This window comes from Nostoc sp. ChiVER01, assembly GCF_034531155.1.
In the GTDB taxonomy this organism is placed as follows: domain Bacteria; phylum Cyanobacteriota; class Cyanobacteriia; order Cyanobacteriales; family Nostocaceae; genus Nostoc.
The window spans coordinates 202,530-260,200 of sequence record NZ_JAVRBS010000005.1 but is presented as its reverse complement, the minus strand read 5'-3'; the positions used below and the strand labels follow the sequence as shown (position 1 = coordinate 260,200).

The 57,671-nt window shown below is 41.0% G+C and carries 47 protein-coding genes (1 of these 47 only partly in view); 11 read left to right on the top strand and 36 right to left on the bottom strand.

The window, feature by feature from the left end:
• Position 1 precedes the first annotated feature (1 nt).
• The 5 genes from RMY00_RS09640 to RMY00_RS09620 all read right to left on the bottom strand — a co-directional run bounded on the left by RMY00_RS09640 (position 2) and on the right by RMY00_RS09620 (position 7,518).
• Entirely contained in the window at positions 2 to 310 is a 309-nt protein-coding gene (locus RMY00_RS09640) for a hypothetical protein (protein ID WP_322647319.1), read from the bottom strand.
• 75 nt (positions 311 to 385) lie between these two features.
• Entirely contained in the window at positions 386 to 679 is a 294-nt protein-coding gene (locus tag RMY00_RS09635; RefSeq protein ID WP_322647318.1) for a hypothetical protein, read from the bottom strand.
• A gap of 1,235 nt (positions 680 to 1,914) precedes the next feature.
• Positions 1,915 to 2,712: a peptidylprolyl isomerase gene (locus RMY00_RS09630; protein ID WP_322647317.1), complete on the bottom strand. Its 798-nt coding sequence runs from the start codon at positions 2,710 to 2,712 to the stop codon at positions 1,915 to 1,917.
• 46 nt (positions 2,713 to 2,758) lie between these two features.
• The gene (locus RMY00_RS09625) at positions 2,759 to 4,306 is read right to left on the bottom strand and encodes an HlyD family efflux transporter periplasmic adaptor subunit (protein ID WP_322647316.1); all 1,548 of its coding nucleotides are present in this window, start codon (positions 4,304 to 4,306) and stop codon (positions 2,759 to 2,761) included.
• A 137-nt stretch (positions 4,307 to 4,443) separates the two neighbouring features.
• On the bottom strand, positions 4,444 to 7,518 hold the full coding sequence (locus RMY00_RS09620; RefSeq protein WP_322647315.1) for a peptidase domain-containing ABC transporter: 3,075 nt from the start codon (positions 7,516 to 7,518) through the stop codon (positions 4,444 to 4,446).
• Positions 7,519 to 8,687: 1,169 nt separating this feature from the next.
• On the opposite strand from RMY00_RS09620, the gene RMY00_RS36125 reads away from it, so the two are divergent.
• A complete protein-coding gene (locus RMY00_RS36125) occupies positions 8,688 to 8,867 on the top strand; it encodes an FAD-dependent oxidoreductase (RefSeq protein ID WP_416212055.1) in 180 nt (59 codons plus the stop codon).
• Between the two features lie 74 nt (positions 8,868 to 8,941).
• Here the strand turns inward: RMY00_RS36125 and RMY00_RS09615 are convergent, their stop codons facing one another.
• Positions 8,942 to 9,430 (bottom strand): TIGR00725 family protein, encoded by a 489-nt coding sequence (locus tag RMY00_RS09615; protein ID WP_322647314.1) that lies wholly within the window; start codon positions 9,428 to 9,430, stop codon positions 8,942 to 8,944.
• A 499-nt stretch (positions 9,431 to 9,929) separates the two neighbouring features.
• Here RMY00_RS09615 and RMY00_RS09610 point away from each other — a divergent pair, with 499 nt between their 5' ends.
• A complete protein-coding gene (locus tag RMY00_RS09610) occupies positions 9,930 to 10,415 on the top strand; it encodes a DUF6174 domain-containing protein (RefSeq protein WP_322647313.1) in 486 nt (161 codons plus the stop codon).
• 395 nt (positions 10,416 to 10,810) lie between these two features.
• Here the strand turns inward: RMY00_RS09610 and RMY00_RS09605 are convergent, their stop codons facing one another.
• On the bottom strand, positions 10,811 to 11,305 hold the full coding sequence (locus RMY00_RS09605) for a DUF6174 domain-containing protein (RefSeq protein ID WP_322647312.1): 495 nt from the start codon (positions 11,303 to 11,305) through the stop codon (positions 10,811 to 10,813).
• Between the two features lie 250 nt (positions 11,306 to 11,555).
• Here RMY00_RS09605 and RMY00_RS09600 point away from each other — a divergent pair, with 250 nt between their 5' ends.
• On the top strand, positions 11,556 to 13,148 hold the full coding sequence (locus RMY00_RS09600) for an NAD(P)/FAD-dependent oxidoreductase (RefSeq protein ID WP_322647311.1): 1,593 nt from the start codon (positions 11,556 to 11,558) through the stop codon (positions 13,146 to 13,148).
• An 86-nt stretch (positions 13,149 to 13,234) separates the two neighbouring features.
• Entirely contained in the window at positions 13,235 to 14,278 is a 1,044-nt protein-coding gene (gene speB, locus RMY00_RS09595; protein WP_322647310.1) for an agmatinase SpeB, read from the top strand.
• Positions 14,279 to 14,523: 245 nt separating this feature from the next.
• Here the strand turns inward: speB and RMY00_RS09590 are convergent, their stop codons facing one another.
• On the bottom strand, positions 14,524 to 15,201 hold the full coding sequence (locus tag RMY00_RS09590; RefSeq protein WP_322647309.1) for a phosphoribosyltransferase: 678 nt from the start codon (positions 15,199 to 15,201) through the stop codon (positions 14,524 to 14,526).
• A gap of 682 nt (positions 15,202 to 15,883) precedes the next feature.
• Between RMY00_RS09590 and RMY00_RS09585 the strand changes: the two genes are divergently transcribed.
• The 3 genes from RMY00_RS09585 (at position 15,884) to RMY00_RS09575 (ending at position 19,297) form a co-directional block, all read left to right on the top strand.
• Positions 15,884 to 16,387: a hypothetical protein gene (locus RMY00_RS09585; protein ID WP_322647308.1), complete on the top strand. Its 504-nt coding sequence runs from the start codon at positions 15,884 to 15,886 to the stop codon at positions 16,385 to 16,387.
• Positions 16,388 to 16,984: 597 nt separating this feature from the next.
• Positions 16,985 to 17,944: a hypothetical protein gene (locus tag RMY00_RS09580; RefSeq protein WP_322647307.1), complete on the top strand. Its 960-nt coding sequence runs from the start codon at positions 16,985 to 16,987 to the stop codon at positions 17,942 to 17,944.
• A 99-nt stretch (positions 17,945 to 18,043) separates the two neighbouring features.
• Positions 18,044 to 19,297, top strand: a complete 1,254-nt coding sequence (locus RMY00_RS09575; RefSeq protein ID WP_322647387.1) for a glycoside hydrolase family 10 protein — start codon at positions 18,044 to 18,046, stop codon at positions 19,295 to 19,297.
• A 76-nt stretch (positions 19,298 to 19,373) separates the two neighbouring features.
• Here RMY00_RS09575 and RMY00_RS09570 read toward each other — a convergent pair whose 3' ends face one another.
• The 24 genes from RMY00_RS09570 to RMY00_RS09455 form a co-directional block, all read right to left on the bottom strand.
• Positions 19,374 to 20,855, bottom strand: a complete 1,482-nt coding sequence (locus RMY00_RS09570) for a site-2 protease family protein (RefSeq protein WP_322647306.1) — start codon at positions 20,853 to 20,855, stop codon at positions 19,374 to 19,376.
• Between the two features lie 258 nt (positions 20,856 to 21,113).
• The gene (locus RMY00_RS09565; RefSeq protein WP_322647305.1) at positions 21,114 to 21,287 is read right to left on the bottom strand and encodes a hypothetical protein; all 174 of its coding nucleotides are present in this window, start codon (positions 21,285 to 21,287) and stop codon (positions 21,114 to 21,116) included.
• Between the two features lie 134 nt (positions 21,288 to 21,421).
• Positions 21,422 to 22,444, bottom strand: coding sequence for a spore photoproduct lyase family protein (locus RMY00_RS09560; RefSeq protein WP_322647386.1), 1,023 nt, complete (start codon positions 22,442 to 22,444; stop codon positions 21,422 to 21,424).
• 103 nt (positions 22,445 to 22,547) lie between these two features.
• Positions 22,548 to 22,904 (bottom strand): hypothetical protein, encoded by a 357-nt coding sequence (locus RMY00_RS09555; RefSeq protein WP_104900334.1) that lies wholly within the window; start codon positions 22,902 to 22,904, stop codon positions 22,548 to 22,550.
• A gap of 307 nt (positions 22,905 to 23,211) precedes the next feature.
• Positions 23,212 to 24,516 (bottom strand): glycosyltransferase family 4 protein, encoded by a 1,305-nt coding sequence (locus tag RMY00_RS09550; RefSeq protein WP_322647304.1) that lies wholly within the window; start codon positions 24,514 to 24,516, stop codon positions 23,212 to 23,214.
• Complete coding sequence (locus tag RMY00_RS09545; protein ID WP_322647303.1) at positions 24,509 to 25,279, bottom strand: class I SAM-dependent methyltransferase; 771 nt, start codon at positions 25,277 to 25,279, stop codon at positions 24,509 to 24,511. Before RMY00_RS09545 ends, RMY00_RS09550 begins: the two co-directional genes overlap by 8 nt.
• A 103-nt stretch (positions 25,280 to 25,382) precedes the next feature.
• On the bottom strand, positions 25,383 to 25,556 hold the full coding sequence (locus RMY00_RS09540; RefSeq protein ID WP_322647302.1) for a hypothetical protein: 174 nt from the start codon (positions 25,554 to 25,556) through the stop codon (positions 25,383 to 25,385).
• An 8-nt stretch (positions 25,557 to 25,564) separates the two neighbouring features.
• Positions 25,565 to 26,881 carry a glycosyltransferase family 2 protein gene (locus RMY00_RS09535; protein WP_322647301.1) on the bottom strand — a complete coding sequence of 439 codons (1,317 nt, stop codon included), beginning with the start codon at positions 26,879 to 26,881 and terminating at the stop codon, positions 25,565 to 25,567.
• Between the two features lie 92 nt (positions 26,882 to 26,973).
• A complete protein-coding gene (locus RMY00_RS09530; RefSeq protein ID WP_322647300.1) occupies positions 26,974 to 27,174 on the bottom strand; it encodes a hypothetical protein in 201 nt (66 codons plus the stop codon).
• 39 nt (positions 27,175 to 27,213) lie between these two features.
• The gene (locus RMY00_RS09525; RefSeq protein ID WP_322647299.1) at positions 27,214 to 28,257 is read right to left on the bottom strand and encodes a glycosyltransferase family 2 protein; all 1,044 of its coding nucleotides are present in this window, start codon (positions 28,255 to 28,257) and stop codon (positions 27,214 to 27,216) included.
• A gap of 17 nt (positions 28,258 to 28,274) precedes the next feature.
• A complete protein-coding gene (locus RMY00_RS09520) occupies positions 28,275 to 29,312 on the bottom strand; it encodes a glycosyltransferase family A protein (protein ID WP_322647298.1) in 1,038 nt (345 codons plus the stop codon).
• Positions 29,313 to 29,367: 55 nt separating this feature from the next.
• Positions 29,368 to 30,414, bottom strand: coding sequence for a polysaccharide deacetylase family protein (locus RMY00_RS09515; RefSeq protein ID WP_322647297.1), 1,047 nt, complete (start codon positions 30,412 to 30,414; stop codon positions 29,368 to 29,370).
• Positions 30,411 to 31,169 (bottom strand): methyltransferase domain-containing protein, encoded by a 759-nt coding sequence (locus tag RMY00_RS09510; RefSeq protein WP_322647296.1) that lies wholly within the window; start codon positions 31,167 to 31,169, stop codon positions 30,411 to 30,413. Before RMY00_RS09510 ends, RMY00_RS09515 begins: the two co-directional genes overlap by 4 nt.
• A complete protein-coding gene (locus RMY00_RS09505; RefSeq protein WP_322647295.1) occupies positions 31,166 to 32,107 on the bottom strand; it encodes an NAD-dependent epimerase/dehydratase family protein in 942 nt (313 codons plus the stop codon). Before RMY00_RS09505 ends, RMY00_RS09510 begins: the two co-directional genes overlap by 4 nt.
• A 53-nt stretch (positions 32,108 to 32,160) precedes the next feature.
• Entirely contained in the window at positions 32,161 to 33,048 is an 888-nt protein-coding gene (locus RMY00_RS09500; protein WP_322647294.1) for a class I SAM-dependent methyltransferase, read from the bottom strand.
• Between the two features lie 22 nt (positions 33,049 to 33,070).
• On the bottom strand, positions 33,071 to 34,333 hold the full coding sequence (locus tag RMY00_RS09495; RefSeq protein ID WP_322647293.1) for a glycosyltransferase family 2 protein: 1,263 nt from the start codon (positions 34,331 to 34,333) through the stop codon (positions 33,071 to 33,073).
• 21 nt (positions 34,334 to 34,354) lie between these two features.
• Positions 34,355 to 36,094 (bottom strand): ABC transporter ATP-binding protein, encoded by a 1,740-nt coding sequence (locus RMY00_RS09490; protein WP_322647292.1) that lies wholly within the window; start codon positions 36,092 to 36,094, stop codon positions 34,355 to 34,357.
• A 95-nt stretch (positions 36,095 to 36,189) separates the two neighbouring features.
• Positions 36,190 to 37,353, bottom strand: a complete 1,164-nt coding sequence (locus tag RMY00_RS09485) for a glycosyltransferase family 2 protein (protein WP_322647291.1) — start codon at positions 37,351 to 37,353, stop codon at positions 36,190 to 36,192.
• A 239-nt stretch (positions 37,354 to 37,592) separates the two neighbouring features.
• Positions 37,593 to 38,783, bottom strand: a complete 1,191-nt coding sequence (gene coaBC, locus RMY00_RS09480; RefSeq protein ID WP_322647290.1) for a bifunctional phosphopantothenoylcysteine decarboxylase/phosphopantothenate--cysteine ligase CoaBC — start codon at positions 38,781 to 38,783, stop codon at positions 37,593 to 37,595.
• Positions 38,784 to 38,920: 137 nt separating this feature from the next.
• A complete protein-coding gene (locus RMY00_RS09475) occupies positions 38,921 to 39,133 on the bottom strand; it encodes a DUF2555 domain-containing protein (protein WP_100897932.1) in 213 nt (70 codons plus the stop codon).
• A 155-nt stretch (positions 39,134 to 39,288) separates the two neighbouring features.
• Positions 39,289 to 39,891 carry an alpha/beta hydrolase gene (locus tag RMY00_RS09470; protein WP_322647385.1) on the bottom strand — a complete coding sequence of 201 codons (603 nt, stop codon included), beginning with the start codon at positions 39,889 to 39,891 and terminating at the stop codon, positions 39,289 to 39,291.
• 441 nt (positions 39,892 to 40,332) lie between these two features.
• Positions 40,333 to 44,289, bottom strand: coding sequence for a helicase-related protein (locus RMY00_RS09465; protein WP_322647289.1), 3,957 nt, complete (start codon positions 44,287 to 44,289; stop codon positions 40,333 to 40,335).
• Positions 44,289 to 47,489 carry a hypothetical protein gene (locus tag RMY00_RS09460; protein ID WP_322647288.1) on the bottom strand — a complete coding sequence of 1,067 codons (3,201 nt, stop codon included), beginning with the start codon at positions 47,487 to 47,489 and terminating at the stop codon, positions 44,289 to 44,291. Before RMY00_RS09460 ends, RMY00_RS09465 begins: the two co-directional genes overlap by 1 nt.
• Before the next feature lie 465 nt (positions 47,490 to 47,954).
• Positions 47,955 to 48,533 (bottom strand): Uma2 family endonuclease, encoded by a 579-nt coding sequence (locus RMY00_RS09455; protein ID WP_322647287.1) that lies wholly within the window; start codon positions 48,531 to 48,533, stop codon positions 47,955 to 47,957.
• 229 nt (positions 48,534 to 48,762) lie between these two features.
• On the opposite strand from RMY00_RS09455, the gene purH reads away from it, so the two are divergent.
• Both purH and RMY00_RS09445 read left to right on the top strand, forming a co-directional pair.
• On the top strand, positions 48,763 to 50,283 hold the full coding sequence (purH, locus tag RMY00_RS09450; RefSeq protein WP_322647286.1) for a bifunctional phosphoribosylaminoimidazolecarboxamide formyltransferase/IMP cyclohydrolase: 1,521 nt from the start codon (positions 48,763 to 48,765) through the stop codon (positions 50,281 to 50,283).
• Between the two features lie 558 nt (positions 50,284 to 50,841).
• Complete coding sequence (locus RMY00_RS09445) at positions 50,842 to 51,450, top strand: HD domain-containing protein (protein ID WP_322647285.1); 609 nt, start codon at positions 50,842 to 50,844, stop codon at positions 51,448 to 51,450.
• Here the strand turns inward: RMY00_RS09445 and RMY00_RS09440 are convergent.
• Positions 51,447 to 52,175 carry a biotin/lipoate A/B protein ligase family protein gene (locus RMY00_RS09440; RefSeq protein WP_322647284.1) on the bottom strand — a complete coding sequence of 243 codons (729 nt, stop codon included), beginning with the start codon at positions 52,173 to 52,175 and terminating at the stop codon, positions 51,447 to 51,449. The genes RMY00_RS09445 and RMY00_RS09440 overlap by 4 nt on opposite strands.
• Before the next feature lie 79 nt (positions 52,176 to 52,254).
• Positions 52,255 to 52,734, bottom strand: a complete 480-nt coding sequence (locus RMY00_RS09435) for a YbjN domain-containing protein (RefSeq protein WP_322647283.1) — start codon at positions 52,732 to 52,734, stop codon at positions 52,255 to 52,257.
• A 235-nt stretch (positions 52,735 to 52,969) separates the two neighbouring features.
• Between RMY00_RS09435 and RMY00_RS09430 the strand changes: the two genes are divergently transcribed.
• On the top strand, positions 52,970 to 53,167 hold the full coding sequence (locus RMY00_RS09430) for a fluoride efflux transporter FluC (protein WP_322647282.1): 198 nt from the start codon (positions 52,970 to 52,972) through the stop codon (positions 53,165 to 53,167).
• A gap of 635 nt (positions 53,168 to 53,802) precedes the next feature.
• On the opposite strand, the gene RMY00_RS09425 is transcribed toward RMY00_RS09430, so the two are convergent.
• Entirely contained in the window at positions 53,803 to 54,753 is a 951-nt protein-coding gene (locus RMY00_RS09425; protein ID WP_322647281.1) for a MoxR family ATPase, read from the bottom strand.
• Positions 54,754 to 54,809: 56 nt separating this feature from the next.
• The gene (locus RMY00_RS09420) at positions 54,810 to 55,904 is read right to left on the bottom strand and encodes a DUF4350 domain-containing protein (protein ID WP_322647280.1); all 1,095 of its coding nucleotides are present in this window, start codon (positions 55,902 to 55,904) and stop codon (positions 54,810 to 54,812) included.
• A 336-nt stretch (positions 55,905 to 56,240) separates the two neighbouring features.
• On the opposite strand from RMY00_RS09420, the gene RMY00_RS09415 reads away from it, so the two are divergent.
• Positions 56,241 to 57,671 carry the 5' portion of an adenosine deaminase gene (locus tag RMY00_RS09415; protein ID WP_322647279.1) on the top strand. The gene runs 141 nt beyond the window's last position, so only the first 1,431 of its 1,572 coding nucleotides appear in the window; its start codon is at positions 56,241 to 56,243; the stop codon falls past the right edge of the window.

The window sequence follows — 57,671 nt, the reverse complement described above, 5'->3', positions numbered from 1 at the left end:
ATTAAGTTCCAGGATTGCGAACGGTAGCAGCAATAGCGTTAACGAAAGTCTCAGAGCGATTGTCTTCAACTTGAACACCACCAATAACGCTGCTGAAGGTTCTGTTTCCGGTAGCATCAGCGCTAGCAACTAGTTCAGCAGTGTTGCCTTGGATACCAGCCAAGTTAGTAGTAACTGTCTTGGTGAAGCTTTCATTAACAACAGCTCTAACTGTCTTGTCTGCTGTGTAGACGTTGGCAATGTTAGTACCACGACCACCAAGAATTTCTTCAGAGGTATTTTCTAAGTAGTTTAGATCAGAAATAATCATTTGAGTTTCTCCTGAAAAGTTTAGCTTTTGGGCGGAATCTTTGGCGTTACAAAGTTGTCTTTGTTAGCCAAATAATTATACGGTAGCAGCAATGGCGTTAACGAAAGTCTCAGAGCGATTGTCTTCAACTTGAACACCACCAATAACGCTGCTGAAGGTTCTGTTTCCGGTAGCATCAGCGCTAGCAACTAGTTCAGCAGTGTTGCCTTGGATACCAGCCAAGTTAGTAGTAACTGTCTTGGTGAAGCTTTCATTAACAACAGCTCTAACTGTCTTGTCTGCTGTGTAGACGTTGGCAATGTTAGTACCACGACCACCAAAAATTTCCTCTGAAGTATTTTCCAAGTAGTTTAGATCAGAAATAATCATTTGAGTTTCTCCTGAAAGTGTTAGTTTTTGGGCGGAATGTTTGGCGTCACAAAGTTATTTTTGTTAGCCACATAATTACTATAATTTATTTATCAAAAAAGTCAATAGTTTTTTTGTAAAAAGCCTATTAAAAAATAATATTTTTGCGGTTTAAAAACTATCATATAAAAGTAGGATTTAAATGTTTAAAAAGCATACTAAAGTTAGGCAGTAATTTTATTTATTACTGCCTATTTAAACTTGTTTTAGCGATTTGATATAAGTTTTTAATTGCGCTAATTTAGCGTTTTACAGATGTATTTACAAAAAAACAAAACGAAAAATATTAAATTTTCAAGCAACCAATAGCATTATTGCTAACATTTTATTACGCTGAGATATCTACCTTAAATTAGGAATATAGTTAGCTAAAAAATATTTGGAATCTAATAACCTATTTAGTTTGGTAAATAACATATCAACGTCAAACACCAGTCCCGATGGACAGGACATGCAGCAAGCTGCTTCTCTACGTTCCCTGCACGAGTCTTACGCACAGCGTGTAGCTGACAGACGCTTTGCGTAGCTTCTCCGTAGGAGTATGCATCTACGTTAAAAAAAACTGACTTTGGTAAAGTATTTTAGCTTTAACCCAAGGGTGTTGCTATCTGAGTAACTGTTTCATAGCCTTGATTTGTTGCTTTAACCAATCAAAAAATGATTCTGTAATGATTTGTTAGTGCAACTGTTCATCTACTTGGAGTTCAATGACTTCTTTCACCGCAAAAGGTAGAGAAAGTCTTAACAGGGAACAAGAAAGAATTTTTAAACTTTAGCTGTGAGTCTGAAGCTCACTAGTCTTTTTTGCATAACTTATTATTACTTTTCGACCATAGTTACTATACTTTATTCCTACTAGAAAAACAATACTATTTTGAAAATATTCTGATTAGAATAACTAATCTATTAGACTAAAAATTATTAAAAGCTATATTAATTAAAAATATCAAAAATAGTAAAGAAAATTTAGGCACTGATTGAAATTATTACTGCCTACCAAGTTTTATAACTATTTTCATTATTATTTATAGCTAGAAATAATCTGTCTTTAGATGTATTTACAGGCTCCTGAAAATAGAAAAATATTTAATTTTTAAGCAACTAATATTTAGACATTTATCATTTTGCAAAAATATAGACATCTATCTTAAGTTAGATAAAATATTTAGATACAAAAACATTTGTAATTTTATAACCTATTTAGTTTTGGTGAATGACATATTTAGCAATTCCTCCTGCGATCGCACATTTGTATCCAAGTCTATCTGAGTGATAATTTTCATTGCGTTGATTTGTTGCTTTAACCAATTAGAAAATGATTCTGTAATGATTTTTTGGCGCAATTGTTCATCTAATTGGGGTTGAATAATTTCTTCTACCCAAATTAAATTCACTCCCTTGGGAGTCGTAATCGGTTTGAGGGCATTTGGTGGTACAGCAGCAAATACAGCTGCTGCAATCTCTGGGCGAAAATCTTTGCGATATCGAAGTCCTTGATATCCATAAGCACGGCGGAGTTCTGGTTCTGGAATATATAAACGGGCAATTTCAGGAAAAGTGATTTCGCCTTCTTCTAAAGCATAAAAAAGTTCTAAAGCTAAGTCTCGATCCTCGAAAATGACTTCGTAGGTAACGGCGGCGACATAATCTAGCTGGTGTTCATAAAAGTGCTTTTCGAGTTGAGCAGAAAATAGATGATTTGCTAACTTCCGCGAAAGGATATTGTTGTAGGCTAATTCTTCAAACTCATTCACAGACAGGTGGTGTTTTTCTAGCCATGTCCAGGTGTCTTTAGCTTTAACAAGCTTCTTAGCAAACCTTAAGCTATCTCCTTCTTGCTGTAGTTCTTCTGGTGTGATTGTAATTCCCAACTCTTTGGCTGCTTCGGTAATAATGCTTTGCGATGCGATCGCTTCGACTACATCAGGTATCTGACAGGAAAGTTTGAGGCTGTGAATGATATCTGAACTAGAAATTGTCAGACTATAGGGCATAACACGATATCTCCAATAATTTAATTAAGGGCATTGGGCATTCTGACTAAATCTCTAAACCGCCTTTTTGCAGTTTCTTGAACGGATCTAAGACAAAATCAATCACGCGCCGTTGGCGAATGATCACTTCAGCGTTTGCTGTCTGACCGGCACCTAATGGGATACGTTTGTTGCCATTTTCGACATACTGCTGATCTAAGGTGATTTCTAACTCATAGTTTTCGATGTTCCCTTGGGGAGTTTGGGTAATTTTCGAGTCAGGAGAGATCCAAGCAACTTTCCCTGGTACGATGCCATACTCTTGGAAGGGATAGGCATCAAACTTGACTTTAACTGGCATTCCTAGCTTCAAAAAACCACTATCCTGATTAGGCATATTAGCTCTGAGTATGAAGTCTGCATTCTTGGGTGCAACTTGGGCAATCCTTTGACCGAGTTGTACTACTGCTCCCGGCTTCGTGGTGGGTAATTCAAAAATCACCCCATTAATTGGCGATCGCACCACTCGTTGCTGTATCTGAACTTTTATAGATGTAATCTGGCTTCTAGTCTGAGCGATTTCTGATTGTACTGCTGTTATTTGCGCTTCTAGGTCTTTTAGCTGTTCCTGATTTTTCATTACAGCCAGTTCCCCGGCTTGCATCAAACTTTTATAACTACTTTGTTCCTCTTGCAGTCGGAGTTTTGCTTGTTTGATATCAGATTCCAACGTATTGATAGTTACTTGATAATTATTTAGCTCTTGGGTTAAACGCAATTGAGCTTGTTTAATATCTGATACAGACTTTTTATAAAGTCGTTTGCTTTCTTGCTCTTGTTTTTTGAGTTCATCAATTTGGGTATCAGAAACTGCCCCATCATGAACGAGTTTGCTAAAACGTTGAACTTGCTTAGAATCTATACTCAAACGGCTTTTAGCCGATTCTTGATCATCTCGATTGGTAGAAATTTGCTGCTGTGCTTGCTTAACTAATGCTTGCTTTTCTAACTTTTGGAGGTTATGGCTACTCAGTTTGGCATCCAGGTTTTGCTGCGCCTGGTTAACTTGAGCCATTTTTTCTAATTCTTGGGATTTATTTTGTTGTTCTAAGAGATTAGTTGAAATTAAGAGTTGATTTTTGAGCAGTTCTAATTGCGATCGCTGATTTTGTAGCCCTTGCAATTTACTCATGCTTTGTTGTAGTTCTGTTTGCAAAACTTCAGACTCTAGTTCTACTAGAATCTGACCAGCTCTAACTGTATCTCCTTCTTTGACCATAACTGCTTTAACAGTCCCACCAACTTGAGCATCTAATTTTTGAGTTGCCCCTTTAGGTTCTATACGTCCTCTAGCACTACCAGTCTCATCTACTTTCGAGAGAGTGGCCCAAGGTAAGAACAAACCAGCAAATGCTATGAGTACATACAACAAACCACGAGTCCAAATCCGAGGTAAAGCATTGAGTAATGCTTCAGTACCGTAGTACAAATCTTGACTGTCATTTTCTACCTCTGTCTGCTCGTTAAACTCTACAGATTCCTCTTGCTGTGTGTGATTTTGATACTTATCTATCTGATCTTGAGGAAGTGGGGATGATCTATTGGGAGATGGCATAGTTTTAGTTCCGATAACAGTAAGTGGGGAGTGGGGAGTAGGGGAGCAGGGGGGCAGGGGGGCAGAGGGGACAAGGGGACAAGGTGACAAAAGTTTAGAACTTCCAACAAGTCTTTCCCAATGCCCAATATTCCATCTCAACTGACTTGAGTCAGTTGTTGTTGATTCAGATAGTAATAATGACCTTTTTTAGCGATTAACTCGTCGTGAGTACCGCTTTCTACCAAAACACCTTGATCTAAAACTAGAATCAAATCAGCGTTGCGGACTGTAGAGAGGCGATGGGCAATGATTACACTTGTGCGTCCTTGAAGAATTGTTTTGAGGTTGTTTTGAATAATTCGTTCTGATTCAGAATCTAGGTGGCTGGTGGCTTCATCAAACAGTAATAACCGAGGATTTCCGAGCAAAGCACGAGCGATCGCTAGGCGTTGGCGTTGTCCACCAGAAAGCATACCGCCGCCTTCACCAATTTCGGATTCGTAACCCATCGGTAGTTTTTGAATAAATTCATCGGCTCCGGCGTATTTTGCTGCTTGGATAATTTCTTCTAAAGAGGCATTTGGATGAGCGATCGCAATGTTTTCCCGAATAGTCCCACCAAAGAGAAAGGTATCTTGATCTACAACGCCGATTTGAGAACGGAGCGATCGCAACGAAATACTAGTGATGTCACGACCATCAATGAGTACTTTGCCATCTGTTGGTGGATATAAACCCAAAATCAATTTACTTAGAGTTGTTTTTCCAGAACCACTGCGCCCCACCACTGCAACCATCTGTTCCGGCTGGATTTCAAAGTTAAGATTTTCTAAGACGTTAGTCTCACTTTCTGAGTGATAGCGAAAGGTGACATTATGAAAGTTAATGTGACCGCGCAGCTTACCCAACGCCTTCCGGGGTTTAGTTGCTAAGTTTTCTTCTGGTTCCGCTTCCAACACATCATTTATGCGTTCGGTGGAAATCACGATTTCTTGCAATTGATTCCACAGCATAGATAGCCTCTGGAAAGGACTCAAGACGTTACCCACCAACATATTGAAAGCAACTAATTGTCCAATCGTTAGTTCGCCATTAATTACCTGGGTTGCTCCATACCATAGCAATGCAGTATTTACAAAAGTTTGGATAACGCCACTAATAATTTGCAGATGATTTCCAATTATTTGAGCATTAAAGCCTTTTTTGACCAAATCATTCAGTAGTTCCTCCCAACGCCAGCGCACAGTCTGTTCAATTGACAATGAGCGGACGGTACGAATTCCATTTAGGGATTCTATAAGATAGCTTTGCTCTTTAGCGCCTGCATTAAAAACTTCTCTGGAGATGCGGCGCAAAATACTTGTGCTAGCCAGCGCCAAGATAAAAAATGGTGGTATAGTACATAGCACGAATAATGACATCCGCCAGCTATAAGAGAACATCAAGGCCAAATAAACCACCAATGTCAGCATATCCAACAAGATGGAGAGTGTTTGACCGGTGAGGAATTGCTGAATCTTTTGGTTTTCTTGGATACGTGAGACTATATCCCCAACAAAACGCGACTCAAAATAAGAAAGAGGCAAGCGGAAGGTATGTTTGATAAAACCTACGAGTAAGGCGATACTAACGCGGTTAGCAGTATGAAATAGAAGATATTGCCGTACAGCGTTGACAGCCACACCAAATAACCCAAAAATAATCATCCCCAAACCAATAGCGTTTAGGGTTGTAACGCTACGTTGCACAAGTACTCTATCGAGCAACAACTGAGTGAATACTGGTGTTATCAGTCCAAATAATTGGATTAATACCGAAGCTATAAAGATTTCTAATAGTGTCCGATAGTGAGGTTTGATTAACTCAAAAAATTTCCAGAAGCTTGTACTTTCGTTTTTAGTATTTTGTAATAAAGCTGTAGGTTCCAGTAACAATGCATAACCACTCCAACCTGCTTGAAATCCAGCTTTTGTCAGGCTGCGTTGACCAAGAGCCGGATCGCATACAATCACCCGCTTAGGAGTGATTTCATAGACAACGATGAAGTGGTTGCCTTCCCAGTGGACAATTGCAGGTAAAGGTTGTTCTGCTAATTTATCAAGAGTGGCTTTCACCGGACGGGTGGCAAAACCCAAGTTTTCTGCTGCTGCTGCCATAGCCTTTAGAGATGCACCACTGCGGTTGACGTTGGTCATATCCCGCAGGCGATTGATACTAAAATGCTTGCCCCAATAGTTACCAATCATCACCAAGCAAGCAGAGCCACAATCGGCAGCGCTTTGTTGTGCATAGAAGGGATAGCTCTTAGTCAGGCGTCTCCACCAATGCCCCACTTGCACCTGTGGACTGGGAAAGTAAAAACGTGCTTTTTTTGGTTGTTGTGACTGCTGATCTTGTTGGGGAAAAGGAATGATTTTGGATTTTGGAGATTGGGAAGTTTTTTCCCTACTTTTTACTACAGACGGGATTAATCGCGTCTCTCCCGACTCCCCACTCCCTAGTCCCCAATTCCCTAACTCCGGCAAGTATTCTAGTGCTGTTTGCCAATAGTCCTTTTTCAGAATGTAAGCAATTGTTGGTTGAGTTGCCTGCCAATTACCTTGTTTTGGTTGGGCAAAGATTCTGCCTGGTGTCAAAAAATGACCTTCAGAATGCCGCAGTTGGCCTCTGTACAATAGCCATAACTCAGAATCTTGCGATACTTGCGTAGTTAGACCAGTTTCTAAATGCTGTCGCTCAAAGAGAGATAAAGCTTTGAGCATCCCTGGTACAAGTGAAGTATGGCACGGTAATTGTGAGGTTTGGCGACATAACAATAGTAAATCCCAAAGTTCTGCACGGGCAAAAAGGCGATCGCGAATATTAGGATACTTATCTATCAATGTTTGCAATGCATCTTGCTTAAAATAGCCAAGCTTTAAGTTTGTCGAAGCTCTGACTACATAAGGATTAAAGTCAGCTTCAGGAAAAAGAGTCAATTCACCGAAAACAGACCATGCACCAAAGGTAGTAATTAAATTCTCAGAGCTATCTAACAGTCGGACTTTACCTGTAAGGATAATATAGATACCAGGATTCGTCTGTGCAGATTGCCAGAACTGCTTTGCTAGTGGTGGCTCCACAATTTCCATTGTTGCCAAGAAGTTTTGTAATTCTTTGTCTGAAAGCTTTGCACCCAAGGTGTACAAGAGCCTTTCGCCTACATCTTCCCTAGAAAGCACGGGTGGCATTTTCTAACCTCCAAGACGAAATTTAGCTATTGGTCTAAATTGAAAAAATTAACAATAAGTATTCGTTGATACTTTTTTATTGTGCGAAGAAACTCTAAACTTCCTAGAAGAAAAGAGTTTTTTTGATCAAAAGGTATTTTGATTTAACAATTACTAATGTGAATGCTATGTTTTTTAGCTAGATGTTTGCCTAACCAAGCCCTAATGTTCGCAAAGCATCAACCCTTGAGGTGTCTTCGGACGCGACAAGATTCATGCTTTTAGCAAAAGGTTGAAAAATAATTTTGAAGTAAAGCATCTACACCTTTGCCAAGCAAGGTATTAAAATCAATTGAGTAGGTTATGCTTCAGTCTACAGCCCGTAGCCTTTAAGATTAAAAAGCTGGCTTTGGGCAGGCTACAGTCAAAAGGCGAGAAAAACTATAAAGTACATCATGATTTCTTGAGATTTTACTAGTCAATAAAAATCTCACTTCAACAATATTGCTTGGCTTGTTTAGAAGCTACTAAACTCAATCTTTTTACAGTCATGTTTAGTCTCTTTAAACACCTATTTAAACAAGTACATTAAATTTATTACACCTCCTAGAACGGAATTAGTGCGAGTGGTTAAAATGGTTTTGCGAGAAACATATTTACATTAAGTGGGTAAGAAAATTTATAACTTATGTGTCCTCGCGTTCGCCCCTGGCGTTCCCGTTGGCGCAGCCTCTCGTAGATAAGGGTACGCAACAAAGCCAAGCAATGACAAGAGCTTAAAGCTTTTTGTATTTAGTTACATAGTTAGGTTTATTTATGTCTACCTACTTAGCTTACACTGATTAACTTAAAGTTTGAATATGTTTAGGCCTATTTTCGTGTAAATTTTTTGAAATATTACATAAAGAAGAAATCTTAGCAAAAAAAATATAATTTTCAGTCATTTATACATTAAATCTTTAAATAAATAGACCACATAGTATGATGCAAGTTATAACAGCGCATAATATTCCCGGTTCGGTCATTTTGTCGGGAGATAAAAACAAAGTCTACCAATGATAAAAGACTGGTCGCCAGTTATACCAATTCGCTTTTTCGCCCATTCGCAATTAAGAAACTTAGATGCAGTAAGACTTTCATGATTTATATCTGTTTAGTAAAACTGTCATTCAGAAGGCAGAAGTGCGTTTGTGCAGGGTGTTACAGAGAGGTTAAGTGCTGCACGGCTATTAAAAACTAAGGGATACAATGTTACGGTATTGGAAGCTAGCGATCGCGTTGGTGGTCGGCACAGAAAGAGTATACTTTGCTGGCGAGGGTTAACATCCAACCAATTCAGCTACTGTGCATGGCCTTTTTTGGTCTGGTGAGCAAGCCGTATGCGCTCTAGAACAACAATTCAATTAGCTATAACTAACTGGACTTAAACATTACAAATTACGAATTAGTATAAGATTGTTTTGGCACTAGCGATCGCCTGCTCCACACTCTCCACAATATAAACATTCTCTGTTGATAGCTTTTTAAAGAAAATCTTACTTTCTTCATCATTAGTCAACAAAATTACTTGCTTATTTCCTTTCAAAGCTAAGGCGACTTCTGAAGCAGTTCCTGCACCCATACCGCAGGCAATTACCACATCACTAGTGAGAACATTAATATTATTTCTAGCATTTCCCATGTCTGTGAAAATAGCAATATCTACTGAAGAAGAAATACTATCTTGATTATCGCTAGGAAGAATACCAATAGTTAAACCCTCAGCAGATTTTGCACCTTTACTTACTGCATCCATTACACCTACATTTCTACCACCTGTGAGTAAAATCCATCCTTGTTTGGCAATAAGTTGACCTAGTGTATAAGCATTTTGTAAATCATTTACTGTCGCATTTTTTCCAGGCCCCATCACCCCAACGATAATTTTTCTCATAGAATTTCAATTTCTAACAGCATTTTATAAGTAGTTGCTCTTACTAGAGCAATTACTATATGGGTATAGCTATTCTTACTAGATAATTGTAAAATTTGATGTAATGATAAAATAAATTAATTCTTTTCACAAAATATAAATTAGCTTATCTTCGGCTGTATCCGTCTCTCACTTATGCCTTAAAATGATTATCATTACTATATAAATGAACATTTAATTTCCTGAAAGTTTTATCTAGTCTAAGGTTTTGGAGTTTACCTGATCCTGGCTTCTAAGTTAATTATTTGTTTTTTGCATAAAACACAAAATTTGAGGTGAATAGTATTGTATGGTTTTATGGGATTTTTTCAGTTTGTAGTAGAGAATATTCCTGCTGTTACGAGCGCTTGGGGATTCTCTATATAAATAAACTGTGTCAAATAAAAGTGATTTCAACTCTCTGGAATCCTATTTAGTCACACTGAAACTATAACTCAACGTTAATCAACAAAGGATTGATATGCGCTTACCTATTGCTATTGGTGCAATCTTAGTAGCATTTTTGAGTTTGAACGCTCCAGTAATGTCTGTGCCTCCTACGAATGGAGCAAAAGCAGAGATTAATAACTCGAACTTAACACAGCTAAGAATTAATCGCCAATTGTGGAACCAGAAAAAAATTAACAACTATCGCTATACACTTAGCAATAATTGTTTTTGTCTTCCCGATTTTAGAGGGCCAGTAATCATTGAAGTACGTAACGGCATCACAAAATCTATCACGAATGCTCAAACTGGTAAGCGAGTAGATCCAAAGCTATTACAACAATATAGTACAACTTCTAAACTCTTTACTTTGATTCGGAATACAATTAATAGTGGAGAATCCGAGTTAACTGTAGTGTACAACCCACAACTTGGTTATCCAACCCAAATTAATATCGGTAATCTAGCTGCCGATGCTGGAGTATTTACTACAATTAGCAATTTTGAAGTACTTTATTAGGGTTCATACATAAAGCGATGACACTGTTTTTGACAATCCAATAAATCCCCACTAAGAAAATTTCATAACTCTGTTTGTTAATGACATGTCTCCTTGCCCCTAATCCCCAGAGGGGGCCCCGAATTCCCCGCAACCACGGAGGGATTGAGAGGTGGATTAAAAGTTTGAACTTAAGTTGATACCAATGAACCTGATATTACTTCTACAAAATAACAAAAGCAACCCCCCTAAATATTTGCTGATGGAAAACTAGTTAAATTAAGGGGCAGGTTGTTATATTTCAATATTTTTGATTTTGCTGCCCCAACTTTTAGATAGAAAATGGCTGAACTAGCCTTTTTCGACAAATCAATAATTTTCTATTACTATTATATGAATGTTTTCGTTAGCTATATTTACTTGATTTGTTGCAGATTACTAATTGTAATGAATATTTCATCATCAGTTTTTTGCTTATCATAATCAATGTTAATTTGAGTAGGATAGCCAAGTGTCGGGTTATATTGTACAGTCAAATTGTCTGCTCTTTGAATGAACGCATTTCTAATGATATTAAAGAGTTTAGGAATTGTATTGTATTTTTCAAATAACCCTGTATCTACTGGATTTTTACTATATTTATAAGTAATGGAAGTGGTGACTCCATTACGCACTTCAATAATCACTGGTTCTGTGGCTTTGGGGAAACAGAAGCAACTTCTAGTAAATTCATAGCGATAGTTATAGATTCTTTTATTTCTCCATAATCGAGAATTAGTCTTAAATTGTTCTAAAGCGAAACTATTAGACGCTGGTTTTTGAGCTACCTGTATAGGAGGTTGAGATATTACAGGTGTACTCAAACCTAGAGACGCGACTAAAATGGCAGTAATTGCAATTGGTAAGCGCATATAAATCCATCCTTAACTTGAATTTTTTAGTAGTTTAACTTCTTAAGAGTTTAACGTGCTTCAAGACCATTGCCAAAAAAATGAAATTATTTTTGACACTCATCTAGACAGACTGCGATCGCATTCAACACGGCAAAATATCTAACTTTTTGTATTTGATTTTAATATTGTTGTCTGATCCTATGTAAATTAAGGGTTATAGGTTTCCATATGGCCCAGCTTCTATCCAAGATTATTGTATATAAAAAAGATGCTAGAAACTAAATCAAGTCCTCATACACATACAAACACATCAACTAAAGCTGATACCTTAGCCGCGTCTGTTATCTCCTCTTCTAATCCTCAAGAAATCTACGATGTTGTAGTAGTTGGCGCTGGGCCTGTTGGGTTAGCAACTGCTATTGGCTTACGTAAACGTGGTATTGAAAATGTCCTTGTCATCGATCAAACTCGCGCCTTTCGTCAAGTTGGACAAACAGTGGATCTTCTCCCCAATGGATTACAAGCTCTCAAATACTTAGATCCTAATGCTTACGAAGAAGTCAAAAAAACTGGACTTCGCTTATTGAATCCCAAGCAGTCGAATGACCACGAAACTGTCGAATCTGTTCAAAAGCAACAACCTGCAAAGGTTTCACCTCAATGGATTTATAAAAATTTACAGGGGAAGATAATTAATTCAATTTCACTTAGTTTTGATGACTGGTTTAAAGAATATGGCGAGGGTCGAGTGTCAATTTCTTGGTATAATTTGCAGACAACCCTCAGACAGCTAATTTCAGAAGACCGAGTTAAAGCTAATCACCGTTGTATTAATGTTGTGAATGAGCCGGAAAAAGGTTGTATCCGCATAGATTGTGTAGGTGACACACGAATAGAAACCAACCCCTACGCGTATTGGGCAGAGGGGCAGAAAAATAATGATATACAGCTCCAAAACTCAGATATTACCTCCCAAGAATTAGAAACAAAATCGATTAGAGCTAAATTAGTTGTTGCAGCAGACGGGATTAATTCTACAGTTCGTAGGCTGCTTTACACAGATACTCAATATCATGATTTTGCCCAACCTGAATACTCTGGGTTTGCAGCTATATTTTGTAGAGAAATATCTGAAGTACAAAAGGAACTATGCACGAAACTAGAAGAAGATTTCTTTCAAAACTCACCACTTGTAACAATCACTAATGATGAAATATCTGAAAACTCTGTTTGTATAAATAACATCAGGATAATATTATTTCGCAGACCAACGGGTGAACTTGGGTACATAATACATCTTGCTTTGCCTTTAGACTCATTGCAAGGAAAGTCTGGAAGTTCTTTAATTGACTTAGCTTTGCAGGAATTGGAGAAAGCAGGTTTTCCTGATGCGCTCAAGCAATTAGTGCGTATATCTCCTTTTGACAAGATGCAGCAGCGTCCATACTACATTCACCGTGCTACTATTTCGGATTCTCTACAAGTTTCTAACCCAATTGACCTTAATACTGAAGCTGATCCTGCCAAAATTCCACCAGCCTGGAGTATGGGGCGAATCGTATTAGTTGGCGATGCAGCACATGGAATGCCTCCCTTCATGGCTCAAGGAGCTAATCAAGGATTTGAAGATGCATTAGTAGTTACAACGCTCATCACTAAAATTGCTGAGGAGAATAACTGGGATGATCTCCAAGCTATAGCCAAAGCCTTTGAGAAATATGAGTGTCTTCGTCGCCCTTTGATGGCATACGTGCAACAGGCAACATTAAAGCGATCGCCCCACTCATCAGACAAAGAATGGCAGGAGTACACCCAACAAGTGTATCGCCGCAATTACGACCAAGTAATAAAGGCGCTGTAGTTTACCGTCTGGGAAAAATTTTTATTACAATGCAGATGTCCACTAGGCGGCGTGCTGTCTATCCACGTAAATCCAGAAGATAATCGATGAGTAATCAACTACAAGACTACAATCCTAGCGGCATCGGTGAAGTAAATGGCAACCTCTTGGGTTTGCCCTGCGATTATGAGTCTGCAAACCTGATTGTCTTTGGTGTGCCGTGGGAAGTCACTGTTTCTTATGGCGCAGGCACTGTTAATGGTCCACAACGAATTCTCGATGCTTCGACTCAACTAGATTTGTTCGATTTTGATAACCCTGATGGTTGGAAGCAGGGAATTTTCATGGTGGAAATTCCCCAAGATATTTTAGAGAAGAATACATATTACCGCGCCTTGGCAGCAAAAATTATTGAACGATTAGCCCAAGGTAAACAACTCTCAGATACACCAGATTTAACACCTGTCCTCAGAGAAATTAATCAAGTTTGTCAACAGGTAAATCAATGGCTGTTTGAAAATTGCCAGCAAGCAATTAATAATGGTAAGCGAGTTGCAGTCATTGGTGGGGATCACAGTTCGCCGTTAGGTTATTTCCAAGCATTAGCAGCTAAGTACACAAACTATGGCATTTTGCACCTTGATGCCCACGCAGATTTACGTGATGCGTATGAGGGATTTGAGTTTTCTCATGCATCTATTATGTTTAATGCGATGAAAATACCGCAAATTTCCAAGCTAGTGCAGGTAGCTTTGCGCGATATTAGTCATGATGAAGTGCAAATGATTGACCAATCTGATAGTCGCATTATTGCATATTACGACCCAGCCATTAAACAAAAGCTTTACTCTGGAACAACTTGGATTGATTTATGCCGAGAAATTATCAGTCATTTACCTGAGTTTGTTTACATTAGCTTTGATGCAGATGGTCTAGATCCCAAACTTTGTCCAAGTACAGGTACTCCTGTTCCAGGTGGGTTGGAATTAGAGCAAACATTTTGCCTATTCCGGGAATTAGTCAATAGTGGAAGAAAAATTATTGGTTTTGATATCTGCGAAGTCGGTGATGGTGAGTGGGATGGTAATGTCGGAGCGCGGGTAGTTTACAAGCTGGCAAATTTAATGGATTTATCTCAGCAGAAAATATAAAAGATAGAAATTGTAGCAGATTGGGAATGATACTAAACTCATGGCGATGACTACAGCAACTCTTTAGTTGCTCACTCTCGAAGAATTCCTCAATAGACTTCTTGCATAAGTCGGGAAAAGGGGAAGGTGGGGCCCCCTCTGGGGATAAGGGGCGGGGGGAAGGGGAAAAACTTCTGTATCGTCCTTTTCCCCTTTAACATGAACCCTTTTCCCCAAGAGTGCAAAAAGCACTTTTGCCAAGAGGTCTAATATGTATGGATGGGGTTCTCTCCCCAGCAAGAAGTACCTCCTGGCGCTTTTGCGAGTAAATCGCAGACTTCTTCATCCGTAGTTTGGGGAAAGTTTTCGTACCAAAGACCAACGCTTTGGAAAGGGCTAGGTGTCAAGATACAAACAATTTTATCTACCTTAGCTTCTAACTCATGACAAGTTTCGGGTGCGCCGACAGGTACAGCAATCACAATCTGAGCGGGTTGCTGCTTTCGCACAGCCACGACAGCAGCCCACATAGTTGAACCCGTGGCTAAACCATCATCTACTAAAATAATCGTGTGTCCTTGTAAATTCGGCAAGGGGCGATTTGAACGATAAAGCCGTTCTCGCCGCTCTAACTCCCGTTCTTCTTGCACTGCCACCCTAGCAATTACTTCATCGGATATCTTCACCAAGCTGATTATATATTCATTGACTATCCGCACTCCACCAGAAGCGATCGCTCCCATAGCTAGTTCTTCTTGAGCGGGCACACCCAATTTACGTACCACCAAAACATCTATTGGAGCATTTAATGCTTTGGCAATTTCAAAGGCAACAGGCACACCACCCCTTGGTAGCCCTAATACCAAAACATCTGGGCGGTTAGTATAAGCGGCTAACTTCTTAGCCAAAACTTGACCTGCAAACCTCCGGTCTTTGAATTGCATGATGTGGCACTCCTGATTAGTTTACAAAAAAATTAAGTGTTTACATGGTTTTGCCCTTGACTTTTTTTAGTTCTGAACTGATTTTAGAAAGCTAACAATTCCGTGCCCTCTGACTAACGAAGCGACATCTTCAATTTACAGTTCTATCAAACGGATGAGTTAATCTTTACAGAGGAAGATTTTCGCATTTTGGGCTGCTCCCATTTCGCTACTTCCCACTCTACACCCGCCCCGAAATGGTTTAGCAACGGAAAAAGCTTACTATAAGCGACAGTAAACCAGTTGCTAGTTAACTTTTTCCCACTTCCCAATGTTTATTGTTAAGCTTATACTGAGCAGTTTTTTAACTTTATATTAAAATATAATTACTTAACTATCGGAAGATGCCAAAATCTATGAATACAGTGATAATTACAATTTTAATTTGCCAATTGCTTCTTTATGCTTGCATTATCTTTTACTTACATGATTTTAGTACTACCTTTACATTATCCTTTAATTATTAAGTGTGGGATAATACAGAATATCCTATATCCTTAGAAAATAATACGTAGTATTATAATTGATATTAGACAAAAACCTTAGGGAAATTACTGGTTTAACACTTTTGAATAAAAGTACACAGGGTAAAATAACTGAATATTGGTCAGATATTTTTAAAATTCAAAGTAGGATTTTTTTTATGATCAGCTTAAGTAATTCGGAAAACGGCACAGCTAACAGCACAGCAGCCACTAAAAGGCTGGCAAGGTCAATAATGGTTTCAGGTGGGGAGTTCTCACTGATATTAGCTTGTTGTAACAGTATTGAAAGGCAGCAGCAAGTGCTGAATGTGTTAACAGAATTTTCATCAACAGATATCCACGAAATCCTGCTTTCACCTGCAACTAACACATTGTATACAGCTATTACAACTGCGATTGGTGCTACTCAACCCGAAGCTTTGATGGTACGGGGTTTAGAATCTGTAATAGAAATTAACCAACTAATCATCAGTACCAATATTATGCGAAATCAGTTTCGGAAAGAGTTCCAGTTTCCGTTGGTGTTGTGGATCAATGATGAAATTCTGCGTAAGCTAGTTTGGCTAGCACCCGATTTAAAAGACTGGGCAGCTAGTACTATTAGATTTGATGTACCTCAAAATCAGTTCGTTGAAGCTGAACAACAAGCGATTAGCGCTTAATATTGCCTGAGATTACTTGCAAAATCTTGTATCCGTTAAGTTTGAGTCGAGCAAAATCTCCACTACGGTTCTATAGCATTCTTTATCTAAAATTACTTTTATTGAACTCTCGCTTACGAAGGTGAGGCAAAAGCTATTATACCAATTCGCAATGGGCAACTCTTGGAGACGCTAAAAGCGAATGCCCCGCTACGCTAACGCAATGATGCTCGTTCCTCTCTACGAGACGCTACGCGAACGCTAACGCCCCGCTTGGCTGTTTTCATGCCCGCAGGGCTGTACGCAATTAAGAAACTTAGATGCAGTAAGACTTTCGTGATTTATATCTGTTGCCTCCTTTTGGAGAATTGGTATTACACGCTGTCGGGCAACATATTTTATCAGATCGTAGAGACACGCAAATGCTGTGTCCCTAATTCAAATGAGAATCGTTATAAGGAACAAACAATCATTACATCAGCGTCTGTCTTTATATCTGTTTTAGAAAACAGGTACTAAATTAATTCCAACTTGTGAAGTTTTAGAATTGTATACTCTATTATATATTATTGGCTGGATACTATTTATGAGTTCTATAACTCTTTACTAAATCTTATTATGAAATTAATCTTGAAAGACTACTTTAACCCCAATCAAGTGCGAATTTTCACTGTTTTGATTTTGACTGGAATTTTGTTTGTTCCTAGCAGTTTAACATTTATCAAAAGTGCTACAGGCGCTACTGCAAAGTTATCGCTAGAAACAAGCAATGAAATTTTCAAAGACAATATTAAACTAAACCATTTGCCACGTCCAGTAGCTAACGCAGCCCTGCAAGATTTAGACCGTAACAATAAGCGATCGCTACCTTTAGCTTTAGCAAACAATCTACAAAATAAATTACCCACATCTGTAAAAAATGCTGTTTTGCAAGCCGCCTCCAAACGTTTGCAACAGCCAATTTCTCAGCTAAGAATCATTGAATTTCAACAGCAAACTTGGAAAAATGGCTGTTTAGAATTAGCTAACGCTGATGAATTCTGTACCGAAGCTTTGGTACCAGGTTGGCGAGTGGTTGTAGGCAAAGATGAACAAACCTTGGTTTATCATACCAATCAAACAGGTTCCACACTCAGGCTAAATGAAAAGGCTAGCTCAAGTCCACTAACCCCGGTACGAATTCCAGCCAGCGAGTTACCACCACCATTAGCTGGACATATAGTATTTCGGCAAATTTCCAGTGGTGGTTTTGCTGGTAGAACTTACGAGACTGTTTTACTCAAAGATGGACAATTGATTCGGGTGCGGATTGGTGATGCAAATGATTCTGAGCGTAGTGTTCGCCGCGTTTCTGTGCAACAGGTGCAACAATTTGTGCGATCGCTAGAACGTTTTCAATTTAGTAAATTCAAGAATCTGAGTTACCCAGCCCCCAGTGGTGCTGCTGATTTTATCACTTATACTCTTACCAGCCAAAAAGGTACGGTTCAGTATAACGATATTTCTCGAAATAACCTACCAAAGAATTTACAAGCATCAGTCAAAGCCTGGAATGATATTATAGCTAGCGCCAAATAAGAAACCTCTCTATGAATAGCGATTGTTTTAGCGCTTACAATCGAAACGATCGCTATTCATGCTGATTGCTCATAATTTGATTATGTTTGTAACTAAATGATGAAAAGGTTTGTCAAGTGGTGTGTTGAGTTTCATTCTTGGTGGAATATTCGCCAAAGCAGAAAGTCTCTTTTTTTTGCCGTTATAGCTAGCTTGAGTGTAGTTGCTACGGTGATGCTATCGTTCCCCTTAAACGCTCAAATTAATCTGCCGCCAACGCCAAAATCTGAGTTAAGGGGAGTGTGGTTAACAAATATTGATAGTGATGTGTTATTTGAGCGCGATCGCCTCAAGGGATCTTTGCAACGCCTTGATGAACTCAATTTTAACACCATATATCCGGCGGTTTGGAATTGGGGATATACATTGTATCCTAGCAAAGTTGCAGCCAAAGTTATTGGGCGATCGCTCGATCCCACACCCGGATTAAAAGGGCGAGATATTCTTAAAGAAATTGTCGATGTGGGACATCAAAAAGGCTTAACAGTAATTCCCTGGTTTGAATTTGGCTTCATGGCACCAGCAGATTCTCTATTAGCTAAAAATCGTCCCCAATGGCTCACCAGTCGCAGTGATGGAACTCGGATTGTCAAAGACGGCATATATAATCGCGTTTGGCTAAATCCCTTTCGCCCAGAAGTACAACAGTTTATTCAAGATTTAATCGTTGAAATTGTTAGAAACTATAATATCGATGGTATTCAAGTTGATGACCATTTTGGCTTACCATCAGAATTAGGTTACGATGCCTATACAGTGGCACTTTACAAAAAAGAACACGGTGGTAAAGCTCCCTCGAAAAACCCTCAAGATCCAGAATGGGTGAGTTGGAGAGCTAATAAAATCACCGAGTTTATGAAACGGGTATTTACAGCTATTAAAGCTACTAAAAAAAATTGCCTAGTTTCCGTTGCTCCTAATCCTCAACGTTTTTCCTATGACTTCTCTTTAGCAGACTGGCAGAAGTGGGAACGGATGGGAATTATTGAAGACTTAGTTTTGCAGATATATCGTGATGACTTGAATGTTTTTATCAGCGAATTAGAATATCCAGAAGTGAAAGCAGCCAAGAGCCATATTCCTGTGAGTATAGGCATTTTGGCTGGGTTAAAAAATCGATCTGTGCCAATGCAGCAGATTCAGACACAAGTGCAAAAAGTACGCGATCGCAATTTCGCTGGAGTCTCTTTCTTTTTCTATGAAACCCTCTGGAACATGAGCAAAGAAAAGCCCCAAGAGCGTCAAACTGCCTTCCAGAAAATTTTCCCCACACCAACGGCTTACCCGAATTTACTAGCAGGTTGGAAACCGTAGAAATGTGGGGAGTGAGGAGTGGGGAGATGGGCAGAATTCTTCCAACTCTTGTACAGACGCGATTAATCGCGTCTCTCTATCCTATTCCCAAACGCCCAGCCAAGCCGGGAGTTAAGGGTAGAAGCGTAGTAATCATCAAGAATAGAGCCAAAAGCCCTAAAGCGGCTCTAGCATCATCGGGTTCAGTGATTTCATTCAAACTGGGGCGTTCTTGATCCCGTTGCAAGAAGAAAATCACGATCGCCCAGTACATGGCTAGAGTATTACCGAGAGACACTAGCGCTAGTAAAATTAAAGTTGCTACTGTTGCTCGTCCTGCGGTTTTGCGTCCATAAATCGCCTGAACAATGCGTCCACCATCAAGTTGTCCGGCGGGCATTAAGTTCAAAGCGTTAATTACTAACCCCAGCCAACCAATTATCACTAAGGGATGAACACTTACTAGGGATGATTGCAACGCCGAACCGAGGACAACTCGCGCCAAGCTTCCCACCAAAATTGACCCTTGGAAAAACTGATTTGGCAATTGAAATAAACTACCCGGGCCAGAAAGCACCAAGCCCGTCACCAGCATTAACAAAGAAACAATACCACCTGCGGCTGGCCCTGCCAAGGCGATATCAAATAATACCTTGCGGTTGGGCAACAGAGATTCAAAGCGGGTAATTGTACCAAAGGAACCAATTTGCACAGCCGGTAGAAAGAAAGGCCAGCTAAGGCGGATTTGATGACGCCCGGCAAGTAACCAATGACCGATTTCGTGAGCTACTAAAATCGCAAATATCCCAGCGCCTATGGGCAAAGCTTCTTGAAACCGCCGTGGATTGTCAAAGAAATCAAAATTCAGCAGTAATCCCGCAGCTTCTAAACTTGTGGCAATGGTCGCTATCAACAGAATACCTGCAAAAGCTTTTTGCGATAAGCTAATCGGCCGGGGATCATTGCGACTCGGTAGAACGATTACCACTGGTTTGCCGTCTGTATTTTCCACTAAAAACAGGCGATATTGATCGCCAAGGCGTTGCCGTAAACTTGCAGTTAGACGATTGTGAGTCTCTTCTGGTTCTCCCCGCAAATTGCCTTTGAAAATGGCTCCATCTTGGTAAGCGATCGTTTCTGTAGCAAAAAACGTATCGATACCAAAGATACCTTTAACTGCATTCAAGTCTTCTTCTGGTATCGGTGGGATCTCCGGTTTCAGTTCTGCTACTTTTGGTTGTGGGGAATTTGCTTCAAGTGAAGAAGCCGCAGCGAGTCTTTCTGTGGCGCGTTGCTTGAGGATGGCATCTTGCCCAGCTTGGCGTAACTGTCTGCCCAAGTAGATGTACAATCCGGCAGATGTCACCACTAAGAACAATATACCCGCTATATTGATGTAAATCCCTGCGGCAAACAATCCAAAAAACAGGAGCCAGGGAGTCATCAACACCACCGACTGTAACCAGGCTAAGATTCCCAGTTTACCAAAAGGTCTGGCGCGATAAAAGCCCCAGCCTAAAATGCCTAAAGCTACCAGTAGGATTGCCGCCAGGATAGAAGTTTCTGATAAAGTAAACATCTCCAAACCTTTGCTATTGAGACTAAGCCAGAACAAGTCCGGTATTGCAGATACACTTATTAATGTATAACGCCGCCTGTAATCTGCCCAAATTATCCCGCTTTTGGTGGGCTACTAGACATCTGGTGAAATTAATTATGCGTTACCTGAAACCCTTGTAAAGACGTTGCATTGCAACGTCTCTACATTCATTGCATTGCAACGTCAAAACAATTCATTTTCGGAGATGTCTACTGTGTACACACAAATCTTTTAAAGTTACTGCCTAACATAGGGTAGGTTAATCTTTGCAGGTCGATGCAACAAAGGTGCAGGTCGATGCAACAAAGGTGCAGGTCGATGCAACAAAGGTGCAGGTCGATGCAACAAAGGTGCAGGTTGATGCAACAAAGGTGCAGGTTGATGCAACAAAGTTACAGGTCGATGCAACAAAGGTGCAGGTCAAGAGACTTGTGTGTACACCGTAGCTTTACTACGGGAGGGGCTGCTCTTGAAAAGTCGGGGATCTGGCAGCCCCTCAAATGAGTAGGTTAAGAGTTCAAACTGTATTTAAGCGAAGTATTCTTCTAAGTCCAATAAAGAACTTCAGCATTTGGAAAGCGCCTACTAATCTCACTCTCAAAAAAGCTACGCAACGCCTTCATTGTGTCTTTCTCATAAACGTATTTCGTCCCGCCAAACTTATTACGCTTGACACTGCGTTTTGCCTCATCCATCTCTAATTTTGATTGCGGATACCAAGTTTGTAACACTTCTTTTGACCCAGGTGTAAACCGATGGGAGATTAACTCAAAGGTAAGGTTACAATCAAAATCTAGTGCCTTGTTTATCTGGTCAAACAAACGACTATAGTGCATCTGCCAATCATCTATCGGCATAATTGGCGCAATCACCAAACCTATTGGATAACCGCCACCGCCACGCTCTTGTGGTAGCGCCAACCGTCGTAACGCATTCAGTCTAGATGCTACGGATGCCGTGCCACCTTCAAACTTCCCAGAAATCGGTGCTGCATTAACACTCATCCGACAGCGAGTATTCCCATTGTGCGGTAAATCGAGTAATCCATCCACAGCATCAAACTTTGATACCCAACGTAGATGTGCATTGGTACGAGTGCCAAAGTAACGGATACATTCGGCAAGACTTCCAGTTAAATGCTCAATACCCAATGGATCTGTATAACAGCTAACTTCAAAACTTGTGTTTTTACCCTGTTGCTCGTAGTTCGCTAAGTTCTCTAATATCTGCGGTAAGTTGGCAAAAGCGCGGATGACAGGTGGCCCCGACAAACTACCCGCTAGGTAGCAGTATTGACAGTGAGCTGGACAACCTTCGGCAAGGTGAAACTGCCAATCCGCAGAAGGTGGGATGGGACTCAATTTAAAAGAACTGGGTGGTGCAGTAACTACCGCTAAGGTACGCTTGGCGATGTTGTAAGTATCACGCTCAGATTCACCGCGCAGTCCCTTCAGGCGGTTCTGTGATAGTTCTTCTATTGGTAAGTTGAGTGACTGCACACGTTTAAGAATCTGCTGCCCCCAATCCTCATCTAGGGCAGCAGGTGTAAACAGTACCCGTTCAGGTATCCACAACCTTGGCGATCTTGTTTGTGTATCTGATACTGAAACTTGGTCTGTAATGGTATTCAGCAATATCTTTCTCCGTTATTTAGTTTGCTGATTTCTACAATTAATTTTCCAGGACTTGCTTAATTCGTCGTTCTAACAAATCAAGATCCAAACTGCCTTCATCACGGTTAATTCGCCGCACAGTTGAATTAACATTAGCTAAATTAACCAATAAATCTTGAAGAATTTCCTGCTGCTGACGAGCTTGGGTAACTTCGCGTGGTTCCTGTACCAAATCACGCACGATGGTATCTTCAGCACGAGAGGCGATAATTGGATCGTTTTGCCCTTGAACGTGAACAAAGGTTCGTCGGCCTGGGCCCCGCTCCTCTTCTATTGGTATAACTGCTGTCACTTGGTCAGAACGCACATATTTGCCAAATCCCAAATGTACTAGTTCTGATGAGAGTATTTTCATATAATTGAAGCGTTATTTTTATGTCTTACTTATATTGTAAAATCTAGAAAAGTGACTTGAAGGCATAGAGCATACGGGTTATACCCAATTCAAGGTAGTAGTTTCCTTTTCCAGCTTTTGGGCTTGTTCTGGGGTTTGACCAAGCTCAACTAACTCAATTTTTAGGTTAAAGTTCTAACCTTGGCTTTGCTCTGATTCAATGTCCTCATCTGCGATCGCATCCTTTTTGGCTGATCTCACCAAATCGCGTTGCTGAGTAACAAACTTACAAAATTACAGATTCAGTTCTAAGAGGTAAGACAGATTATCAACTGAACAAAAAGTCACGCAATTGCTTACCAATTGCCTCCAAAGAAAAGCACTCCACCACCCGACATCGGGCAAGCTTACCTAGTTCGCGCCCCCAAGCCTGGTTGTCTAAGATACGACCTAGAGTTAAAGCCAGTGCCATAGCATCGCCACGCGGCACTACCAACCCACCCGATGCCTCACCGCCCTCTAGGATATCAGGCACTCCGGGCGCGTCAGTCGCTACCACAGGTAAGCTACAGGACATAGCTTCGATAAGAGCTACGGGAAAGCCTTCGTGTCTGGAGGGGAGAGTATAAACATCAGCAGCCGACAGGTAACGTTGAATTACAGTGCGATCGCGCACATATTCATCTACCCACAGCACCCTATGTAGTTGCATTTCGCCAATCAGTTGATGTAACTTGGCGGCATCGCTGCCTGTTCCTACAAGTAGCAACCACAAGTCTCTTTCAGGGCGATCGCTCAATACCTGCTTCCAAGCATCCAAGAGAATATCCAGACCCTTGCGGTGTATATCAATACGCCCGTGACACACTACCACCTGAGCATTAAGGGGGATATCCAACGCCGTTCTAGCTTCACTACGATCTATAGCCTGCCAATTTATGACATCCAATGGGTTGAAAATTCGTGCTAGCTTTGCAGACGGGATGCCGTAGGAGGACTGCACTCGCTGCACCTCGGTTTGAGTTGCCACAATCAAACCAGCACAAAGTCGCACTGTCAGAGGGCGCAAAGGACGTTCCCATCGTGATAATTGAAAGTCACCTCCCTGGAAAGTTGCAAATACAGGCAAACCGATTAACTTTCCCAAGAGTACGCATACATCAAAACGAGCATATTCGTACTCTTGGCAGAGAATTGCTTGGCAACCTTGGTGCCGCAGTTCCCGCGCCAGTCCGACTAGAGGTGTTGCCAGATAAGGTGATATGTCTTTGAGGATTGCTAAGAGGATGCGGTGGATACCATGAATTTCTCCAATTGCTTCGTTGAGATTCCAAGCATAAGGATTGGGTATATGATGCCGAGCAACGTGGTAAATTTTGGGAGCAGGCAACACACAAATAGTTGCACCTGTAACCTTGTGGGTATAGCGCATAGGTTCAGTAACACGAGCAGAAATACAGAACAGCACCGTCCCCACACCAGCTAGTTTCAAAGCACTGATGTAACCAAACATCCAGCCACCTGTCATCTCGTTACAAAAAGCCTCAAACGAAACCCCGATGGTGTCCAAAAAGTCTTCGATTAAATCGCCCCAGTGTAGCAAAGCGATTGTCGATTGTAACTGATTATTCATGCTTTTGCCAAACCGATGCGGTTTCTGTACCCATTGAGTGCGGCTGGTGCAGGTAATAACTTAGCCATGTCAGAGGACTAAGCATCTTACACAAAAATTGACGCTGACGGTGAGATAACCGTGAAAATGAAATATCATGACCGAGTACTGTGAGGGGATTGATAAACGTGGCATACTCCTGACAGGGTAAACTTATCAAAACCTGAAGTTCTGTCAAAGTATAGCTACGCCGGACATGACCCCATTCTGCCATAATTTCTGCCTCACTAGGACAGATGGATTTCATAAATTTGTAGTAGGGAAACCGCCAATTTTCATTGGGAGTACTAATCAAAATAAAACCACCTGGTCGCAGCACTCGCAAAGCCTCTGTTATTGCCTTTTGATGATCTGGGACGTGTTCTAAAAGGTCGAACATTGTCACCGCATCAAAGGAGTTATTTTCAAAAGGTAAAGCAGTTGCATCTCCACAGACAAAGCATACCCGTTCTTGTTGGTTGCAGGGAGCTTGAGCATACTCGGGATTTAAGTCTAAGTTGGTAATTTGTGCTTGTGGATATAACAAGGCACTTAAGCCACTTTGTCCACCACCTATTTCGAGAATTATTTGTAATGGTTGGTTGGGAGCAATGTTATGAATAGCACGCATTTTTTCCCGATAAAAAAAGCCTTGGGTGAGTGGTTCGGGGAAAGGATTATGTGCGAGAAACTTTTCTAAAGGTGTCTTATCAGCTGTATTTTGCTTGGATGATAAAGTTAACATAATTAGAATTGGTAATTAATAAACGATATTTTTATTTTTTTGCATTAGCTAATTTGGCACATTCTAATAAAGCTTGCCGCTCTTGAACTTCCATGCAGAGCATTCAAGCTTTGCCTACCCATTTACCGCGCACAAAAGCCCAGGTGATGGCGATATCTGCAAATTCCAGATTGCCGCATCTAAGTGCAAATTTTAAAGCTTGCTTAAACACATCTACTGGAGAATAAAAAGTAGAATTAATAAACTCAAACAACCAAGTTAAATAAGAATTTGACATGGTTATATTTATAACTTAACTTTTTTTGTTATGTGGTTATGTTTTGGCTGACTGGGGAGGGCTTGAAAAGCTGCAACCTTACGGTTATCCATGTAAAATTTCACCCCTGCTAAACATCCAGAAATTTCTGCGAGGAGGGAACTGTGTCTGAATTGAAAGCCTGTTTTAAGTTCTTGTAAAAACCGCTGGTAATAGTAAATTGGCAAAACTAAAAAAAGACGGCGGATATTGCCCCAGTGTTTGTAGTTAGCAAACTGCACTAAAAGCGCTGCAACATGTCCCCGCATATACTGATATGCTTGGTCTTTTAAGCTATCGATGTCTCGGCGATGGTAATGATAAATCACAGCCGTTGGTTCGTAGCGACAAAGCCAGCCTTCTGCAAGAATTCTGTACCAGAATTCGGAATCTTCGCTACATCCAGAAGCCCCTGCTCCGAGACGTTCGTCAAAGTACCCTACCAGATCAAAAGCCTGACGTCGAAATGCCATGTTAGCTCCAGCACCAATTTGCCAAACCGGGACACCTTGAGATTTCATCTCGGTGAAGAACTGAGGATCAAAGGTAACAGTGCGGTATCCCCAACTTGGACCATTAGCACCTTTATGAAAAATTAATTGTGCCTCTGTTTCTAGTTCCGCAGGTAGCATTAACCCGGTGACTACCATGACTTTTGGGTTTTGAAAGCCTTGTTGCAATCGTGCAATCCAATTAGGATGAACCACGACATCATCATCGGTAAAGGCTATGATGTCGCCGATACTGTGGGAAATGCCAGTATTGCGGGCTACACTCAGCCCAGGACGTGGTTCTAAGACATATTGAATATCGGAGAATTGAGCAACTAGTTGATGTGTAGCATCCGAATTTGGAACATTATCTACAACTATAATCTGTTGGGGAGGTCGGGATAAATTTTGCAGCGATCGCAAACATCTTGCCAACTCCTCTGGTCGGTTGCGCGTACAGACGACTACAGAAACAGTAGCACTTACAGGTTGCGAACAAGTTTCCTGGAGTTCTTTGAGAGGTTGCTTTAATGCCATAAGAAACTGGAAGTTTTCCAGTTTAGACAATTTAGATGTTTTGCTACTGGAGCTAAAAAGGCGATCGCCAACTGCCAAAGCGATGGTTTGTACAGCCAGATTAGCTAGTTGCGTAGCAGGCATTGGTAACTGGGCAGCTAATATCTCTTGATGACCAAGAGGAACGCCTTGCCACCAAAACACCACATAAAGTCCCCCAAACTCAGGTATTAAGGGTAACTTGGAGAATTTTTGACTCAGTTCTAGGTGTAGAACCTGCCAAGGCTTAAAGGGCTTCATAAGCATCACCTTCACTCATTTGCTCAACGCGCCGTTAACTTCCACAACCAATTCCCTTAAGCGAGACGAAGTTATTAAACAGAATTCAGGAGTCAGGAGCCAGAATTCAGAATTGAATTCTGATAGCGCAGCGATAGCGAGTCTACGAGCGTCACGAAAAAGTGGATGAATAAGCGGCGTTTTTGCACCCCCTCCAAATCATAGATTTGGTGGTCAACTTTCGTAGTGGCGGGTCTGAATCCCCCACTTTCTTGTTCTGACTCCTGACTTCTGACTTCTGAATTCTTCTTCATTTCAATCTACTAGACTTGATATAACAATATGCTAAAAAACTATGTCTTTTTTTGGCGAGATGGCATACCCTTGCGTAAATACCGCCAACTGTAACGTCCTCCTTCCAGTAAGAAAAACTTTATAACTGAACAGATAATTCTCAAGGAGGAATTACATTTAAACGCTTCTTTAATCTGAGCGATCGCCCTACTCAAGTTACCCCCAATCAACATTTGCCGTGCTATTTCAATGGCCCAGCGAGCATATTCCTTTCTTGCTTTATTTAAAAGTTCCTGAGCGTGGCGTTTAGGCAAATAGGCGCTCAAGTAGGATTCAATAATCTCAGTTGCTATACGCATATCTCGAACTAACTCACCAGTAGCCGCAGAATTTCCAGTCAGAGAGCCAGAGCGCTTGACGCGATATGCCGCTAGTGGCTCGACTTCAAACCAGACTGGGTAATGGGCAGCAATTCTCACCCACATTTCCCAGTCTTCACCAGCACAGGAAAAACAAGGGTTGAATCCGCCGAGTTTTTCATAGACATCGCGTCGTACCACAATTGAAGGCGTGGTTAGGCGTTGTCCAGCAGCAATTTGCTCCAACCAATTACTGAGAATGCCACTTTCAGGTAGCTCTAAGAGGGAAATGCTTTGCCAGTGTCCTTGCTCATCAATGTAAAGGCTGCGACAGAAGGCAGCGCCTATCTCTGGTTTCTGCTCAAAAGCTTGTTGCAGCTTGCGATAAAAGCCATCACGTACATAATCATCTCCATGTAGCAGATGAATCAATTTGCCACGCGATCGCTGCAAGCAGGTTGCAAAATTTCTGATATAGCCTACGTTTGCTTTCTGTCGGTAGAAACCAACACGGCCTTGTCCCAATTCTTCAACAACTGTAGCTGGATCGTCCTGAGTAGAGCCATCATCAATCACCTCAATCTGCATGACTTCAGCTCCAGGATCTTGAGCTAACACGCTAGCCAATGTCTGGCGCAAATAATTGGCACAATTAAAGGTAGGAATCATTACCGACCACAGAGGGCGGGGCATTCCATCTGGAACGGGTGTAATGGCAGTAGGATAGGAATGTTTCTTACTCATGGAAAATTAAACAAGCATTACTTAATCACACTATTACGCTGCCGTTGTGCCTGTAACCAATGACGCGTGGGTACGGGCAATATCCACCGTCCTATTAATTTCAATAAATCTTTCATCTGCCTCAGCATATACTGGAATCCTTCTTGTATCAGCATTGCCAAATATTGATTCAGTTCTAACAGGCGGTACAAGATAGGATGGTGATACGGCCAGAGCGCGTGTTGGAGAACCTGCCAGACTTCGGTATTCTCAATTTCTTGTACAGACAAATAATCTGCTAGCCAGTTGAGGTAAGTCAGGCGTGCTGGATTAGGTTGTGAGCCATGCCATTGTCCTGTTTTTGTAGCAACAGAGCAGCATTGATCTGGATGCTGCCGATATCTGCTGTCGTAGGAATCACCTAGCACGAAGACGGGTGACTTGAGATAAATTTTGGCGAAAAAGGCTTGATCCTCATACATACCTCGGAATGTGTCCTCAAATCCACCTATATCTTCGATTACCTGCTTTCGGATGAGAACACTACATATTCCTGGTGTTGGTGTCTGGAATTCGTCTTGCAAGACAAGAACGAGCAAATCTGGCGGTTGCATCAGCGTATTGGACGGAATGCCAACTCTTCGTAGACTGTCGTGCTGAAGGTCTTCTGGATTTCCTGTCCAGCTAAACCAAAACTGAGTAGACCCATAAACCATGCCTGTCTCAGGTTGTAAGTCTAAGATTGCCACCTGTTGTTCTAGTTTGTGCGGCAACCAGACATCATCAGCATCTACGAAGGCGATATATTCACCTTTGGCATTGCTGATACCTAGATTGCGCGCCGCACTCATACCACAATTCTGGTGTCCTTCATGCTCCAGGTAGCGTACTTTACCAGGGTACTGTTGGGCAAAACCTAGAGCAATAGCAGTGCTGCTGTCGGTTGAGCCGTCATCTACTAGCAAAAGTTCCCAATTTTTATAAGTCTGAGCAAACACGCTTTCGATCGCTTCCTGAATGAATTTCTCACCATTTAAGAAGATAATGATGCCGGAGACTAATGGCTTGTGAATCATTAGATTTCCACCCTTGTATAAATTCATATTTGTTGAAGCAGTATCGAGCGATCGCTCACTCATCAAACAACCACCCCTTTAGCTGACGAGCAAACTCATCTCCATCCCAATCTTCGACTACAACACGAGGTAGCTGAAAACAGTCGGCGTGTCGCCCGATACTATAAGCAATAGTAGTGGAGCAGGCGCGGGCAAATCCGGCTGCTCGCACAATGGGGATTGTTTCGGCCGTATAATCCCCGTATGGATAAGCGAAACTAGATACTGAGTGTCCTAAAATCTCCTCTAACTCTGCTTTGCCACGCTGGATTTCCTCTTGTTGTAAAGGCGCTGGTAGGGCAGAGAGGAAAGGATGTGTTACTGTATGAGCGCCAACTTCTATGAGTCCTCCTTGCTCTAGAACAGACAATTCGGTTGATGTTAAAGAGCGGTGAGTCAGGCGGCTTGACGGCTTCGCGCCTGTCCATACCAGTAGTTGAGCGAGAATCTTTTGTCGTTCGTTTTCCGGCAAAGGGCGCAGTAAAGGATAAAGCGAGCAGTAAAGAGAATGGCGAGGAGTGGGACTATCCTGTCTTGAAGCACGCCAAGAATGATGGTGTTGATAGGACTCCTTGCTGTAGTAGGTCGATGCGCCTAATTCCCATTCATAGCTGCTGCCATTAATCGTGAGAACAAGTTTTTCTGGTAATGTCCCTGGTTGCAGCAACAGCCTTTCCAGTTGATCCCACCAAAATTCATGCTGACTCCCTATATGCCCACTAGTCACAAAGACCGTTGCTGGTTTGTCATAGTGTTCTAATAATGGTTTAGCGTTATCAAGATTATCGGCATAACCATCATCAAAGGTGATCACAAACTGTCGATGTGGATGCTTTCCCTGCTCAAGAGTCTGGGTCAATTGCTGCAACTGTACCACGCGACCAAATCTGTGTAAAACTTCCAAGTGTTCGGCGAAGTGACTTGGGCTAACGCATAGCGACCACGGGTCAGAATCCACTTGAGCAACGCGGTGATAAAGCAGGATGAGTCCGCCTGGTGTGAGTCGTTTTCTGATCCGCCGAGCAGTCTGCCGCAGTTTACTTAAACCTGGTAAGCTAATCATATCACCTCCGATTTCACGGCTCTAACTGTGATAATGACTTCATAATGGCGATCGCGGTGATCTAGTTCTTCTCGGCGTAGTTCTTCTACTGCCAGCCCCTGGAGAAAGGAAATTGCTGCTAGTACATTCCCATAACTCTCGACTTTGACATTAGATTTAGGGAAGACTTCTTCAAATAGCCGTTGTGCTGATAAGCTTGTAAAGCTCCAATACCAAGAACCATTGTACTCGTCGTCATCGTTGTTGATCTGGCTGATGCCAGGAAAGGTAGCCAGCACTACTCCACCTGGTTTAAGGATGCGGTGGATCGTTTTGAGTGCTGCCTTGGTATCGTAAATCATTTGCAGCGTCTGCGTCACTACTAAGCAGTCGAAGCTGTCTGATGGAATCTGGTCGGCACAGGTCAAGTCTGCTATAATTGTCGCCTCTAGATTGCCCTCAATGACATCAAGCACGTCGCTTTTGACAACGCGATCGCCGCCAAACTTTTGGGTATAGGAGTTGTCTTTAATCTCCAATACGCGCCCGTGAATGTCTTCAGCATAATCAGCCAGAAAATTTTCAATGTAGTAACGGTCAACCGGATCTCCTCGGTCAAAGCCAAACTCTTGGCTAATAGGTTCTACCCGCCGCAAGCTTCCGAATTTTACCTTCCCCACTGATGGAGGATAGCGATCATCTTGCCTTTGAGTCGCTAGCCAACTATAGGCAGCAGGCAATGTCCGCCGTGCTATCAGCTTGATTAGATTTTTCATGTCATTCTTTCTTTATGCATTGATTCGATTAAAAGATGACACCCAGACTCAATAGACCATTGAGGTCTAAAACCCAGAGTCGATGTGGCTCTTGATATATCAGCCTGTGAATCCTGAATTTCTCCTAAACGGGGTGAAGCATAATTAATTTTTGCTTTCCATTGGGGGAAGTAAGTTTTCAAAATATCCATAAGTTTGATAATAGAAGTTGACTTTCCTGTACCAACATTACAAGTTAAGCTTGTGCCAGGAGACAAGGGAATAGTTAAGGCATTGGTCAATGCGATCGCTGCATCTTTAACATAAACAAAGTCTCTCGTTTGAGAACCATCGCCATAAATGGTAATGGGAACATTCTGCTGCATTGCTGTAGCAAATAAGGAAATAACACTAGCGTAATGAGAATCTGGTTTTTGTCGAGGGCCAAATGTATTGAATAAGCGTAGTGCTACAAAGCTAAAGTTAAGTTTTTTGGTAAATAAATTGCCGTATTGCTCACTAGCTAGTTTGTGCAAACCGTAAGGAGAAGTAGGATAAGAGTTTAGTTCTTCGGTAATTAAGGGCTTTGATACATTTCCATATACAGCAGCCGAGCTAGCAAAGACGAATCTAGGGATATTTAAGGCTTCGCACAGTTGAATGACAGCCATTGTTGTCGAGAGATTATTGTGATGAGTCTCTAGTGAGCGCAACCAAGATTCTCTAACAGATGAAGTTGCTGCCAGGTGGGCAATTCCATCAATACGACTGACAAAATCTTTGGGCTGGCAAGTTAAAATATCTTTTTCCAATAGCTCTAAACGAGGATGCTCAGGCAGATTGAGTCGGCTACCTGAAGTCAAATTGTCTACTACAGTTATGCTATGACCTTTTGATAAAAGCTCTTCTACGAGGTGAGAGCCAATAAAACCAGCACCACCAGTAACAACAAAATGCATGACTAACGCTTAATGTGAATAGAAAGTTAGCAAATTCTTAAATTTCAACTTATTTAAATTTTTTGCAGTTCAAATGTCAGGTATTGTCCAATCCACGATCGCCGCACAATCTGAAAATTTCCCGCTATCCATTGCTGAATTTCTGATTCTCGAATCCGGACATGATCGCTTTGTAAAGGCCATTTTTGTCTACCGAGACAAGAGAGTTTCTGAACAAATGTGCGTTCCCAATGAGTTACACCCAGATTTATATAGCTTCGAGCCACGAAATCGCGCCAAAGTGGTTCCATATCCTCCAGAATAACTAGGAAACGGCCTCCTGCTCGCAGTACGCGATAAACCTCATGAAAAACTTGTTCTGGCTGATGGGCATGATTCATGCTCCAAAAGGACATTACGGCATCGAACGATTGCTTAGAGAATGGTAGATACTCTCCGATGCCTCGGACAAACAAGGGTTTCGTCTCTACGCAGGGATAACGCTTGGCGATTAATGTCCACTCAGCACCGAGCCATTTTAAGCTAGGTTCCAGTAGGATATATTGCACATCTTTAGGTAGAAAGTGACGCACAACTCCATTTCCTCCACCAATATCTAACACGAGTCCTGATAGTGTGGCTAAAAGGGGAGCATAGGGGGTGTAATCGTTGGCAAAGCACGATTCTGCATGGAGGGGGATAGCTATCAAATCACTGTACCATTGCTCCATCTCCTGCTGACGCTCTCCCCACTGATTCCATTCATTTTCTACTAAATGATGGGGGAGAAGGTCGATACAATTTTTCTGAACCTGAGGAAATTTTTGAGCGCATGAGGTACAAGCGATCGCATCAGGATAAAAATTTAGTCTGGCTTGACATAATGGACAAACCAGTAGGTTTTGGAGGAAATCGACATTAGCTGGCTTGGTGAAATCTATCTGTATCTCATTTTTAGACATGATTAATTAAGATTTAAGAAAATTACCTGCGAATCTGCTCAATACGCCTTAAAGAGCGGGAATATTCTCCTAGAATGCCTACAATTCCCCCCCACAATTCTGCTAAAATCATGTTTGGCGGTAAGACATGACGACCCCTCAAACTATTTTTTAATTGCTTTAATTGATCCCTAAACCACCACCAGACAAGACGGCGCAATTTGGAACGTTGGGGAGGGTCACTTTGGTAACATTTAACTACAAAAGCCATGAATCCTAATCCCCAAGTCCAATATTGGCGACGCAGTTGGGTATATTTCCGACGGTGCTGGTGAAACACCAAATATTTGGGTTCGTATACCAGTGGATAACCTGCTCGAATCACCCGATAAAAAATATCCAAATCCCCACCACCTGGCAAAGTTGCTCCTGTATCCAAAGCCTCATCAAAGCCGCCGATTTCTAATAAAATATTCCGGCGCAAACTCATATTGCAACCTGCTCCGAAGATTCCTGCTCCACAAGGGTGTAGCGGATTACCTGGTAAAACTTGACCGTAGCGAATTTTTTCAAAACCGCGACGAAAGCCGCCTCTTTGTTCAAAGAGAATTTGAGCGTCTGCAACTAACTCGTAAGGCAGTACCAGTCCGGTAAAAGCGGCAGCATCAGGATTTTCTGTCCATGCTTCCATCAAACCTTCTAGCCATTTTCGGTCTACAAGAACATCATCATCTAAGTAAGCCACAAGCTCTCCCATTGCTGAATGCAAAGCGCAATTTCGGGCAAAGTCTAAACCAGGTTTTGGTTCTCGAACATAACGGACTTTAGGGAATGAGGCTACTAGTTCTTTGGTGCGTTCATCACTAGGAGCATTATCAATTACCAAAATTTCCCATTCCCACGCAGATGGTTGCAAATTTAGTAAAGATTGCAAGCACCGAGCTAAATTTTCTGGGCGATCTTTGGTACAAATTGCCACCGTTAAAGAAGGCAAAGGTATTTTAAAGAAGAGACTCGCAGGGGTAGTGTCCCCGTGTACCCGTATCCCCGCGTCTTCTTGTTGATGCTCTAAAGCCGTCAATTCTTCCCGAATACTCTCCTGAAGTAGTTTAGCTCCTGCCTCTTCGGCGATAAATTGACTTAGGTTTTCTGGGGTGATTTGACTACTTGCTGGTAGTGCTTTCATCAAAAAACCGATAGGCCGATCTTTGCGTCGCAAAATTAGAGCAATACCTGTATCTCTGTTTGAAAGCGATATGGTGGGTAAAGGTTGTGTTACTTCGATTTCTATGATGCTATAGGACATAGTAAAGTTAAGGTTGTTTCCTTAATTGCTAGCATTGCGGTATTGCAAGTGATAAAGCTGGGCAAATAGTCCGTTGATCTTAAGTAACTGTTGAAGATTACCCTGTTCCATCACCCGTCCCTCATCCAACACAACGATCTGATCTGCTTGTTCAATAGTAGATAGGCGATGGGCGATGACAATAACTGTGCGATCTTGACTGAGGGTATTGAGAGCATCTTGGATTAAGTGTTCGGCAATACTATCGAGAGCATTCGTCGCCTCATCCAAAATCAGAATCTCTGGGTTGCGGACAATAGCACGAGCTAAGGCTATGCGCTGTCTTTGTCCTCCTGAGAGGCGAATTCCGCGATCGCCTACCTTAGTGTCGTAACCTTGAGGTAGTTGACTAATAAATTCATGGGCATTGGCAAGTTTTGCAGCTGCGATAATTTCCTTTTTTGTCGCATCTAACCGACCATAGGCAATGTTCTCCAGCACGGTTGTACTAAACATGTAGATATCCTGACTGACAATGGCAATTTGATTACGCCAGTCAGTTAAATTCAATTCTTTTATGGGGAAATTGTCGATATAAATTTCTCCTGAGCTAGTATCATAAAATCGGCATATCAAGCCAATGATTGTGGATTTACCTGCTCCCGAAGGGCCCACTATAGCAGTGGTTTTACCTCTGGGAATACAAATTGAAATATCTTGAATTGCAAGTTTATCCTGAGGATTGTAGCGAAACTCAACAGATTCAAAATAAATTCCTTGCTCCAAACTTTTAAAAGGAATACTACCAGAATGAATATAAGGTTTATCAGAAGATTCTAAAAGGGACATTACTTCATCTACAGAACTACTTAAAGCCAGTAGACTGACACGAGAGCTATCTAATTGCTGTACCCGAGGTTGTAGGCGATAGAGAATAAATATAAAAGTTAGTAAATTAGGTAATGCATTCCGGTCTATCAACAGTGCAATCACGAGGATTAACATTAGTATAACTGCCGATAAAATTTCAGATATCGGTTCTACTATTCCTGATACAATATCAAGTTTAAAAAATGTATTGACCACCTTATTTGATGCAGTATCAAAAAGCTCTTGTTCATAAGCTTCACGCCCAAAAGCTCTGATAACTTTCATCCCTGAATACCCTTCCCACATCCGTTTTGCTAGAGCAGAATTAGCCTCTACTGCTTGTTCTCCCAGATGTTTTACCTGACGTGTAACGAACCTGATCCCAAGAGAAACCAAAATTATTAAGACAGATACTAACAAAGTTAGTTGCCATGAAATCAGTAGCAATATAATTGTATAAACAACAACTGTACAGTTAGTGATGATGATCCCAATTAGGGTAGATAAAGCCTGACCAGTTCGCCAAGTTTCACTAGCCAGCGTGTTCATCAACTCGCTTGATTCATTCTTTTCTAAGAAGCTATAGCTTAAAGTCAAAAGTTGTTGGAAAATTCCTGATCGCAACCGATGTCTAATTTGTGCATTTAACCAAGCAAATAATATTGAATTACCATAAACCAAGCAGTTTTTAAAAAAAATACTACCTAAAATACAAAGAGTAATAATTATAAAACGGTTATTCGTTGAAACATGAATAAATATTCGATTGAGAAAATCTACAAAAAAATTGCTGCTTGCAACTGATGAACTTGTCTGAACCACACTTTGCAACAGTGGAATAAATAAGCTGATTCCCAGTCCTTCAAAAAAAGATGATAGTATCCCTAAAATGACAACGATCACTATTGCCATAGGATAATTTTTCAGTAAAGGCAATAGCCTTTTAATTAACTTAATTTCTGGAATTTGAAGTTTTTTACTCAAAATCTTTTTGAGGAACCCTATTCTTAATTGATTGATAATTCAAATGCTTGAGAAAACCGCAAAATTTGCAACCATCTTTGCAATTTAATTCTATCGTATTGCTTCGCCGAGTTTTGCTGTTTGTTAATTTCTATCTGATTCTCTGTAATTGCAATTAAAAAATCTACATATGATATTTTATGATATTTTCTAATTTTGAAATATCTATACAAATAGTCATGTTTAAGACCCATGAAAGACATAATTGGTTCAAGTACAATTTTTAAAATAACTTTAATCCAAAACTGGTATTTGAATAATGTAAAAACTTGAATATAGTCTAATTTTATGCCTTTATATCCAAAACTCAGAGTATTCCAATAATCTCCACACTCCTGACTTGCTCTTAATAAGTAGAAATAAAAATTACTAGCAGACAAATTGTAAATATAATTAGGAATTTGTGGATGCCTTTGTCGAAATTCTGCTATCAACAGATTGTAAGATTTTTCCATTGAAAGATAATTACAAGACATACTTCCTTTTACGTGACGGTAACCAATCAAAAATTCTCTTACTACCCCAAACTTATAATGTTCAGCAATACGCAGATAAAGATGCCAATCTTCGCAACCTTGAGCATTATACGCCTTAAACTTGCAGTTGTAAAAACCAACTTTTTCTAAACAAGAGCGCCGTATCAGAGGTGCACTAGAATTGCCTATAAAGTTGGTGTAAACTAGCGCAGGGTAAACAATTCCCTCCACAGTAAGGAAATTTTTATAATCTTCAATATTACTTATCCCAAAAATTAAATCGTTTTCATCAATCCTCAGTGACCAGGCGTAGACTAATCCTAGAGATTGGTCTGCTTCCAACATGTATTGCACTTGCTTTTCTAGTTTTTGGGGATACCAAATATCATCGGCGTCAATTGGTGCTATATATTCACCCCTAGACTTTTCAATTGCTAAATTGCGAGCAGCGGCTACCCCTGCATTTTTCTGTTTTAATAGAATTACACGATTGTCTTTCTCAATAAAAGATTTTACGATTTCACCAGTTCTGTCTTCGGAACCGTCATCAACAACTAACACTTCAATATTTATATACGTCTGAGTGAGTATAGAATTCAATGTCCGTTCAATAAAAGTATCAGCATTGTAGGCCGGTACAATAACAGAGACTAAAGGGGATTCTATTGTCATGTTGTTAACTGTGCTATAATCTAATAAATCAAGATTTTGTGAACTATTTATATAAGGCTCCTATTTGATTTTTGAACAATCAAGCTGATTAAAAGCTTGATATATAAAGCTTGACTTCTTACATCAATTTCTAGTTACAGTAAATGATGTAATTTAAAATGTCAATATATCTGTTAAGACGCACAAAGAAATTTATTTTTGTGTCTTGGCGCGGTACTAGTGATTAGGGAAATTGTTGATCAAAATAGGACAAAATCAAATAAATGATGGGCCATTTCTAATTTAGAACAAGGTGCAATTGCAAGCTTATTAGCTTGATTATCTAAAAATATTGCTTGATTATTATCACTCCCAAAACCACTATCAGGTTGATCGATGGGATTAGCAACAATAGCATCAAGTTTTTTACTCTGTAACTTTTCTAATGCAGGCTTGATAATATCCCCAGTTTGTGCTGCAAAACCAATTAATATCTGATGCGGCTGTTTAAGTTTTGCTAATTGGGCGACTATATCGGGTACAGGTTCCAGGGGTAAAGCTTGGGGGAGCGATCGCTTGGGTAATTTCTCTGTACTATAATCTCGTGGCTTCACATCTGCAACAGCTGCTGACATAACAATGACATCAGCGTTGGGTAAATATTCCAGCATAGCCTGCTGCATTTGCTCGGCACTAATAACGGGAATAGCTTGGACTCCTAATGGTACATCCCAATTAGCTGGGCCATGTACTAGCGTGACACTTGCGCCTCGGTGAAGTGCCGCTTGTGCTAAAGCTAATCCCATTTTACCTGTGGAAGGATTACCAATAAACCTCACTGGGTCAAGATATTCTCGCGTTCCCCCAGCGCTAATTAATACTCGTTTCCCTACTAAATCTCGTTTCCCCTGAGTGTGTAACAGCGATTGGATGTGAGCCAAAATTTCTGGAGGTTCTGCTAATCTACCAGCACCGACGCGATCGCACGCTAATAATCCTGATGCTGTATTCATTCCATGATATCGGCTATCTGTCAATAGCTGTTGCCAATTTCGCTGCACTGATAACTGTTCCCACATATCCGTATTCATTGCGGGTGCTAACAACACGGGACAAGTAGAAGCCAGCACGGTATTTGTGAGCAAATTATCCGCCATTCCGTAGGCTAGCTTTGCTAATGTATTAGCTGTTAAGGGGGCAATTACCATGACATCCGCCCATTCACCCAACTCAATATGCAACGGGCGAGAGTGAGTTGGTTGCCAAAAATCATCATCTGTGTAGGCGGGATGACGAGATAGGGTGGCTATTGTCAGAGGCGTGATAAATTCTTGCGCCGAACGGGTGAGGATAACTCGAACCTCCACCCCAGTTTTAAACAGCGTCGAAACTAATGTACAGATTTTGTAGGCGGCGATACCGCCACCTACAGCAATTAGAACTCTGTTCAATTTTGGATTTTGAATTTTGAATTAAGTGGTAAGGGCATTGTAACTCTCAAAGCAACCAGGTAATACATTAACCCTGATAATCTTCGATTTTAGCCAGTTGACCCAATCTAAAATCTAAAATCTAAAATCCAAAATTGTTACGCTTCATCGTAAGGTTCCAAGTCTAAGAGGTAGATATAGGGTTCAACTAACTCTGGACGCTGAAATGCGATCGCTCGCAATAAATGCCAATCATTTAAACCCTCAAAAGCATTACTATAATTATCTAGCTCCAGACGTGTAGCCAGTTCTTCTACTTCTGCCACAGTCATGGCAGCAATTTCTTTCCTGGAAATGCTTAGAGTTGTCATAATGCTTGCCCCTCCCTTATGCAGCACTCGCCTTCAGCATGGGTTAAGTTGCGCTCTTTTGCAGCCACCCAATATATATTACTCATTAGAAGTCATTAATTTCGTGAAAATTGTCAGAATTTGTACCATAATTTATAAAAAATTCGTAATCCTGACTAAGCAATTGTATTTACAACGAAATTTCGTAGCACCTCTAACGTTTGTGGATTTATTTCATGCCCCATATCAAATTCGTGGTATTCTACCGCCACTTTTAGAGACTTGAGGGTTTCTTGTGCCTTCAAAGCAGCTTGCAGGGGCACAACTTCATCATATCTCCCATGAGTGATTAAAGTCGGCGGAATCCCTTTTTGATCTGCCGTTACTGCATCAGGATGTAAATACCCACTCATGACAGCCAAACCTGCTAAAGGCAATTTTGAACCGACATCTAAAGTCATTGCCCCGCCTTGAGAAAACCCACTTAAAATGGTGCGTGACAAAGGTACGCCAGTGGTACTTTCTAAAGATTGCAAAAAATCTATTAGCAGTTGCCGACTTTCTGGCAATCCTTGATACATATTCTCCACCCGTAGGTCATACCATGCCCTCCCTATTGGAGAATAGGGATAAGGATAAGGTGCGTTGGGTAATACAAATTGGTAATCGGGTAAGTTGAGCAAAGGTAACAAAGATGCTACATCCTCAGCATTAGCACCCCAACCATGCAAGGTGACAATCAAGCCGGAGGGGGGTTGAGAATCTCTCTTAACGGTGATAGCTTGTAAAGACAGAGGTTTACTCCTAAAATTATCTTTTTGTACATAGATCCTATCTCTTCAAGTGGACTTAGTATTTAGCAGTATTTGTTGCCTGCCTAAAGAATAAACCTCTTGCATAAATCAAAAAGGAGTGCCAATATTGTTTGTAAACTCCCTCCGGTAAAGAATTACACGCGCGATCGCTTGTTATAATTGCATTGATAAATCGGATGCGAGTTGCTATTTTATACACCTCACAATCCGACCATTTCTTCTTTTCTCTGCTTAGAGTGATAAAGCGCCAATCACAACTAAACAACCACAAAATTGTTTGTGGTTAGTGCCAACCCACTTGAAAGTTGTCCAAAGTGTATCTAACAAAACTGATTTAATTAACCTAGCCCGTAGCTTGGTTGAAGAATTCGACTTTGCGCTAAGTAATTCTTAAAGGTACATTAATTATTTGTTATCTGCTTCATCTTCAAGCAGAATGGTATTTAGAAGATTCAATTCACTGGATGCCATAAAGTAGCGATCGCTAAAAACTGTTTCAAGTTGTGTAAAAATCCGTCTACCTGCCACAGCTACCCAAGGAAATGTGCGATAGTGAGGTACTACAGGTACGATTAAGCCTTGAGGAGTTAGAGAACGTCCTAGCGCACTTCTCCAAGCTTGTGGATCTTGTAATACCTGTTGGCGAGTATCATCTTCTGATTGTTCATCCCAGAAATGGGGATAATCTAGAGGTAAGCCAATAACTATGTTTTTAGTTTTTAATGCTTGACGTGTGGAAGATTCAATCACAAATCCCTCTTGTTCCCGACTCAATAGTTTATACAGTTCGTTGGCAGGACGTTTGAGTTTTGAGGGAAATTTGAACTTCTTGCTTTCGGCAATTTCTTTCAGCGATCCTAAAAGACGACTGCTATTTTGTTTAACATCAGCTTTCCATGCTTCAAAGCTAAATATTTCTTCAGTTTGGCGATCGCTCCAATCTTCTATCCAGAAAGGGCCTATACAAGTTAGACTATCTGGTATGTGTAGCTCGTCATTATCTAAAGTTGGTAATAATCGGCTCGAAATCCTAGAGACAGTTTTAACCAAAGCTTGTAAGGTTTGATAATTTGCATAGGACTTAGCATTTTTCTCTAATGATTGACCTCTCAAGTCAAAATGTTTAAAGATGTTTGCAGTTAACTGCTCCGCCCTTTTCACAATTGCTTTTGCTTCTTGAGGATGACTATCGCTGATAAAAATTTTGGCTTCACGCAAGAAATCTAAGACATCATCAGACATTAAACGCAGCAATTCCTCATCCCCAACAGAACCAACTGGGACAAATGCAATTCGGTTTTTATTAAGTCCTGCGTCACCTTTGATGCGGGTGTGAATTGTCGAGCGCAACATTACTAGCAAAGTCAATAAATCGCTGGATTGACGCAACCATAGTCTTTTAGGGTCAATATCCTCTCTTTCAATGATGAAATCATTGATGAGCATAACTAACCGTCTATCTTTGTCATCTCCAGAAATTTCCATTCCGGTTTCTGGATCTGTATACATTCCTCGACCACGGTAAATTAATTGTGCAATTTCCATTAAAGCGGCTTCAATATTAAATCGGGGAATTGCAGCTATAATCCAATCTGTTTTTGGGAAAGAAACACCTCTTGCGCCTGAAGAAGTCATGAGAAAAACTCGGACTTCATCTCGTCGTGGCGGCTTGACTAATTTCAATCGCCGATCGGGTGATACACTTTGATCCAAAACCTCCACCTGTTCTCTGTTTACCAGAGCTTCTTTACCAGTGGTCAATTTTTCCTGCAACTGACGTAGAAAAGCTTTATCCTGAGCAAAGAAAATTAACTGCTCTGCTCCCTGCTTTAACCCAGCCTTGATTTCTAAGTAGGCATTTGTTAGCGATTCCTCTTCTGATTTTTCTCGAATTGCTTGTCTAATTGTCTGCTCCGTGCCGTCGCTGTTTTGACCTGGTTTAATGGGTGACAGCCTAATACTGTAGTCAATACTGAGTTTACTGGCGGGATAGCTATTTGTCATGACGTGTAGCGTTGGGTGTCTTTTGGGGCCAATTTTGGTATAAGTACCTGTCACCCGAAACGGTGCTTCACCTCGACTTTGACTTATTAGAACTTTATCAGGAGCGCGATCGCCTGAGTTCAAAAAGCTATCCAACACAACTTCATTGCTGAGTGAGGCATCAGCAAGAATCAGCACAATTTTAAACGGCGATTGATTTGTATCAAACGGTTTAATAAATTGCTGTTCCAACCATTCTGCTAACTTACGGACAAAGGGCGCTCCTGCACCATCACCAGCGAGTTCATCTACCATCACAACTATAGTGGGAATTCGGGCTGCAAATTCTGAACGTTCCTTTTTTCCGGGCTTGGTATCAGCTTTTTTTGCAAACAAATTGTTAAAGGCATTAACTGTGGTTGATTGGTCGTTAAGCGTCCGATAACCTTGGATAGCAGCAGTCATCACCAGTTGATTAACCTTGGGATTAGCTTTTAGCAATATCCGGGCTGACTTTGCTATCGTACCCAATACACCAGGAGTGTAAAGCGATTCTACGCTGTAATCCCTTTCGTTAAGGCGGCGTTTGAACCGAGTCGAGCCGACTATATTGCAATCAATATCATGTTCTTGTTCTGGGGTGAGAAAGAAGATATGCTCATCAGGACGTGTGAGTTTTTCGATACCATCGACAACAACACCACTATCGATCAAGCGATGTGGAAAGTTGTTTTCCTGAACCTGTTGTTTATACCATTCGGGAGTTGCAACAATCAAATTTTTATTGCTGGTGATGGTTAATATCCCAGTGGGCTGCTGATTTTCTCTAGCAAGTTTGTCGGTGACATCTCGATTAATGACAACTCGCGGACTGAGATACAAAAATAAGAAACCTTGAGTCTGCTGCTTGAGAAATTTCATCACAGCAGTAGTTTTACCAATACCTGGATTTCCTTCCAAAGCTAGGACGTTAATTTTACCGACTTGAGCAGAAGTTATACCAGCAAATACTGCTGCCTCGTGTACTTGTCGCAGAGGAATTGTTGCCTTATCGGGATTGATTTCATTGATACAATCGGCAATTCGTGTAACAGGGTTGCCTCCAAAAAACTCAAGTAATGCGTCGTTGTCTTCAATAGATGCGATCGCCTCAGCCTTGCTAATTTCACCCATTGGGTTGTAAAAATCCGTCACATTCTCATGAAAAAGAAAGTGAGAGTATTGACCTAGAGTTGGTTTTTCAGCTAGATGTTGTGCTTGTTCTTTAAAAGCAGACGGTAGTCCTCCCAAGAGTTTCTTGAACACCAAACGAATTTCTGCATCTAGATCGAGTGGCACATCATCATTTGAATGTTTAGTATTACGATATGCTTTTCCCAATGATTGCATTAACTTGGCTCTAGTATCTGGTTCTGGTTCCACACCCCAGAATTGAGCAGCAAGACTTTCCATACCATTGGATGTGACAGCGATCGCTCTAGCATGACAACTTCCTTCTAATCGCTTATGCACGCGCAACAGATGAATCAGGCGATCGGTATAAGATGATGCCTGACACAGCTTAAATAATGGTTTATCTTGACCACTAAATGCTGAAAGAAAATTTTCCAACCTTTTAGAGAGTGAAAATTCTTCACCTTCAACCTCTGCACAAACTCTAGAGAAGACCCCCCGTGATTCAATGTAACGGGCATAGCGACTCATTTCTTCTCTATGAGGTGCTTCTTTTTGAAAATCTGCAAATTTGAGGGGTGCATTATACGAAAATTCCAGGCAGATAATTAAGTTCTCAATTTTTTTGCGTTTTATATCTTTTGGGTGGGAGAAGGCACTTTTCAAGTCTTTAGAGGTTATTACTTCTTCTTCCTCTGTGTTTCTGTGGGAGCTAAATTCGTTAGATAGCCATAAAATAAAATCGGCTCTAGCTGGTTGTCCTCGATTGACTAAGTTCTCGTCTGGTTTTCCTGGTAGTTTGAAAGCTTCTTGAAATGCTTTTGCTGTCTCTTCTTTTTCTTCATCCAGTTGCATTTGCTGACCTGGCAGTGTCAACGGACACCAAATTGCTTCTAGTTTAGGTTGTCTAATTTGACTGTGGTTGAGACACTCACGCATTGCTGTCCAACCTAAACCATAGCCGAGTACCAGCAGATGACGCAGCATTGTTTCCACCCATTCTTTGTTATTGGGATCTGTTATTTTGAATGCTTTCATTAGTTGCTGGGAGACATCTGCATTTTTGTGAGATTGCCAAGGCTGGAGAACAGGATGATTGTTCAACAGTAAGTTTCTGTGAATCAACTGTTGTAAAACACCGCGTTTAACAGCAATTTCAAATACCTGCCCCCAAATAGAGGCTTGTTGTAGAAAAGATGATTCCATTACTTCCTGTGTAGAACTTGAGAAACGTGGGTAAGTACAGCGCGATAATTAAGTAATACCTGTCCTTTGCGACGGGTATGAAGAACTTTGACTTCGCCAGCTTCTTCAACTGTATTAGGCGATATCCAACTAAATGGATCTAGCACTGGGCTAAGTTGACTTCTGTACACACCTCGTTCAGCTTCAATAAAATGCAAGCCCCGTAGTACAGCTAGTAAGCAAGGATGAATACGAGAGTCTGAATCAGGATTAATCAAATGCTGACGAGCGCGTTCAGTCCAGTTAATATTGCTAACTTTTCCATCCGATACTAAGAAATAAATGCAGAAACCAGATTGTAAGCGTTCTTCTGCTTGAATAGCATAAAGTGTGGCAAAAGTATAAACCGGAATTAAATTACGAAAGTAGTCTGCCCTAACGGAGCGCTGAAAATCTGAATGATCTCCAGCTTGCAAAATTTCAAATGCTGCTTCACTGTAACCTCGTTCGCGCAAGCGTGTAGCTGGAAATACATCCCGCACCATTGGGTAAATGTTGATATCAGGAAACGTTTGAAAGACTTCTTCTAAAAATTCTGTAGGTATTAAAGAAGAATTGTAATCTGCGGCTCTATTAAGACGGCGATCGCCATAGGCATGAGCTAATAAAATAATGTGCTGACATCCTTGGGCTTTAAGGTGACGAATTTCTTCTTGAACTAGGCGTTGCGTTTTCAGTTGTTCTAGAGAATCAAGCACATCAGACTGCATCCGTTCTCTTTTGAGTTCATAACCAATAAACGGTTCACTGACAGATGTAGCAATATAACTTTGAGTCAGAAAAAGATAAGCCTTTTCACTATCATTGGGAAAATTTCCCTCGTTACAGGGACGGCTTGCATAAGAAATTAAACCAATCTTGGGAGCTGAATGTGAATCTGGACTACTAATGCAAAGTGGAAACGCAGTTAACAACGCCTTAAAAGTACCAGATTTAATAAAATCTTGGTCTTTTTTGGATTTTTTCACCAGATTATCTAGAATAAGTCCCTGCATTCGGATCGGGGTATCTTCACCTAGTATGGCTTCTAAGGTTTGGGCGGCTGCATAAACGTAAGCATCGCCGCTCTTGTCTTTATCTTCTTCATCTAATTGTTTTCCTGTTTCTTGCAGTCGCAACATTAAAGTTGTAAAGTCAACCGATTTTTCTTTCTGGCCACGTTTTTGCAATCGTGTAATAATCCGCCACAAACAACAGTAAACTAGCACAGCAAAGGCGGTAACTGCGGCTGCATGATACTGCTTATTTTCCTCAGATTCTTTTGTATTTGATCGCCGCTTCACAGTTTCAACATCGTATTCCACTATGATTGCAGCTGATAATGCCCACCCAGCAAATTGAGAAGCATTTGTAGATAGCTCATAAGTCGTCCATTGACGATCTTCTCCCCTCTTCCAAGAACGAGGAACCCAACAAACTTGAAGGAGTTTCTGCGGTAATATACGCTTTGCCCGTAATTGACTAAGTGTATCTTTAGTTTTTAAGTCATATTCCGAAAGCTCGGCAGTAACCTTAACCGAAAATAGAAGTCCTGATGTTGCTGGTTGCTCACAAATTTCAATATGTTTGAACCATTCAACCTTTTCGCTGGAATTTTCTTGTGGCTCTACAAGCAGCTTTCTCACACCCAATGTTGCCCCTTCTAGCCGATCCCAATTAATGATGCTGCTTTTTACACAGATGAATTGTTGTGAGGAGCAATCCTGAACTTGAGATACTACTTTCTGGCTCCTATCGCGCAGTACTCCTTTCAGAGCCTTAGCAATAGAAATCATTGACTCAGAGCGTTCCTGTAATTCTTCTAAAGTCTGGCGAATCGCTTCCTTTCCCTGCGATTTAAAATTTGCTAGGAGTTGATTCACCATATCTGTTAGTGATTCTTTAGTTAGCGGTTCCTCGTCCTTTCTGGGAACGACGACTGCCAAAAAGATCAGTTGAGCTAAACGACGACAAATTTCCCAAGGTTTTTGTAAGGAAGATTCATCATTAATCAGTAAATATTCTCTAATTTGATCGAGTCGTACTTCAAAAGCAGGTTTGCCTAATTCTGGATTTTGCCCATTGACTCGAAAACGATAACTTACTTCACGCTCTACTTGATTTTTAGTCTTTTGCTCGAAAATTTGAGTTTTCCACTCAGGCCAAACAGCTAGACAATAATAAAAGGTCGCTTTGCTAAGTTCATCCGCCAAGTCGAACTCAACTGCACTACCGAAATGAGCCGTTAAATCAACCGTATAGCCTTCTTCTTTAGCAGATTCAACTAGAGTGAGTATTCGATTGACATACTCTACTAAAAGTTGATAATTTGGGTCGTTACTCGATCTGGTATTTTCTGCGATCGCTTCCATAATCCGAAAGCTAATTGTCAATCGGACTCGTGACAATGCTTCGTCGTCTATGAAATTTAAAAAACGCTGGATTTGGCTATCGTATCGATTTTTTTCTTCTTTCAAAGTTGCGATCGATGAACTCACATCATCTTCATCGTTGTCAAGTTCGTTTTCTAAATATTCTGCGGCAGCACTGCACATTTGCTCAAAATAATCAGTATTTTCAACTCGTTCGCTTGCACAAATAACCGTCGCCACAGACTTGTTATCTTTAGTATCTCCAGCTTGAAATGCTAGATGTACGAGGTTGGCAGTATTGGGTATATTTTGGAAAGACGTACCTGCTTTTTTAGCAAGCTGTTTGAGTTGCTTATCAGGGTCATCTAACAGCAATGTGGATAATAAGCTCTCGGAAGGCACAGCAGTATTCAGTGCTTGGTCAATAGCAGCCATTAATCTGTCTATCGCACTCGGTAACTTTGTTGCATTGCCATCACTCAAACAGCCGCCAACGCGCGACCTATTACCGTATGCTGGCATCGATAAGTTTTGAATAAACCCACCGCCAGGAGCAGGTTTCAAAGCTTCTTTAAATTTAGGTTGTGCAAATAGCCGATACATAACGGCTGAAGTACTTATTCTCAGGCGTTTATTTTGCTTTTCATCAAATTCAAACAGCTGCATCCCTCTAGGGTTTAGCTGATTAGTATTTGCCTGATTACCGCTAGGAAGAATAGCTTCAGTAAGCAATTCTATGACTGTAGCGAGGTCAATAGAAGGCTTAAGCGAACGCGGGTCAATTTGAGCGCCAGTACCTTGTGAGGGCATAATTATTTCCTTTGTAATTTTCAGTCTTACGACTGCTTCATCTGCCTGAACTTTACAGTCTCAGCAAATGGACTCTATATTTTTAGTATCTTAAATGTGTCCAATCTGTCAAGATACTTGTATTTTACGTTTATAATATTTTTTTTAAGAACTATTACACAAACAACTCAGTCCTATGTTTATGATTTGCTTGAATAAGAAAACTAATCTATATTAATTATCCTAAAAATCTTAATTTCTATAGTTAATTGAATTTTTCATTTATCTGGAAGTTAAAATAGATGACAAAATTTTTGAAGGAATAACTAACTTAATCGGCATTCAAGAAAAGTGCTGTTACACAAAAAAACTATAAAGTTTGTTTCTTAATGATTAAGTTTTTCTATTTTTGTTATTGCCATTAAATTCAGATTATCAAATTTTTTATTAGCAATACTTTAGATTATTCTGATTCATAATGAAATTTTAGGGGTTTAATCCAGCTTGTTGAAAGATTGCGTGAGGGGTAATTTCCAATTCTGGTAGTAAATCATCAGTAATTATTTGATGAAATCGATAAGTAATCGGTAAGGAAGATGGCGCAAATACAGTTACAGTTCTAGCTTTTGTATCAACCACCCAAACACGAGAAACACCAGCTTTCAGATAATCAGTCGCTTTTTCGGCAATTTCACCAAAAGTTTGACCAGGTGAAATGATTTCGATGACTAATTCAGGTGCGACAGGACAAGCTTCGTCTAATAGCCAATCAGCAGGAAGACGGTTATAAGAAATATAGATCAGATCGGCCACAGGCATCCAATCTTGTTGATTTCGTGTTAGTTTAATTGCCCATTCAATCACAACCCGACCTTTTGCTTGTGCCCATGTAGACAGTAGTATAAATAAAGCACCAGTAGTCGAGCCATGAAAAAATTTTGGTGACATCTCATTATCTTTATATTTGGGTACAGCTTCACCGTTAACAAACTCGTATGTAATATCTCCTTCGGGAAGTGCAAGAAATTCTTCTAGGGTGAGGCGTTGATTAGAAGACTGAACCATAGGTGTTATGTGGGTAAAAGATGCTTACTTTTAGTTTAGGCGATCGCAAATATTAGAGACTAAGCCTACTTATTCCTTATTTCCAGCATTTTCGACAGTTCTGACTCTGAGGGATGTAACCATATAAATTACACAAGTCAATATTATTCCTCATGGTCTTGAAGTGAACCAAGGCTTATGCAAAACTTGAGATCCTTTGCTTCACAGCCTACTTTTAAGGAATCGATCAATGGCGCGTCTAGCCCTGCTGAGTGTATCTAATAAAACTGGTTTAATTGACCTCGCCCGTAGCTTGGTTGAAGAATTCGCCTTTGATTTAATCAGCAGTGGGGGAACAGCCCAAGCACTCAAAGATGCGGGACTCCCTGTCACCAAAGTTGCTGATTATACAGGTTCGCCAGAAATTTTAGGTGGTCGAGTCAAAACCCTACATCCCCGGATTCATGGCGGAATTTTGGCCCGGCGAGATGTTTCCCAAGATATTACAGATTTAGAAAATAACCAAATTCGCCCGATTGATTTAGTGGTGGTGAATCTATATCCTTTTGAGGAAACGATCGCTAAACCAGGGGTAACATTATTAGAAGCGGTTGAACAAATTGATATCGGTGGGCCGGCTATGCTGCGGGCATCATCGAAAAACTTCGCCCATCTGGCTGTATTATGCGATCCAGCACAGTATGGCGAGTATTTACAGGAATTGCGGCAAAATAACGGCGAAGCATCCCTAGAGTTTCGGCAAAAGGCGGCATTAAAAGGATTTTCGCACACTGCTAGTTACGATCGTGCGATCGCATCTTATCTCGCAGAAGCACAGCAGTACACTCTTAGCGGCACACAATTGCAATCTCTGCGTTACGGCGAGAACCCTCATCAACCCGCCACCTGGTATCAAACTGGTACTACTCCAACGGGATGGACAGCCGCGACAAAACTCCAAGGCAAAGAACTTAGTTACAATAACTTAGTTGATTTAGAAGCCGCACGCCGAATTATTGCTGAGTTCACTGATACTCCAGCTGCAACGATAATTAAACATACAAATCCCTGTGGTACGGCATTGGGAAGCAATATTTCCGAAGCTTACCAAAAAGCTTTTAATGCTGATTCTACTTCTGCTTTTGGTGGGATTGTCGCACTCAACCGTGCGATTGATGCGGCTACAGCTAGCGAGTTAACTAAAACATTTTTAGAATGTGTGGTTGCACCAAGTTGTGATGCAGAAGCTCAAGAAATCTTGGCCAAGAAATCCAACGTGCGGGTTTTGACTCTAGCTGATTTGAGCAACGGCCCTAAGAATACAGTAAAAGCGATCGCAGGTGGTTTTCTTGTCCAAGCTAGCGATGACATTATTGCTGACACCAGTCAATGGCAAGTTGTCACTGAACGTCAACCTACTGACAGCGAATTAGCCGAATTGCTGTTTGCGTGGAAAGTTTGCAAACATGTTAAATCTAATGCCATTGTTGTGACAAGCGATCGCACTACAGTAGGAGTAGGTGCTGGTCAAATGAACCGCGTCGGCTCGGTTAAAATTGCCCTAGAACAAGCTGGAGAAAAAGCCAAAGGTGCAATTCTCGCCAGCGATGGATTTTTCCCCTTCGATGATTCTGTGAAAACAGCCGCAGCAGCAGGAATTACAGCCATTGTCCAACCAGGGGGAAGTGTACGCGATAAAGATTCTATCATTGCTGCTAACGAACTGGGTTTAGTGATGGTATTAACTGGTATACGTCACTTTTTACACTAAAACAGTCACCGCAAAATGTACACTTTAGAAAGTGTCACATAAGATGCTTGCTTTCTGATTGAATTAATGATATGTTTTAGTCGTGTGTGAGGAGCAAGTTAAAAGTAAAAAGCGCCTGGGGTGGAAACACGGCAACACTCCCAAGCGCTTTTTAATTTGTCAAAAAATTTCACTCAATATACTTGCCATTTGATAGAAGTAGTGATAATGTTTATTTGTGTGTGAGGAGCAAGTTAAGAATAAAAAATGCCTGGGGTGGAAACACGGCAACACTCCCAGGCATTTTTTAATTTATATATACAAATATAAAAATTGGATTGTAGGTGCAGTTTTGAAAGTGTCACTCAATATACTCGCCTTTTGATAGAAGCAGTGATATTATCTAATTGTGTGAGGAGCAAGTTAAAAATAAAAAGCGTTTGGGGTGGAAACACGGCAACACTCCCAGGCGCTTTTTAATTGGTATGCAAAAAAAAGTCCTTGCAGATTCGCCAGAATTATTGAGATAATCACCTACAGTCCAAAATCTAATCAACCCCACCCCAATAAGAAATCTAGGTGCAAAATAGTCGGCTGACTCAACAAATTCAGTTCATCATTGAGATTGACCAATTGAAACAGGTGATGCGCCAAACCCTACTCACTGATGGGTCACGCCGAGAAAATAGTGCAGAACATTCTTGGCATTTAGCGGTGATGACAAGTGTATTAGCAGAATATGCCCCGGAGGGTGTTGATATATTCCATGCCATCAAAATGCTGCTAATTCACGATTTGGTAGAAATTGATGCAGGTGATACCTTCTGCTACGATGTGCAGGGTAATGACAGCAAGGCAGAACGAGAAGCACAAGCAGCGTTACGCTTATTTGGACTTTTGCCAGCAGATCAAGGTAAGGAGTTGCGTTTACTCTGGGATGAGTTTGAAGCGGGAGAAACAACTACTGCCAAGTTTGCCGCAGCCCTAGACCGTATACAGCCTTTGCTGCACAATCAACAAACTCAGGGCGGGAGTTGGCGCATTCATGGTATTAGGCGCGATCAGGTGATGAAACGAGTAGCGCCAGTAGAAACAGGTGCGCCGGAACTGTGGCCGTTTGTTTTACAACTGATTGATGATTGTGTGACAGCAGGATATCTTAAAGAAACTTCTACTCTCAAGATTTAGGGCTGATGCGCCAAAATTGCTTCCCACTCAGATTGCGAGAGGGGTTTCAACTCTATTTGCATATCAAAACAATCGCTAGCTGCGGCAACTAAAGCTGCAATAATATTTTCCACACTCAGACTTTGAGGCAGTTGTACAGTTGTAAAAGATTCTGCGCCAAATACTTGAGCAAACAGTTCAGCATCGGGTTGCAAACGGATAGAACCATGTTGCAAAATTACCGCACCACGCCGCAGTTGAGCGCTACCAATGAGTTTGGTACTATCTGGCAAAACTAAATCTGCACTGGTAGCAGTACCAAAACAATTAGGGTTATGGATGTAACCTCGCCCTTCTGTACCGTAATGTAATTCTACGTTGAGCGATCGCCACCCTTGAATCAAAAACTCACAAATTTTTTCGTACACTTGGAGGCGACTACCTGTAAATCCAGATGTGACTACAGCGTAAGTTAAATCACCTTGGTGTAACACCGCTCGTCCACCAGTGGGACGCCGCACTAAATCCAGTTTTTGCCCTTGCCAAGTTAAATGTTGCCAATATTCAGGATATTGGCGTTGATGATAGCCGAGAGAAATGGCAGGTGGCGACCAGGTATAAAAGCGCAGAGTTGGCGGGTGCTTTCCCGAATAGTGTTGTTCTAGCAACCATCGGTCAATCGCCATCTGCACATTGCCGTCTGCCTCTAGCAAAGGAATTAGTCGCCAAACCTGATTAGTATGCATCCGATGCAACAGTTACCCCATCTAAAATCCAAGTTGCGCTGAAAGCACACCAAAGGTGCGACCTAAAATCCAAAATTCCTTAAGTTGCACCAAATTCAGATTGTAAAGCTTCATCGTTATTATCAGCGATCGTTGCCACAATGGTAATGAGTCGAGATACTTCGCCTGGAGATAACTCAGCTAAGGTGCGTGTTGATATTACAACCACCTGGTTTTCAATAATACCGAAACGCGCTTCAAATGTACTAGAGCAGTTTAACTCTAAAAGATACCGCATTAACTTAGGTTCATCCTTTGCAGGTAAATTTAGCACCGCAGACCAAACCGTTATGGTGTCTTCATCGGTTGTCCCGTTGAGTTGGACAAATACTTCCACACTTCCGTACTTAAACTTCCAGAGATGACCACCCTCTGGAGTGCGCTTAACCATCGCACTGTCATCTTGTTCCAAAGAATCGATGACATTCTCAATTACCTCCAGATGGTTAATGCTTGCCGTCTCGGCAATTAGCTCATTAATGGATTCGTTACTAGGTACGGTTTCTTGGTAGCTTGTCATAGAGATTTTTTCCTCAACATACTTGCTGTCTTATCTACACATACTTTATAACTTGTGGAGGTAGTTAGTTTTAGCCTCCTTTTGGTCTACTTTCCAAAAGCCTAAAGTGTAGGGGTGCGATCGCGATCGTGAAGTTGCGATCCAAAAGCCTATTTTCAGTGTGTTTCAGGTAACTGTGACACACCATTTTTATTTTTATAATAAACAAACCTTAGCATAGGATAAATAGTAACTAATGTTAGACATAACTAATGTTTTAGCGATCGCGGCAGGTGCGGTTCCTGGGGCGTTATCTTGGTTTCATATTACAGAATGGACAAAAGCTAAATTGGGGACAAAATTTCCCTACGCAACATTTGCTATTAATTTGATTGGATGTTTAGCGATGGGCTTCTTTTTCACGATTTCCCAAGGAATTGGATTTACTTATTAGAACTTGATTTTTAGGTTATTACACCACTTTTTCAACCTATGGGTTTGATACTTTAACTTTATGGCGTAGCAAACGAACCGTTGCCACAGCTTTTTATTGGGCTGGGAGTGCAATTTTAGCTTTGGGAGCAGTGATTGTTGGAGTAGCGATCGCCAAGCTTTTCGTATTGGCTTTTCCGCACATTCTTAATTAACGTGTCTGGCTGTCTATTGATTGCTTATACTATTTCAATTGATGATTGCAACACATTCTTGGTTAAAGACACGATGAATCGCGTCTCTACAAATAGTTTATTTGTTGCATTCTTTTTTCAAATTGGTATTATATTTTGACTCTAGTGGTCAAGAATATTCGCATTATCTCAACTGAACTTCGCTTGATGACGATAACAGGTTTCTGTGGCGCATATAGTACTTTTTCTACCTATGGTTTGGAATCAAAAGGTTTTTTATAAAAAGGAGGTATTACGATGCTATTAATTTATTGGGTTGGCAGTGCGATCGTCGGAATGATTTGCATCCAAATCGGCGTATTCTTAGCAAGAAGAAGCGTTTAAAGGTTAAATAATTATTAATTCATAATTTCTAATTAAAGAGAGGAAACTTAAGTCGCCTCCCTCCTTTCAGGCGTTACTTTTACCTGGGAACTGGTACTTGATTAATTACCGACGCAATTACCGCATCCATTTGTAAACCATCCAGCATCGCTTCTGGTTTCAAAATGAGACGATGACGTAGCAGTGGCGATGCAACTGCTTTAACATCATCTGGTGTTACAAAATCTCTTCCAGCTAACCACGCTAATGCTTGAGATGTCTGCAACCAAGCACCGGCAGCACGAGGCGATGCACCCAAAGTTAAATCAGGATATTGACGCGATGTTCTCACCAACGCCAACAAATAATCAACGATCGCTTCTGATACTTTAACCTCTTTGACTGCTTGTCGTGCTTGCAAAATGTCGGCTACTGTTGCGATTGGTTTCAAACGGCTAATATCCAAACGCCGTGCTGCAAAACCCGCTTGACGATTCAGTAACATTTGCTTTTCGGCAGCTTGATCTGGGTAATCTACTATCAGCTTAAATAAAAATCTGTCTAACTGCGCCTCTGGTAAGGGATAAGTCCCCTCAAATTCTAAAGGATTTTGGGTTGCAATTACCCAAAATAAGTCTGGTAAGGGTAAACTTTCACCATCCAATGTTACCTGCATCTCTTCCATCGCTTCTAGTAGCGCTGCTTGTGTCTTGGGAGGAGTACGGTTGATTTCGTCTGCTAGCAGCACTTCGGTAAATATTGGCCCTTTTTTTAAAGTAAAATTGCGGCTATTCAAATCAAAAATATTTGTACCAGTAATATCTGAAGGTAAGACATCTGGTGTTAGTTGAATTCGACGAAACTCTCCTTGGATTAACTGCGCTAATACTTTTACTAGCAAAGTTTTACCAGTCCCCGGTACTCCTTCTAAAATTACATGTCCACCCGCTAGCAGTCCTACTAAAAGCTGTTGTATTAGGCCCGATTGTCCGACAATTACTTGATTAAGACCTTGACCGAGGCGAATTAAGATAGGATGGGTTTCGCTCATATTTTTTATTGATAAATAACTAACGCAGAAATATTATGCATAATTCCAAAAATTAATTACGAATTACGAATTAATCTAATGTTCCGCCATTTCCCCAACCAGCTTAACAGTTCTCGTTCACTGATAGCTTGTTTACGAGATTGTAGCTTTAAAACTGCATCCAGTTCTGCTGCACTTGCGCCTGTTTTTTCTATCCAGAAATTGATCAAGGCTTCACGTTCTAAAGGTATTTGCCCTAATCCCAAGGCTTTTTGGAGTTGTAGTTGTTCTTGTTTACCTACCATCTCTACAACAAAGTCGGTGGTATCAGCTTTCTGCAAGACTCCTGCTAAAGCTTGGATGTATGCCTCGCTGTTGTCTAAAACTGGTGTATCTAAAGCTACTGGCTTGCCAAAGCGGCGATTCTGCGCCCAAATTAATACTAATAGCAGGATACTTGCTTGTACCAATATTGGAAATACAGGAGTTTTAGCAAAAAAACTAGATAAATCTGCTTCGCTTTCTTTCTTTCTGACATCGGCATCTTTATAGCCGTGGATGTATTCATCAACAAATACTGTGTTACCTTTTTGAGTAACCAAATTGGCTAAATATTTAAAATTACTTAAATAATCTTGGTAGGCGTTGGCGGCTAAATAAGGAGTGGTAGAAAAAATTACTTTTCCCTGCTTGTAACTTTCTTTCCAGACAACAGCACCAAAGCGATCACCTAAATCAACTTGCTTAGAGTTAGCTTTTTTATATCGTCTACGTGTATCAATTTTAATATTACCTTGGGGGGATTTTTGCATAGTGCTAAACTGTGCTTCTGTAACCCGCGCTCCCGCACCTAAAATTACCAAAGTATTTCCTTTTTCTACCCATTCACGCTTTTGACTATCCAGCGTTGTCTGCTTTGGATCGCCGCCTATTTGTAGAAAGGTAATAGGGTTGTTATCTGGCTGAATGTCACTAAAAGGCTTTTGCCAGCGTTTGATAGAAGTTCCCTGTTGTTGCATAAAAGCATACCAAGCACCATAGCCATCAGAGGCGCGGTTATAAGTAGAGCCAGCGCTAATTTTAGTATTATTGGGAGCCGCAAATAAACTAAGTAAAACGATCGCAGCGAGTGCGATCGCTCCCATCCAAGCAAGGCGATTTGAACGTTTCATCTTCGATCACTATAATCACTGTGTTTCAGGATCAGTAGTGTTAATACTTACTTATTTTTCAGGGAAAGTCAAAAATATTATTAATTTTCTTAAATCCTGATTAAAACACCTGTGGTAAAAAACCATACAAGTTATTTTAATTATGCACATTAGAGTATATGCGATCGCACCAAACTGGTAGGTTGCCCTAATTTATTGAGCGGATAAGAAAATTTATTAATACGTATCTATCTTAGGCTATAGTTTATCTAGCTTATAAAGATTGATAGTTGATGGTTTTGAACAGCATGAGAACTCAGATAATTCTGGTCATGTTTTACAAAAAAATAAATCTATATGCATAGACGAGCGCGGTTATCTTTGTTTTTAGGAGTACTAACGAGTTCTAGCTGTTTTATCTTCAGTGTAGTAGCCCAAGTCCCATCTAATTTGCAGCAGTCCTCAACTCGGAGTGAAGCTGAAACTGCTAGTTGGTTTGAAGCCCATCGCGCCCAGCCAGCCGCTTTACGAGCATTTGTACAGCGAATGCCGAAGGGAGGAGATATCCACAGTCATCTAAGCGGGGCTGTATACGCAGAACACTATCTGGAGTGGGCTGCCACTGATGGCTATTGTGTAAATCCACAGGCGGGGACTTTAGTTGAACCTAAGGCTTGCGGTCAGGACAGTAGCTATTTTCCCGCCTCAGAATTGTTAAACCGAACATCTGTTTATGATTCCCTAATAAATCGTTGGTCTACTCGTAACCTCCGATTTGCTGGAAAATCAGGACACGACCAATTTTTTGAGGCTTTTAGTGGTTTTGGGACAATATCAGACTCTACAAGCCGTCGGGATGATATGGTTGCGGAAGTAGCAAATCGGGCAGCATCGCAGCATATTACCTATTTAGAGTTAATGCTTACCGTTCAGGGCAGTGAGGTTCGACAGCTAGGGCGTGAAGTTGGTTGGAATAAAGATTTGCAAGAGATGTACCGTCAATTGCTCAAACGAGGATTAACTGAGCGAGTGACACTCGGCAGCCAGCAACTTGCAGAGTTGGAGCGCGAAGTCTCGAAAACACTCGGTTGCGGCACTCCATTGGCACAGCCTGGATGTGCAGTGACGGTGCGTTATTTGCAGCAAACGACAAGAACAAAGTCGCCCGTTGAAGTGTTTGCTCAGTTAGCTTATGCCTTTGCACTAGCTTCATCTCAAAAGCGGGTAGTTGGCATCAATCTCGTCGCTCCAGAAGACAACCCGATTGCACTGCGCGACTACACCCTGCAAATGCAAATGCTGCAATTTTTAAAACGCCAATATCCCAATGTCAAGGTCGCGCTCCATGCCGGAGAGTTAACTCTGGGTTTGGTTCCGACAGAGGCTTTACGTTTCCATATTCGGCAAGCTGTAGAAGTGGCGCAGGCATCTCGCATCGGACATGGCGTAGATATACTTTTTGAAGAGCGTCCCTTCGAGTTGATGGAGCAAATGCGGCGACGCGGCGTTTTGGTCGAAATCTGCCTGACCAGTAATGAGGTCATTTTGAATGTCCAGGGAGATCAGCATCCTTTTAGGGAGTATTGGAAGGCTGGAGTACCAATGACCCTTGCTTCTGATGATGAAGGAGTTTCCCGCATCGATTTGAGTCATGAGTATTTGTTAGCAGCAACCAGATATGGGCTGGGATATAAAGACCTCAAGCGACTGGCTCGCAATGGCTTAGAATATAGTTTCGCTCCGGGAGATAGTCTCTGGAAGTCGCCTGAGTTTAAGGCAATGGTTTCA

Excerpts from the sequence above, each read along its gene's own strand:
- RMY00_RS09640 (WP_322647319.1), bottom strand. The coding sequence starts at position 310 with ATGATTATTTCTGATCTAAACTACTTAGAAAATACCTCTGAAGAAATT.
- RMY00_RS09635 (WP_322647318.1), bottom strand. The coding sequence starts at position 679 with ATGATTATTTCTGATCTAAACTACTTGGAAAATACTTCAGAGGAAATT.
- RMY00_RS09630 (WP_322647317.1), bottom strand. The coding sequence starts at position 2,712 with ATGCCCTATAGTCTGACAATTTCTAGTTCAGATATCATTCACAGCCTC.
- RMY00_RS09625 (WP_322647316.1), bottom strand. The coding sequence starts at position 4,306 with ATGCCATCTCCCAATAGATCATCCCCACTTCCTCAAGATCAGATAGAT.
- RMY00_RS09620 (WP_322647315.1), bottom strand. The coding sequence starts at position 7,518 with ATGCCACCCGTGCTTTCTAGGGAAGATGTAGGCGAAAGGCTCTTGTAC.
- RMY00_RS09615 (WP_322647314.1), bottom strand. The coding sequence starts at position 9,430 with ATGAGAAAAATTATCGTTGGGGTGATGGGGCCTGGAAAAAATGCGACA.
- RMY00_RS09610 (WP_322647313.1), top strand. The coding sequence starts at position 9,930 with ATGCGCTTACCTATTGCTATTGGTGCAATCTTAGTAGCATTTTTGAGT.
- RMY00_RS09605 (WP_322647312.1), bottom strand. The coding sequence starts at position 11,305 with ATGCGCTTACCAATTGCAATTACTGCCATTTTAGTCGCGTCTCTAGGT.
- RMY00_RS09600 (WP_322647311.1), top strand. The coding sequence starts at position 11,556 with ATGCTAGAAACTAAATCAAGTCCTCATACACATACAAACACATCAACT.
- speB (WP_322647310.1), top strand. The coding sequence starts at position 13,235 with ATGAGTAATCAACTACAAGACTACAATCCTAGCGGCATCGGTGAAGTA.
- RMY00_RS09590 (WP_322647309.1), bottom strand. The coding sequence starts at position 15,201 with ATGCAATTCAAAGACCGGAGGTTTGCAGGTCAAGTTTTGGCTAAGAAG.
- RMY00_RS09585 (WP_322647308.1), top strand. The coding sequence starts at position 15,884 with ATGATCAGCTTAAGTAATTCGGAAAACGGCACAGCTAACAGCACAGCA.
- RMY00_RS09580 (WP_322647307.1), top strand. The coding sequence starts at position 16,985 with ATGAAATTAATCTTGAAAGACTACTTTAACCCCAATCAAGTGCGAATT.
- RMY00_RS09575 (WP_322647387.1), top strand. The coding sequence starts at position 18,044 with ATGAAAAGGTTTGTCAAGTGGTGTGTTGAGTTTCATTCTTGGTGGAAT.
- RMY00_RS09570 (WP_322647306.1), bottom strand. The coding sequence starts at position 20,855 with ATGTTTACTTTATCAGAAACTTCTATCCTGGCGGCAATCCTACTGGTA.
- RMY00_RS09555 (WP_104900334.1), bottom strand. The coding sequence starts at position 22,904 with ATGAAAATACTCTCATCAGAACTAGTACATTTGGGATTTGGCAAATAT.
- RMY00_RS09550 (WP_322647304.1), bottom strand. The coding sequence starts at position 24,516 with ATGAATAATCAGTTACAATCGACAATCGCTTTGCTACACTGGGGCGAT.
- RMY00_RS09545 (WP_322647303.1), bottom strand. The coding sequence starts at position 25,279 with ATGTTAACTTTATCATCCAAGCAAAATACAGCTGATAAGACACCTTTA.
- RMY00_RS09540 (WP_322647302.1), bottom strand. The coding sequence starts at position 25,556 with ATGTCAAATTCTTATTTAACTTGGTTGTTTGAGTTTATTAATTCTACT.
- RMY00_RS09535 (WP_322647301.1), bottom strand. The coding sequence starts at position 26,881 with ATGAAGCCCTTTAAGCCTTGGCAGGTTCTACACCTAGAACTGAGTCAA.
- RMY00_RS09530 (WP_322647300.1), bottom strand. The coding sequence starts at position 27,174 with ATGAAGAAGAATTCAGAAGTCAGAAGTCAGGAGTCAGAACAAGAAAGT.
- RMY00_RS09525 (WP_322647299.1), bottom strand. The coding sequence starts at position 28,257 with ATGAGTAAGAAACATTCCTATCCTACTGCCATTACACCCGTTCCAGAT.
- RMY00_RS09520 (WP_322647298.1), bottom strand. The coding sequence starts at position 29,312 with ATGATTCACAAGCCATTAGTCTCCGGCATCATTATCTTCTTAAATGGT.
- RMY00_RS09515 (WP_322647297.1), bottom strand. The coding sequence starts at position 30,414 with ATGATTAGCTTACCAGGTTTAAGTAAACTGCGGCAGACTGCTCGGCGG.
- RMY00_RS09510 (WP_322647296.1), bottom strand. The coding sequence starts at position 31,169 with ATGAAAAATCTAATCAAGCTGATAGCACGGCGGACATTGCCTGCTGCC.
- RMY00_RS09505 (WP_322647295.1), bottom strand. The coding sequence starts at position 32,107 with ATGCATTTTGTTGTTACTGGTGGTGCTGGTTTTATTGGCTCTCACCTC.
- RMY00_RS09500 (WP_322647294.1), bottom strand. The coding sequence starts at position 33,048 with ATGTCTAAAAATGAGATACAGATAGATTTCACCAAGCCAGCTAATGTC.
- RMY00_RS09495 (WP_322647293.1), bottom strand. The coding sequence starts at position 34,333 with ATGTCCTATAGCATCATAGAAATCGAAGTAACACAACCTTTACCCACC.
- RMY00_RS09490 (WP_322647292.1), bottom strand. The coding sequence starts at position 36,094 with ATGGCAATAGTGATCGTTGTCATTTTAGGGATACTATCATCTTTTTTT.
- RMY00_RS09485 (WP_322647291.1), bottom strand. The coding sequence starts at position 37,353 with ATGACAATAGAATCCCCTTTAGTCTCTGTTATTGTACCGGCCTACAAT.
- RMY00_RS09475 (WP_100897932.1), bottom strand. The coding sequence starts at position 39,133 with ATGACAACTCTAAGCATTTCCAGGAAAGAAATTGCTGCCATGACTGTG.
- RMY00_RS09465 (WP_322647289.1), bottom strand. The coding sequence starts at position 44,289 with ATGGAATCATCTTTTCTACAACAAGCCTCTATTTGGGGGCAGGTATTT.
- RMY00_RS09460 (WP_322647288.1), bottom strand. The coding sequence starts at position 47,489 with ATGCCCTCACAAGGTACTGGCGCTCAAATTGACCCGCGTTCGCTTAAG.
- RMY00_RS09455 (WP_322647287.1), bottom strand. The coding sequence starts at position 48,533 with ATGGTTCAGTCTTCTAATCAACGCCTCACCCTAGAAGAATTTCTTGCA.
- purH (WP_322647286.1), top strand. The coding sequence starts at position 48,763 with ATGGCGCGTCTAGCCCTGCTGAGTGTATCTAATAAAACTGGTTTAATT.
- RMY00_RS09440 (WP_322647284.1), bottom strand. The coding sequence starts at position 52,175 with ATGCATACTAATCAGGTTTGGCGACTAATTCCTTTGCTAGAGGCAGAC.
- RMY00_RS09435 (WP_322647283.1), bottom strand. The coding sequence starts at position 52,734 with ATGACAAGCTACCAAGAAACCGTACCTAGTAACGAATCCATTAATGAG.
- RMY00_RS09430 (WP_322647282.1), top strand. The coding sequence starts at position 52,970 with ATGTTAGACATAACTAATGTTTTAGCGATCGCGGCAGGTGCGGTTCCT.
- RMY00_RS09425 (WP_322647281.1), bottom strand. The coding sequence starts at position 54,753 with ATGAGCGAAACCCATCCTATCTTAATTCGCCTCGGTCAAGGTCTTAAT.
- RMY00_RS09420 (WP_322647280.1), bottom strand. The coding sequence starts at position 55,904 with ATGAAACGTTCAAATCGCCTTGCTTGGATGGGAGCGATCGCACTCGCT.